Annotated in this window: 46 protein-coding genes and 2 tRNA genes (2 of these 48 only partly in view); 13 read left to right on the top strand and 35 right to left on the bottom strand. The window is 60.0% G+C overall.

Annotated features, from left to right (window positions below; translation table 11 throughout):
* The 21 genes from cadB to rpsB form a co-directional block, all read right to left on the bottom strand.
* On the bottom strand, positions 1-33 hold the 5' portion of the coding sequence (cadB, locus tag ACJ8QI_RS21290) for a cadaverine/lysine antiporter (protein WP_033649814.1). 1,311 nt of this gene lie to the left of the window's left edge; only the first 33 of its 1,344 coding nucleotides appear in the window; its start codon is at positions 31-33; its stop codon lies beyond the left edge, outside the window.
* Between the two features lie 369 nt (positions 34-402).
* On the bottom strand, positions 403-1,956 hold the full coding sequence (gene cadC, locus ACJ8QI_RS21285) for a lysine decarboxylation/transport transcriptional activator CadC (protein WP_442533043.1): 1,554 nt from the start codon (positions 1,954-1,956) through the stop codon (positions 403-405).
* Between the two features lie 89 nt (positions 1,957-2,045).
* Positions 2,046-2,435, bottom strand: a complete 390-nt coding sequence (locus ACJ8QI_RS21280) for a VOC family protein (RefSeq protein WP_060388405.1) — start codon at positions 2,433-2,435, stop codon at positions 2,046-2,048.
* Between the two features lie 104 nt (positions 2,436-2,539).
* On the bottom strand, positions 2,540-4,684 hold the full coding sequence (locus ACJ8QI_RS21275) for a lysine decarboxylase LdcC (RefSeq protein ID WP_442533042.1): 2,145 nt from the start codon (positions 4,682-4,684) through the stop codon (positions 2,540-2,542).
* A 111-nt stretch (positions 4,685-4,795) separates the two neighbouring features.
* Positions 4,796-5,755, bottom strand: a complete 960-nt coding sequence (accA, locus tag ACJ8QI_RS21270) for an acetyl-CoA carboxylase carboxyl transferase subunit alpha (RefSeq protein WP_019455765.1) — start codon at positions 5,753-5,755, stop codon at positions 4,796-4,798.
* Positions 5,756-5,767: 12 nt separating this feature from the next.
* A complete protein-coding gene (gene dnaE / locus ACJ8QI_RS21265) occupies positions 5,768-9,256 on the bottom strand; it encodes a DNA polymerase III subunit alpha (protein WP_019455764.1) in 3,489 nt (1,162 codons plus the stop codon).
* Between the two features lie 78 nt (positions 9,257-9,334).
* Positions 9,335-9,928 carry a ribonuclease HII gene (rnhB, locus tag ACJ8QI_RS21260; RefSeq protein WP_194572708.1) on the bottom strand — a complete coding sequence of 198 codons (594 nt, stop codon included), beginning with the start codon at positions 9,926-9,928 and terminating at the stop codon, positions 9,335-9,337.
* Entirely contained in the window at positions 9,925-11,073 is a 1,149-nt protein-coding gene (lpxB, locus tag ACJ8QI_RS21255; protein WP_442533040.1) for a lipid-A-disaccharide synthase, read from the bottom strand. Before lpxB ends, rnhB begins: the two co-directional genes overlap by 4 nt.
* 3 nt (positions 11,074-11,076) lie before the next feature.
* On the bottom strand, positions 11,077-11,865 hold the full coding sequence (gene lpxA, locus ACJ8QI_RS21250; protein WP_047729988.1) for an acyl-ACP--UDP-N-acetylglucosamine O-acyltransferase: 789 nt from the start codon (positions 11,863-11,865) through the stop codon (positions 11,077-11,079).
* Between the two features lie 3 nt (positions 11,866-11,868).
* Entirely contained in the window at positions 11,869-12,324 is a 456-nt protein-coding gene (gene fabZ / locus ACJ8QI_RS21245; protein ID WP_004931962.1) for a 3-hydroxyacyl-ACP dehydratase FabZ, read from the bottom strand.
* Between the two features lie 160 nt (positions 12,325-12,484).
* Positions 12,485-13,507, bottom strand: a complete 1,023-nt coding sequence (gene lpxD / locus ACJ8QI_RS21240; RefSeq protein WP_048234602.1) for a UDP-3-O-(3-hydroxymyristoyl)glucosamine N-acyltransferase — start codon at positions 13,505-13,507, stop codon at positions 12,485-12,487.
* A 3-nt stretch (positions 13,508-13,510) separates the two neighbouring features.
* Positions 13,511-14,008, bottom strand: a complete 498-nt coding sequence (gene skp / locus ACJ8QI_RS21235; RefSeq protein WP_004931958.1) for a molecular chaperone Skp — start codon at positions 14,006-14,008, stop codon at positions 13,511-13,513.
* Positions 14,009-14,164: 156 nt separating this feature from the next.
* On the bottom strand, positions 14,165-16,591 hold the full coding sequence (bamA, locus tag ACJ8QI_RS21230; protein WP_060441357.1) for an outer membrane protein assembly factor BamA: 2,427 nt from the start codon (positions 16,589-16,591) through the stop codon (positions 14,165-14,167).
* 35 nt (positions 16,592-16,626) lie between these two features.
* Positions 16,627-17,982, bottom strand: coding sequence for a sigma E protease regulator RseP (rseP, locus tag ACJ8QI_RS21225; RefSeq protein ID WP_442533049.1), 1,356 nt, complete (start codon positions 17,980-17,982; stop codon positions 16,627-16,629).
* Positions 17,983-18,009: 27 nt separating this feature from the next.
* A complete protein-coding gene (gene cdsA / locus ACJ8QI_RS21220) occupies positions 18,010-18,852 on the bottom strand; it encodes a phosphatidate cytidylyltransferase (protein ID WP_047729987.1) in 843 nt (280 codons plus the stop codon).
* A gap of 9 nt (positions 18,853-18,861) precedes the next feature.
* Complete coding sequence (ispU, locus tag ACJ8QI_RS21215) at positions 18,862-19,620, bottom strand: (2E,6E)-farnesyl-diphosphate-specific ditrans,polycis-undecaprenyl-diphosphate synthase (protein ID WP_049198255.1); 759 nt, start codon at positions 19,618-19,620, stop codon at positions 18,862-18,864.
* A 277-nt stretch (positions 19,621-19,897) separates the two neighbouring features.
* Complete coding sequence (gene ispC / locus ACJ8QI_RS21210; RefSeq protein ID WP_442533039.1) at positions 19,898-21,094, bottom strand: 1-deoxy-D-xylulose-5-phosphate reductoisomerase; 1,197 nt, start codon at positions 21,092-21,094, stop codon at positions 19,898-19,900.
* Positions 21,095-21,251: 157 nt separating this feature from the next.
* Positions 21,252-21,809, bottom strand: coding sequence for a ribosome recycling factor (gene frr / locus ACJ8QI_RS21205; protein WP_004931943.1), 558 nt, complete (start codon positions 21,807-21,809; stop codon positions 21,252-21,254).
* 119 nt (positions 21,810-21,928) lie between these two features.
* Positions 21,929-22,654 carry a UMP kinase gene (gene pyrH, locus ACJ8QI_RS21200; protein WP_004931940.1) on the bottom strand — a complete coding sequence of 242 codons (726 nt, stop codon included), beginning with the start codon at positions 22,652-22,654 and terminating at the stop codon, positions 21,929-21,931.
* Between the two features lie 148 nt (positions 22,655-22,802).
* Positions 22,803-23,654, bottom strand: coding sequence for a translation elongation factor Ts (gene tsf / locus ACJ8QI_RS21195; RefSeq protein ID WP_033635739.1), 852 nt, complete (start codon positions 23,652-23,654; stop codon positions 22,803-22,805).
* A 129-nt stretch (positions 23,655-23,783) separates the two neighbouring features.
* Positions 23,784-24,509, bottom strand: coding sequence for a 30S ribosomal protein S2 (rpsB, locus tag ACJ8QI_RS21190; RefSeq protein WP_016929891.1), 726 nt, complete (start codon positions 24,507-24,509; stop codon positions 23,784-23,786).
* Positions 24,510-24,854: 345 nt separating this feature from the next.
* On the opposite strand from rpsB, the gene map reads away from it, so the two are divergent.
* The 4 genes from map (at position 24,855) to ACJ8QI_RS21170 (ending at position 29,772) form a co-directional block, all read left to right on the top strand.
* Positions 24,855-25,649 carry a type I methionyl aminopeptidase gene (map, locus tag ACJ8QI_RS21185; protein WP_004931936.1) on the top strand — a complete coding sequence of 265 codons (795 nt, stop codon included), beginning with the start codon at positions 24,855-24,857 and terminating at the stop codon, positions 25,647-25,649.
* A gap of 73 nt (positions 25,650-25,722) precedes the next feature.
* Positions 25,723-28,386: a bifunctional uridylyltransferase/uridylyl-removing protein GlnD gene (glnD, locus tag ACJ8QI_RS21180; RefSeq protein WP_047730854.1), complete on the top strand. Its 2,664-nt coding sequence runs from the start codon at positions 25,723-25,725 to the stop codon at positions 28,384-28,386.
* Positions 28,387-28,428: 42 nt separating this feature from the next.
* Positions 28,429-29,253, top strand: coding sequence for a 2,3,4,5-tetrahydropyridine-2,6-dicarboxylate N-succinyltransferase (dapD, locus tag ACJ8QI_RS21175; RefSeq protein WP_004931932.1), 825 nt, complete (start codon positions 28,429-28,431; stop codon positions 29,251-29,253).
* 129 nt (positions 29,254-29,382) lie between these two features.
* Positions 29,383-29,772, top strand: coding sequence for a DUF3461 family protein (locus ACJ8QI_RS21170; protein WP_004931929.1), 390 nt, complete (start codon positions 29,383-29,385; stop codon positions 29,770-29,772).
* A gap of 57 nt (positions 29,773-29,829) precedes the next feature.
* Here ACJ8QI_RS21170 and ACJ8QI_RS21165 read toward each other — a convergent pair whose 3' ends face one another.
* From ACJ8QI_RS21165 to ACJ8QI_RS21145, 5 genes are all read right to left on the bottom strand, one after another.
* The gene (locus tag ACJ8QI_RS21165; RefSeq protein ID WP_033654121.1) at positions 29,830-30,282 is read right to left on the bottom strand and encodes a flavodoxin; all 453 of its coding nucleotides are present in this window, start codon (positions 30,280-30,282) and stop codon (positions 29,830-29,832) included.
* Positions 30,283-30,315: 33 nt separating this feature from the next.
* Positions 30,316-31,086, bottom strand: coding sequence for a tRNA pseudouridine(65) synthase TruC (gene truC / locus ACJ8QI_RS21160; protein ID WP_033654120.1), 771 nt, complete (start codon positions 31,084-31,086; stop codon positions 30,316-30,318).
* A gap of 60 nt (positions 31,087-31,146) precedes the next feature.
* Positions 31,147-33,495 carry a penicillin-binding protein 1C gene (pbpC, locus tag ACJ8QI_RS21155; protein ID WP_442533038.1) on the bottom strand — a complete coding sequence of 783 codons (2,349 nt, stop codon included), beginning with the start codon at positions 33,493-33,495 and terminating at the stop codon, positions 31,147-31,149.
* A 49-nt stretch (positions 33,496-33,544) separates the two neighbouring features.
* Positions 33,545-39,520, bottom strand: a complete 5,976-nt coding sequence (locus ACJ8QI_RS21150) for an alpha-2-macroglobulin (protein ID WP_442533037.1) — start codon at positions 39,518-39,520, stop codon at positions 33,545-33,547.
* A 146-nt stretch (positions 39,521-39,666) separates the two neighbouring features.
* Positions 39,667-39,993: a YqcC family protein gene (locus ACJ8QI_RS21145; RefSeq protein ID WP_442533036.1), complete on the bottom strand. Its 327-nt coding sequence runs from the start codon at positions 39,991-39,993 to the stop codon at positions 39,667-39,669.
* 178 nt (positions 39,994-40,171) lie between these two features.
* Here ACJ8QI_RS21145 and ACJ8QI_RS21140 point away from each other — a divergent pair, with 178 nt between their 5' ends.
* The gene (locus tag ACJ8QI_RS21140) at positions 40,172-41,410 is read left to right on the top strand and encodes an MFS transporter (protein ID WP_197780043.1); all 1,239 of its coding nucleotides are present in this window, start codon (positions 40,172-40,174) and stop codon (positions 41,408-41,410) included.
* A 609-nt stretch (positions 41,411-42,019) separates the two neighbouring features.
* Here the strand turns inward: ACJ8QI_RS21140 and syd are convergent.
* Positions 42,020-42,568: a SecY-interacting protein gene (gene syd, locus ACJ8QI_RS21135; RefSeq protein ID WP_197757337.1), complete on the bottom strand. Its 549-nt coding sequence runs from the start codon at positions 42,566-42,568 to the stop codon at positions 42,020-42,022.
* Between the two features lie 63 nt (positions 42,569-42,631).
* Here syd and queF point away from each other — a divergent pair, with 63 nt between their 5' ends.
* From queF to xni, 3 genes are all read left to right on the top strand, one after another.
* Positions 42,632-43,477 (top strand): NADPH-dependent 7-cyano-7-deazaguanine reductase QueF, encoded by an 846-nt coding sequence (gene queF / locus ACJ8QI_RS21130; RefSeq protein WP_070913916.1) that lies wholly within the window; start codon positions 42,632-42,634, stop codon positions 43,475-43,477.
* Positions 43,478-43,669: 192 nt separating this feature from the next.
* Complete coding sequence (gene ppnN, locus ACJ8QI_RS21125) at positions 43,670-45,034, top strand: nucleotide 5'-monophosphate nucleosidase PpnN (protein ID WP_442533035.1); 1,365 nt, start codon at positions 43,670-43,672, stop codon at positions 45,032-45,034.
* A 54-nt stretch (positions 45,035-45,088) separates the two neighbouring features.
* Positions 45,089-45,847 (top strand): flap endonuclease Xni, encoded by a 759-nt coding sequence (gene xni, locus ACJ8QI_RS21120; protein ID WP_442533034.1) that lies wholly within the window; start codon positions 45,089-45,091, stop codon positions 45,845-45,847.
* A 39-nt stretch (positions 45,848-45,886) separates the two neighbouring features.
* On the opposite strand, the gene rlmM is transcribed toward xni, so the two are convergent.
* From rlmM to ACJ8QI_RS21100, 4 genes are all read right to left on the bottom strand, one after another.
* Positions 45,887-46,990, bottom strand: a complete 1,104-nt coding sequence (gene rlmM / locus ACJ8QI_RS21115; RefSeq protein ID WP_047729979.1) for a 23S rRNA (cytidine(2498)-2'-O)-methyltransferase RlmM — start codon at positions 46,988-46,990, stop codon at positions 45,887-45,889.
* Positions 46,983-47,378: a DUF423 domain-containing protein gene (locus ACJ8QI_RS21110; RefSeq protein ID WP_004931896.1), complete on the bottom strand. Its 396-nt coding sequence runs from the start codon at positions 47,376-47,378 to the stop codon at positions 46,983-46,985. Before ACJ8QI_RS21110 ends, rlmM begins: the two co-directional genes overlap by 8 nt.
* Positions 47,379-47,429: 51 nt before the next feature.
* Positions 47,430-48,347 (bottom strand): transcriptional regulator GcvA, encoded by a 918-nt coding sequence (locus ACJ8QI_RS21105; RefSeq protein ID WP_025304049.1) that lies wholly within the window; start codon positions 48,345-48,347, stop codon positions 47,430-47,432.
* A 385-nt stretch (positions 48,348-48,732) separates the two neighbouring features.
* Entirely contained in the window at positions 48,733-48,957 is a 225-nt protein-coding gene (locus ACJ8QI_RS21100) for a YgdI/YgdR family lipoprotein (protein WP_025304050.1), read from the bottom strand.
* Between the two features lie 196 nt (positions 48,958-49,153).
* On the opposite strand from ACJ8QI_RS21100, the gene csdA reads away from it, so the two are divergent.
* Together csdA and csdE are read left to right on the top strand one after the other, a co-directional pair.
* Positions 49,154-50,359, top strand: coding sequence for a cysteine desulfurase CsdA (csdA, locus tag ACJ8QI_RS21095; RefSeq protein WP_141960057.1), 1,206 nt, complete (start codon positions 49,154-49,156; stop codon positions 50,357-50,359).
* Between the two features lie 19 nt (positions 50,360-50,378).
* Positions 50,379-50,813 (top strand): cysteine desulfurase sulfur acceptor subunit CsdE, encoded by a 435-nt coding sequence (gene csdE / locus ACJ8QI_RS21090; protein ID WP_038878734.1) that lies wholly within the window; start codon positions 50,379-50,381, stop codon positions 50,811-50,813.
* Here csdE and tcdA read toward each other — a convergent pair.
* Both tcdA and mltA read right to left on the bottom strand, forming a co-directional pair.
* On the bottom strand, positions 50,804-51,610 hold the full coding sequence (gene tcdA, locus ACJ8QI_RS21085; RefSeq protein ID WP_004931886.1) for a tRNA cyclic N6-threonylcarbamoyladenosine(37) synthase TcdA: 807 nt from the start codon (positions 51,608-51,610) through the stop codon (positions 50,804-50,806). The two genes, csdE and tcdA, sit on opposite strands and share 10 nt — an antisense overlap.
* A gap of 84 nt (positions 51,611-51,694) precedes the next feature.
* Positions 51,695-52,831, bottom strand: coding sequence for a murein transglycosylase A (gene mltA / locus ACJ8QI_RS21080; protein WP_004931884.1), 1,137 nt, complete (start codon positions 52,829-52,831; stop codon positions 51,695-51,697).
* Positions 52,832-53,047: 216 nt separating this feature from the next.
* Between mltA and ACJ8QI_RS21075 the strand changes: the two genes are divergently transcribed.
* Positions 53,048-53,124: transfer RNA gene (locus ACJ8QI_RS21075), tRNA-Met, on the top strand.
* A gap of 66 nt (positions 53,125-53,190) precedes the next feature.
* A tRNA-Met gene (locus ACJ8QI_RS21070) sits at positions 53,191-53,267 on the top strand.
* 90 nt (positions 53,268-53,357) lie between these two features.
* On the opposite strand, the gene amiC is transcribed toward ACJ8QI_RS21070, so the two are convergent.
* Positions 53,358-54,611: an N-acetylmuramoyl-L-alanine amidase AmiC gene (gene amiC / locus ACJ8QI_RS21065; RefSeq protein WP_442533033.1), complete on the bottom strand. Its 1,254-nt coding sequence runs from the start codon at positions 54,609-54,611 to the stop codon at positions 53,358-53,360.
* Positions 54,612-54,832: 221 nt separating this feature from the next.
* Between amiC and argA the strand changes: the two genes are divergently transcribed.
* Entirely contained in the window at positions 54,833-56,176 is a 1,344-nt protein-coding gene (gene argA, locus ACJ8QI_RS21060) for an amino-acid N-acetyltransferase (protein ID WP_048234611.1), read from the top strand.
* 37 nt (positions 56,177-56,213) lie between these two features.
* On the opposite strand, the gene recD is transcribed toward argA, so the two are convergent.
* Positions 56,214-57,671 carry the 3' portion of an exodeoxyribonuclease V subunit alpha gene (gene recD, locus ACJ8QI_RS21055; protein WP_442533032.1) on the bottom strand. Its footprint extends 393 nt past the window's final position, so the window shows 1,458 of its 1,851 coding nt (coding positions 394-1,851); its start codon lies beyond the right edge, outside the window; it ends in the stop codon at positions 56,214-56,216.

Here is a 57,671-nt window from a genome sequence, read left to right as displayed (position 1 = left end):
GGCAATAAGCCCTATTTTCTTGGGTGAAGCCATGGTCAGTTTCTCCTGATTTACGTTTCTTATAAGCCACACCCATAAATAAAAGATTTTAATGAGCCGGCTTGATAGTCAGGATGCTAACCATCGGGGGGAATAAAGTCCTAAAGATAAAGTGAGATTACGCTCATGATCATACAAATGATAACCTGAGGTTTTTCATTAACACATCAAGATAAAAAGATAAGCTAAAGAAAAGATAAACATCATTTAAAAACAACAATATGACAAGGTTAATGACGCATAACAAACGGCAAAAAAGAAATAATATCGCGCAGCAAAATAATACATTCACGCAACATGCCTTCACCAATAAATAACGCCGCCATGATTCCCGGAGAATAATGGCGGCGTGATATCGGTTAATTATTGGCGCTGATAGTTATTTAAATAAGGCACCACGTTGGTCAATGACGTTTGGAATACGCCATTGGTGATCCAATGCAATGTGTCTTCGCCGGGGCGAAGATTAAATGCGGTAATATAAGAATCCGCCGCCAAATGGTTCTGCCCCTGCATTTCATACACCTTGCCCAGCAGCACATAATTCAGCCACGACATTTGCAATTCAATCCCCAGATCGATCGCCCGGTGCGCCTCGTCAATGCGCCCCTGCGTCAATGCATCTACCGCCAGAACTTGCTGCATGATTGGCGTGTTTTTCAATTCGGGGATCGTCGCCAGATGGCTGATATCGGCGCGCAATTGCGCCAGGGCCTGGCTGTCGAACGGTTGATAAGAATTACGCAGCAGATCCACCAGCGCCTTTTCGGCCAGCAGGTAATGGAAGTTCGGCGCGCTTTTAATCAGCTCGCTCAGCTGGGCGCTGGCGCGGGTCAACGAATCGGCGTCGCCGTGGATCAGCAACTGGTGCGCCTGGTAGAAACGCTGCAGCAACGGCCCGTTGTCGGGCAGCAGCTGCGCCAGGCGCTGCTCCAGCTGTGGCGGCCAGGGCTGCTTCAGCGCAGCGGACAGGCTGGAGAGGAAGTCGGTCTGGATCTTCAGCTGGTTATCGGCGGTAATAAAGTAACGCTTGTCCAGCATGACTGAGCTGTCGGCGTTATCCACCAGCCGCACGGACAGGAAACACTGCTGGGCGCGGTAGTGGCGCTGATTGACGAACTCGATATACAGCGACTTGCCCGAGTTGCTGGGGCCGGAATAGTTGTAGTTGGTCTGGTCGTGTACCAGGAAGGTAGAGTAGGTGTTCAGCGAATCGGTGATCAGCTCGCTGACGCCCACCACATAAGAGAGCTGCGGCATCCAGTTACTGCAGCTCTCGCCGCCCTGGATGCGAATATCGATATCGCGCGGGTTGAGCAGCACCGGCATGGTGGATACCGGCACGCGCTGCGACAGCGTGGCGATGCCGACAAACGCCACGCAGACGCTGAGCGCCGCCAGAAACGCCAGCCACACCCAGAAGGTCGAGCGACGATAAAAACGCGGCTTCTTTCCGCCGGGCGCGGCAGGCGGTGCGCTTGTCCGGCGCGGCGGCACATACGGCGTCTCGTCTTCCTCGCTGCCGTCTTCCGGCTCATGCATGATCACCGCGATCTGCGGCGCCTGTGCGGGAGCGGGTTGCGTCTCCCCTTCTTCACACCAGATCACCGACGTCGCCAGCTTATACCCGCGCTTGGGCACGGTGATAATGTATTCCGGGCTGTCGCTGTCACCGTCTTTCAGGTATTTGCGCAGCTCTGAAATACATTGGGTCACCACATGGTTGGTGACGATATTGCGCTTCCAGACGTTGTCGATCAGCTCGTCGCGGCTCAGCACCACGTCGGGATGCCGGGCGAAATAGCACAGCATGTCGATCAGGCGCGGTTCCAGCGTTTTTTGGCGTCCGTCGCGGCTGATGGTGTTGTCGGCAGGGGTAACCAGCCACTCCCCGACGCGAAAAGCAGGCTCTTGCATGGCGGAAATAACTCTGTAGGCATGTAGGGCAAGGGCGCGATCATAGCATAACCGCCCCCGGCTGTGGCCGCCGGGAGGCGATTAAGCCGTTAACTCTCGTATAATTCTAACGGTAAACCATCGGGATCGCTGAAAAAGGTAAAACGAGATTGGGTATAAGGATCGACGCGTACCGGTTCGCAGGCGACGCCGGCCGCCTGCAGATGGGCGATGGCCTGGCCAATGTCGTCAACGCTGAACGCCAGATGGCGCAGGCCGCAGGCCTCCGGGCGGCTGACGCGGGCCGGCGGCGAAGGGAAAGAAAACAGCTCGATAGTGTATTGCCCGTTGAGCGCCAGGTCGGCTTTCCAGGAGCCGCGCTCCTCGCGGTAGACTTCGCTCAGCAGGGTAAATCCGAGAATGTCGCAGTAAAAATGCTTACTGGCGGCGTAGTCCGCGCCAATGATCGCGATATGGTGTACCTGACGTAACGCCAGCATGGCGGCCTCTCCTGTTCGGTCTGATGAGGCAAGGTATCCGGCGGCGGCGATGCCGTCAATGAGAACGCCCGGCATATCTTCCAAACCGCCGGGCGTGTTATGCATTACGGCTGCGGGGCCTTCAACACCTTCACCAGATAGCGTCCGTCCTCCGTCAGTTTGGCGCCGTGGATGTCGGTTTCAAAACCGGGATAGCGTTCGCCGATCGAGCACAGCATCAGCAGAAAGTCGAGCACTGCCCGGCTCTCTTCGGTGATCATTTCCCCCGGCATCACCAGCGGCACGCCCGGCGGATACGGCAGGATCATATTGGCCGCCACCTTGCCCACCAGCTGATCCAACTCACAGGTTTCCACGTTGCCGCGCACCTGCTCCTGGAACATCTGGTGCGGCGTCAGTTTCATTTCCGGCAGCACGTCGAACGCCCGCTGCATCAGGCGCGGCAGATCGTGCTGGCAGATCAGGCGATGAATGCCGGCGGCCAGATCCTGAATGCGCATGTTGCGGTAGAAATCCGGATCCTCGGCGTACAGATCCGGCAGCATGTTCTTCACCCGCAGGTTGAGATCGTAGGCGCGCTTGAAATCGGTCAGGCCGCGCAGCAGGCTCATCGCCTTGGTTTTATCGATGCCGATGCTGAACAGGAACAGCAGGTTATACGGCCCGGTCTTCTCCACCACGATACCGCGCTCGTCGAGGTACTTCGCCACCAGCGCCGCCGGGATCCCCTCCTCCTCCAGCGTACCCAGCTCGTTCATGCCCGGCGTCAGGATCGTCACCTTGATCGGATCGAGGTACATGTGATCGCGATCGGTCTGGCCAAAACCGTGCCAGTTGTCGTCCGGATCCAATGGCCAGCATTGCGCCTCATCGATCTCTTCCGGCTGCCAAATGTCGAAGAACCAGCTGTCGCTCTCCTCGCGCAGCCGCTGTACTTCACGGCGGAAATGCAACGCGCGCTCCACCGAACGGTTGATCAAACGCCGCCCCGGGTTGCCGCGCAGCATGGCGGCAGCGGTCTCCATCGACGCCACGATGCCGTAGTGCGGCGAAGTGGTGGTGTGCATCATGTAGGCTTCGTTGAAAGTGCTTTCGTCGTAGTCGCCCTTGATATGAATCATCGAAGCCTGCGAGAAGGCCGCCAGCAGCTTGTGCGTCGACTGGGTTTCGTAAATCACCTTACCGGGCACCCGCTCGCCGCTCATGCCGCTTTTGCCGTCGTAAATCGGGTGGAAGTTGGTGTAAGGCACCCAGGCGGAATCGAAGTGGATCGACGGCACCTCCAGCGTCTGCTTGATGTAGTCGGTGTTGTACAGCAGGCCGTCATAGGTGGAATTGGTGATCACCGCGTGTACCGGCCAGGTGGCGTTCTGGGTCTCCTGCACCCGGGCGGCGATGCTGGCGCGGGTGAACTCGCGCTGCGGAATACCGCCGAGGATGCCGTAGGCGTTGCGCAGCGGGCGCAGGTAGATCGGCACGATATCGCTCATCATCAGCAGGTGGCACAGCGATTTGTGGCAGTTACGGTCGATCAGCACCGTGCTGCCCGCCGGCGCCGAATACATGCCGACGATCTTGTTGGCGGTGGAGGTGCCGTTGGTGACCAGATAGCTCTGCTCGGCGTTGAAGGTGCGCGCGATATACTCTTCGGCCTCGAGGTGCGGGCCGGTGTGATCCAGCAGCGAGCCGAGCTCGGTGACCGAAATCGAAATGTCGGCCTTCAGGGTATTGGCGCCGAAGAAGTCATAGAACAGGCAGCCCACCGGGCTTTTCTGGAACGCGGTGCCGGCCATGTGGCCCGGCGTGCAGAACGTGTACTTGCCTTCGCGCACGTAGTTGAACAGCGCCTTGGTCAGCGGCGGTGTAATGGTGTCGATGTATTCCGCCGTGTACTGCTGGATGCGCTGCGCGATATCGTCCGCCGCATTCAGACCGTACTCGAAGAAATAGAGCACCATGCGCATTTCATGCAGGCTGACGTCGAAGGTGGAGTGGGTATTGATAAAGGCGTACAGCGGCAGGTATTCGTTCAGCTCGTTGATCTCGCTGCACAGCTCCAGGCTGTAGTCGTCCCAGTCGAAGATCACCCCACAGATGCGGGCGTTGGCTTCGATCAGCTTCAGCAGGTCACCGCTGTTTTTAGGATACACCAGCTGGAATCCCATGGCGGCCAGCGCAGCATGGAGCTCGCGAATCGGCTCATCTTTGTAGTAGACGCCCGTCGGGCCCATGATGGCGATGATATTCATCGGCAGCTCCTGTCAGTTAACGGCCAAGTCTCTATAACACCACGAAAATCCGGCGGTGTGTAGCCAAAAAAAAACCGCCCGAAGGCGGTTTCTTGCAGCGAACAACAGAACTCAGCAATAGCCGTAGTTCATCAGACGCTGGTAGCGACGGTTGAGCAACTCTTCGTCGTTCAGACCGTCTAGATCTTTCAGATCGGCCAGCAGCTGCGCTTTCAGCGCGGCGGCCATCGCCGGCACGTCACGGTGCGCGGAACCCAGCGGCTCCGGGATCACCGAGTCGATCAGCTTCAGCTCTTTCAGGCGCGGCGCGGTGATGCCCATCGCTTCTGCGGCCAGGGGCGCCTTGTCGGCGCTCTTCCACAGGATGGAAGCACAGCCTTCCGGCGAAATCACCGAGTAGGTGCTGTACTGCAGCATGTTCACCTTATCGCCCACGCCGATCGCCAGCGCGCCGCCGGAGCCGCCTTCGCCGATGACGGTGCAGATGACCGGGATATTCAGACGCGACATCTCACGCAGGTTGCGTGCGATGGCTTCGGACTGGCCGCGCTCTTCCGCGCCCACGCCCGGATACGCGCCTGGGGTATCGATAAAGGTGATGAGCGGCATCTTGAAGCGGGCGGCCATTTCCATCAGGCGCAACGCTTTGCGGTAGCCTTCCGGCGCCGGCATGCCGAAGTTGCGGCGGATCTTCTCTTTGGTTTCACGGCCTTTCTGGTGCCCGATGATCATCACCGGGCGGCCATCCAGGCGCGCAATACCACCGACGATCGCTTTGTCGTCGGCGTAAGCGCGATCGCCCGCCAACTCTTCGAAGTCGGTAAAGATGTGTTTGATATAATCCAGGGTATAAGGACGGCGCGGGTGGCGTGCCAATTGGGCAATCTGCCAAGCCCCAAGATCGGCAAAAATCTTGCGCGTCAGCTCAACGCTCTTTTCACGCAAGCGCTGAACCTCTTCGTCCAGATTAATATCCAATTTTTCGTCTTGACGGCTGACTGCAGTCAGCGAGTCAATTTTCGCTTCCAGCTCTGCAATCGGCTGTTCAAAATCAAGAAAATTCAGACTCATAGCATTCCTATTTTAGTCAAATTCCAAGTCCACCTGCTCATTGCCTACCAACGTCCGCAAGTCTATCAACAAGCGATCGGTGGGCGTCACGCGCCAGGTTGCGCCAAAACGCAGCTTGGCTCGCGCATCTTCCCGTTGATAGTAGAGATGCACTGGAATCGTCCCCGAGCGATGGGGTTCCAACGACTGACGGAGACGGTTCAAAAGCTGGTCATCAATTTGCCTGTCAGTCAGCGAGATAGCAAGCCCGCGAGCATATTTTTCCCGGGCTTCACTGATGTCCATTACCTCGCGGGCCATCATTTTAAGCCCGCCGCTAAAGTCATCAAAGCTGACCTGTCCACTGGCGATAAGGATACGGTCTTTTTCCAACAAATGCTGGTATTTTTCTAACGCTTCGGTGAATAGCATCACTTCCAGACGGCCCGAACGGTCATCCAGCGTACAGATGCCGATGCGGTTGCCGCGCTTGGTCACCATCACCCGCGCGGCGACCACCAGCCCGACGGCGGTAGTCATTTTGCCCCGGTCCGTCGGGTGCATGTCTTTCAAACGCTGGCCACCGGCGTAACGTTCGATCTCCTTCAGGTACTGGGTGATCGGGTGACCGGTGAGGTACAGCCCCAGCGTCTCCCGTTCACCGTCCAGCACCACCTGCTCCGGCCAGGGCGCGATATTGGCGTAGGATTGCTCCACCTGCTCCGGCGCTTCCGCCAGCACGCCAAACATATCCACCTGGCCGATAGCTTCGGCTTTCGCATGCTGATCCGCCGCTTTCAACGCATCGCCAAGCGAATTCATCAGCGCGGCGCGATGCGGCCCAAGGCGATCGAACGCCCCGGACATGATCAGTTTCTCCAGAATGCGGCGGTTCAGTTTCTTGATGTCGGAGCGCGCGCACAGGTCGAACAGATCTTTGAAGTAACCTTGCTCGCCGCTGTTGCGCGCCTCGATAATCGCCTCGATCGGCCCTTCCCCCACGCCCTTGATGGCGCCGATGCCGTAAACGATCTCGCCGTCGTCGTTAACGTGGAAGTGATACAGGCCGCTGTTGATGTCCGGCGGCAGGATCTTCAGCCCCATACGCCAACATTCGTCCACCAGCCCCACCACTTTGTCGGTGTTGTCCATATCGGCGGTCATTACCGCCGCCATAAACTCGGCCGGGTAGTGCGCCTTCAGCCACAGCGTCTGGTAAGAGACCAGCGCATAGGCGGCGGAGTGCGATTTGTTAAAGCCGTAACCGGCGAATTTTTCCACCAGATCGAAGATTTTCACCGACAGTTCGCCGTCGATGCCGCGCGATTTCGCGCCGTCTTCAAAGCCGCCACGCTGCTTGGCCATTTCGACCGGGTTCTTTTTACCCATCGCACGACGCAGCATGTCCGCGCCGCCCAGGGTGTAACCGGCCAGCACCTGGGCAATCTGCATCACCTGTTCCTGATACAGGATGATACCGTAGGTCGGTTCCAGTACCGGCTTGAGCGACTCGTGCTGCCACTGGATATCCGGGTAGGAGATCTCTTCGCGGCCGTGCTTGCGGTCGATGAAGTTATCCACCATGCCCGACTGCAGCGGCCCCGGACGGAACAGCGCCACCAGTGCGATCATGTCTTCGAAGCAGTCGGGCTTCAGACGTTTGATCAGGTCTTTCATGCCGCGCGATTCAAGCTGGAACACCGCCGTGGTTTCCGAGCGCTGCAGCATGTCGAAGCTTTTCTTGTCGTCGAGCGGAATGGCGGCGATATCGATCGGTTCCAGCCCGGTCTTGGCGCGCCGGGCGTTGATCATCTCCAGCGCCCAGTCGATGATGGTCAGGGTACGCAGACCGAGGAAGTCGAACTTCACCAGCCCGGCGTATTCCACATCGTTCTTGTCGAACTGGGTCACCGGATGGTGCCCTTCGGCGTCGCAGTACAGCGGCGCGAAGTCGGTGATTTTGGTCGGCGCGATCACCACGCCCCCGGCGTGTTTACCGGCGTTACGCGTCACCCCTTCCAGCTTGCGCGCCATGTCGATCAGCGCCTTGACCTCTTCGTCGGCCTCGTAAATTTCCGGCAGCTGCGGTTCGGCGGCGAAGGCTTTTTCCAGCGTCATGCCCGGATCCGGCGGCACCAGCTTGGAGATGCGATCGACGAAGCCGTACGGATGCCCCAGCACGCGGCCCACGTCGCGGATAACCGCTTTCGCCGCCATGGTACCGAAGGTGATGATCTGCGATACCGCTTCGCGGCCGTACATCTCCGCCACGTGCTCAATTACCTGGTCGCGCTTCTCCATGCAGAAATCGACGTCGAAGTCGGGCATCGAGACACGTTCCGGGTTCAGGAAGCGTTCGAACAGCAGGTCGAATTCCAACGGATCGAGGTCGGTGATTTTCAACGCATAGGCCACCAGCGAACCGGCGCCGGAGCCGCGCCCCGGCCCCACCGGCACATTGTTGTCCTTCGACCACTGAATAAACTCCATCACGATCAGGAAGTAGCCGGGGAACCCCATCTGGTTGATCACCTTCAGCTCGACGTCCAGACGCTCGTCGTATTCCGGGCGGCGCTGCGCGCGCACTTCAGGATCGGGGAACAGGAACTCGAGACGCTCTTCCAGCCCCTCTTTCGATTTGAGTACCAGGAAGTCCTCGGTGCTCATATCGCCGGTCGGGAACTGCGGCAGGAAGTATTCGCCAAGGCGAATGGTGACGTTGCAGCGCTTGGCGATTTCGACGCTGTTCAGCAGCGCTTCCGGGATGTCGGCGAACAGTTCGCACATCTCGTCTTCGCTGCGCATGTATTGCTGCGGGCTGTAGTTGCGCGGCCGCTTGGGATCGTCCAGCGTGAAGCCGTCGTGGATGGCGACGCGAATCTCATGGGCGTCGAAGTCATCTTCCACCAGGAAGCGCACGTCGTTGGTGGCCACCACCGGCAAACCGCGCTCGGTGGCCAGCGCCACCGCCGCATGCAGGTAGTTCTCTTCGTCCGGGCGGCCGGTGCGAATCAGTTCCAGGTAGTAACAGTCAGGGAAGTGCTGCTGGTAGAAGTCCAGGCACTGATCCACCTGCGCCTGGTTGCCGCGCAGCAGAAACTTGCCGACGTCGCCCTGGCGCGCGCCGGAGAGCAGGATCAGCCCTTCGCGGTGTTCGATCAGCCAGTCGCGATCGATGGTCGGGCCGGCGGCGCCATAGCCACGCTGATAGGCGCGGGAAATCAGCAGCGTCAGGTTCTGGTAGCCTTCATTGTTGCTGGCCAGCACCGTCAACTGAGCCAGTTCATCGCCCAGCTCTTCGCTTTGCACATGGAAATCCGCGCCGATGATCGGTTTGATCCCGGCGCCGTGCGCGCTGCCGTAAAATTTCACCAGCCCGCACAGGTTGGTGAAATCGGTGATTGCCAGAGCAGGCATGGCTAACGCGGCGGCTCTTTTCACCAGCGGCGCCGTCTTGGCCAATCCATCAATCATGGAGTAGTCGCTGTGGACGCGCAGGTGAATAAAACGAGGTTCGGCCATCTCCAGATACCTGATTGAAGGGGTTCAGCAGGCTGAACCCGGGTTAATGCTATCGTCGAGCCCAGTCAGGCCCGCAGACTACAGCGCCAGCGCCCTTTTCACCGGCGCGAAGCTGCGGCGGTGATGCTCGGTGGCGCCCAGCGCGGCCAGCCGCTCCAGGTGGAAGGCCGTCGGGTAGCCTTTATGCTGCGCGAAACCGTAATCCGGGAACTCGCTGTCCAGCTCGGCCATTTCGCGATCGCGCGTGACCTTCGCCAGAATGGACGCCGCGCTGATCTCCGCCACGCGGCTGTCGCCCTTCACCACCGCCTGCGAACGCATCGGCAGCTTCGGGCAACGGTTACCGTCGATTAAAACCATGTCCGGCGCGATATGCAACCCGGCCACCGCGCGCTGCATCGCCAGCATCGTCGCATGCAAAATATTCAGCTGGTCGATTTCCGCCGGCTCGGCGCGGCCCAGGCTCCAGGAGAGCGCTTTGGCGACGATTTCGTCATACAGCGCCAAACGGCGTTTTTCACTGAGTTTCTTGGAGTCCGCCAGCCCGACGATCGGCTGCGCCGGATCGAGGATCACGGCGGCGGTAACCACCGCGCCAACCAACGGGCCGCGGCCCACTTCGTCCACACCGGCAATCAGCGTGGCAGCGGGATAGATAAAGGGTTCAATCATGCTTTCGCCAGCTCCAACACAGCCTGAGCGGCCTGTTCGTCCGCACCGCAACGGATGCTTTGGTGCAAGGTAAGGAAAGTCTGTTTCAGCGCTTCGGTTTGCGGGCTCTCTTCCAGCAGCGGCATCACGGCGGCGGCCAGTTTGTCCGGCACGCAGTCATGCTGCAGCAGCTCGGTGACGATCTCGCGCCCCGCCAACAGATTCGGCAGCGAAACGTAAGGCGTTTTCACCAGCTTCTGCGCCAGCCAGAAAGTGAACGGTTTCATGCGATACCCCACTACCATCGGACACTTGGTCAGCATGCACTCCAGCGCCGCGGTGCCGGACGCCAGCAGCGCCGCGTCGCTGGCGATCATCGCTTCACGTCCCTGGCCATTCAGCAGGTGTACAGTCAGATCCGGCGCCACTTCGGCCTTAATGCGCTCAAACTGCTCGCGCCGTTTGGCATTGACCAGCGGCACCACCACTTCCAGCTCGGGATAACGCGTGCGCAGCAGCTGCGCGGTTTTGAGGAAGTCGGCGCTCAGCATCTCGACTTCGGCGCCGCGGCTGCCCGGCAACAAGGCCAGACAGCGCGCCTGCGGAGCGATGCCAAGCTGGGCGCGCGCCGCCAGCCGATCCGGCTGCAACGGCATGGCGTCCGCCATGGTGTGGCCGATAAAGCGGCAAGGCACGTTGAAACGATCGTAAAACGCTTTTTCGAAAGGGAGAAAGGCCAGCACCAGATCGGTGGCTTTGCCAATTTTGAAAACGCGCTTTTGCCGCCAGGCCCACACGGAAGGGCTGACGTAGTGAATGGTGCGGATGCCGCGCTGCTTGAGGCGGCCTTCCAGCGTGATGTTGAAGTCCGGCGCGTCGATGCCGACAAACACGTCCGGCCGCAGCTCGCCGAAGCGGCGGGTGAGATCCTTGCGGATCTTCAACAGGCGTGGCAAGCGCTCAAGCACTTCCACCACGCCCATGACCGCCAGCTCTTCCATTTCGTACCAGGCTTCGCAGCCTTCGGCCTGCATCAGCGGGCCGGCGACGCCAACGAAACGCGCGTCGGGGATCTGCGCCTTGAGCGCGCGGATCAAACCGGCGCCGAGAATGTCACCGGAGGTTTCTCCGGCGACCAATCCGATTGTCAATGGACGATTCGACATAACTCAGCGAATGATGCCGCGGGTGGAACGGGTGAAGAAATCGAGGTACAGCTGCACCACCGGTTGCTCTTTAGCCAGGGCTTCGATTTCCGCTTTCGCTTCATCCAGCGTTTTCTCGCTGCGATACAGGATCTTGTAGGCGTTACGAATCGCCTGCATTTCATCCTTGTCAAAACCGCGACGCTTCAGGCCAATCGCATTGACGCCGAACGGTGTCGCGTGGTTGCCCTGAGCGATGACGAAAGGAGGCACGTCCTGAGCGACGCCGGAACAACCGCCTACCATCACATGCGCACCGATAACGCAGAATTGGTGGATCGCCGTCATGCCGCCGATGATGGCGTGATCGTCGATTTCCACGTGTCCGCCGAGCGTAGCGTTGTTGGCCAGCACACAGAAATTACCGACCACGCAGTCATGCCCGATATGCGTATTGACCATCAGCAGGTTATCGTTGCCCACTTTGGTCAGGCCAGTGCCCTGCGCGGTGCCGCGGTGAATGGTGACGCTTTCGCGGATGCGGTTGCGATCGCCCACTTCAACACGCGTCGGTTCGCCCGCGTATTTCAGATCCTGATTCACTTCACCGATGGAGGCGAACTGATAAATCTGGTTATCGCAGCCGATCTTGGTAATGCCGTTCACCACCACGTGGGATTTCAGCACCGTGCCGGCGCCGATTTCCACCTGGGAGCCGACGTAGCAGAAAGGGCCGATATGCACGTTGGCGCCGATCACGGCGCCTTCTTCGACTATCGCGCTAGGATGGATAAAGGCGGTTTGGTCAATCACGGATTAAGCCTCCCGGCTGCGGGCACACATCATGGTTGCTTCGCAGACAATTTTACCGTCAACGGTCGCCACGCCTTTGAAGCGAGTCAGGCCGCGGCGAGTTTTCTCGAAGGTGACTTCCATGACCATCTGATCCCCTGGCACCACAGGACGCTTGAAGCGCGCTTCGTCGATACCGGCGAAGTAATACAGCTCGCCCGGCTCCAGTTTGCCGACGCTTTTAAACGCCAGGATACCGGTGGCCTGCGCCATGGCTTCCAGGATCAATACGCCTGGGAAAATCGGTTTGCCAGGGAAGTGGCCCTGGAAAAACGGTTCGTTCACCGATACGTTCTTCACCGCACGCAGATATTTGTGCTCTTCAAACTCGAGGACGCGGTCGACCAGCAAGAACGGGTAACGGTGAGGAAGCAGATCCAAAATTTCTGCAATATCCAGAGTATGAGTGTCAGTAGTCAAAATACTCTTCCTGTCTCTAAAAACTGATGGCATCAACAACACGGCCTGCGCTGACCCCAAAAGGAGATCATCATGCAGGCCGCAAATTAACATCTCTTTGCGCTTTTGGTCTCACGACCAACGCGTTTCGTTTTGTCCCCGCCAGGGCGGGCGGCAATGATTAGTCTTTTCCGACTTTACGTTCGACAGCTTTCAAGCGCTTGCTGATCTCATCGATATTCATCACCAACGCAGCGGTTTTACGCCAAACCTTGTTAGGCTGCAACGGAATGCCCGAAGAGTATACCCCAGGTTCGGTGATTGGTCGCATAACCATTCCCATTCCGGTAACAACAACCTTGTCGGCAATCTCCATGTGACCGTTGATCACGCTGGCACCGCCGATCTGGCAGTAGCGGCCGATTTTCAGGCTGCCGGCCATGATCACGCCGCCGGCGACGGCGGTATTGTCGCCAATCACGACGTTATGTGCAATCTGGCATTGGTTGTCGATGATAACACCATTCCCGATTTGGGTGTTATCCAAAGCGCCGCGGTCAATGGTGGTGCAAGCGCCGATTTCGACGCGATCGCCGATAATCACCGTGCCCAACTGAGGGATTTTGATCCACTCGCCGCGCTCGTTCGCATAGCCGAAACCGTCCGCGCCGATCACGGTGCCGGACTGGATCAGGCAGCGCTGGCCGATTTCAACCGCATGATAAATCGTGACGTTCGCCCACAGACGCGTTCCCGCGCCGATGCGTGCGTGTTTGCCAATGAAGCAGCCCGGGCCGATAACCACGTTATCGCCCAGCACCGCACCCGACTCGATCACCGCGTTCGCCCCAATGGCGACGTTGTGCCCCAGCTGCGCCTCAGGCGAGATCACCGCGCTTGGCGCGATATCCTGCGCCGGTGCCGGCGTGGTGTCCATCAGCTGCGCCATGCGCGCGTAGGTCAGGTAAGGGTTCTTAACCACCAGCGCCGCAGCACGGCAGTGTGGTAAATCCGCTTCGGTAAGCACCACGGCGCTTGCCTGGCAGGAAGACAGCTGCTCTTGATAGCGGCTGTTTGACAAAAACGTGATTTGGCCAGGCTGTGCCGAATGCATAGAAGCAATGCCGGTGATGACGAGATCGCCATCACCGTGCAATTGTGCATCCAACTGCTGCGCTAAATCAGCCAGTCGAATTGAAAGCATGTGTTATTTAACCTGTTTCAGCACGTCAGCAGTGATATCTTTGGAAGAGTCTGCATAGGCAACGGCGTTGGCGTCGATCACCACGTCATAACCGCCTTTGCTGGCAACAGATTTCACAGCGTCCTGGATACGGCTCAGGATCTTGTTACGCTCTTCCATCTGGCGACGACGGTTGTCCTGCTCGAAAGCCTGCGCTTTCTGAGAGAACTGCTCGCGCTGTGCCATCACGTCTTTTTCCAACTTGCTGCGGTCGCTGGCTTTCATGGTAGCGCCGTCACGCTGCAGACGTTGCATTTTGGTCTGCAGGCTACGTTCCATGTTCTGGAGTTCGCTTGCACGGCCTTTAAACTCGTTTTCCAGCTGTTTAGCGACCGCTTCGCGGGCCGGCAGCTGTTGGAAAATGCTGGAGACGTTAACGACAGCGATCTTATCTGCTGCCTGAACGCCAGCTGAAGCAGCCATTGCTAAACCGAGGCCTGCGGCACACAACCACTTTTTCACTATAAACTCCTTACCATCACCCATTTGTGTCATATGACACTGAAGTACACAATTTGCCAGACTTATCCCACCAAACAATGAGAATCATCTCCCTCTGCCGGCGGGCGCCTGGCCATTGCGATTCTTAATAACTGTTATGCCCAGAGGCGAGACCCGTTACCAGGTCTTACCGATGTTAAACTGGAACTGTTCGGACTTGTCGCCTTCGTATTTCTTGATCGGGTTGGCGTAAGAGAACACCAACGGCCCCAGCGGCGACATCCACTGCAGCGCGATACCGGCGGAAGAACGAATATTGCCCGCTTTACTGTAGTCAGGCACGCCGTACATCAGCGTTTCGTCGGTATTCTTCCACTTGGTATCCCACACGGTACCGGCATCGATGAACAGCGACGTCCGCACGGAGTTGGCGTATTTCTCGCTGATGAACGGCGTCGGGGTGATCAGCTCCAGGCTGGCCACCGCCATGGCGTTACCGCCCACCGCGTCATCCGAGCTACAGATGCTCTGACGCGTGGTGGTGCTGCCGGCGTTGAACTGGCACTGGTACGAGTTGGAGTTGTAATACACCGCCTTCGGACCGATGGTGTTGGACTGGAAGCCACGCACGGTGCTTGAACCACCGGCATAGAAGTTCTCATAGAACGGCATTTCCTTGCCGCCCAGCCCATCCGCGTAACCCAGACGGCCACGGCCCAACAGCACCCAGGTGCGATCGTCGTTGATCGGCACGTACTGAACGCTGTCCAACGTCACCTTGTAGTATTCGTTGTCCGAGCCCGGAATGGTGACCTTGCCGTTCAACGTGGTGCGGTTACCCGACGTCGGGAAGTAGCCGCGGTCCAGGTTGTTGTAGGTCCAGCCCAGGTTCAGGGTAAAGTCGTCCGTCGAGTAGCTGGCGCGGTCAGTCTTGTTCGCATCCACGCCCATCGAGTCGAGATAACGCCACATGGCGATCTGCGGCTGCATGTTCGACAGGCCGTTGTGGACGTAGCCCAGGCCGGTACGCAACGAGTTGTTTTCGTTGATCGGGAAGCCCAGCGTGCCGTCAACACCGTAACTCTTGTTGGTGTAGTCGGACAGGTCCGCGTTATCCGCTTTAAAGTCGTTGTAGAACACGCGGCCGCCCAGGCTCACACCGTCAACGGTGAAGTACGGGTTAGTGACCGAGAATTCGGTATAGGTTTGGTAGTCGTTTTTGGTGCCGCTGATGCCGACCGAGTAGCCGGTACCCAACCAGTTGTCCTGCTGCACGCCGGCCTGGAAGCTGACGCCGCTCTCGGTGCCGTAACCGACGCCGAAGTTAAAGGTACCAGTGTTGCGCTCTTTCACCTTGTAGGTTACATCGACCTGATCGGCGGTGCCCGGCACGCGCTGGGTTTCCACGTCGACCGTTTCGAAGTAGCCCAAGCGGTTCAAGCGTTCTTTACCCTGCTCGACCTGCTCGTTACCCAGCCAGGCGCCTTCCATCTGGCGCATTTCGCGACGCAGTACGGAATCCTTGCTGGTGTCGTTGCCTTCGAACTTGATGCGACGCACGTAGAAGCGGTTGCCCGCGTCGACGTTGACGTGCAGCTTGACGGTTTTATCCGCGTCGTTGATCTCCGGCTGAGTGCCGACGCGCGGGTAGGCGTAACCATAACGGCCCAACATCGTTTTGATGTTGTCTTCCATTTTGGTCACCTTGCTGCCGTTATACAGCTCGCCCGGTTCGATCTTGGTGATCTGAGCAACTTCCGCCGAGTGGCCGGCCAGGTTGCCGTTCACGACAACATCGGAAAGCTTGTATTGATCGCCTTCGGTGATGTTGATGGTGATGTAGATGCCTTTTTTATCCGGCGTCAGGCTCACCTGAGTAGAATCGATGTTGAAGCGGGCATAGCCGCGATCCAGATAGAAGCTGCGCAGGGTTTCGAGATCGCCCGCCAGTTTTTGCTTCTGGTATTTGCGATCGCCGACCAGGTTCCACCACGGCACCTCATCACGCAGCTGGAAGCGCGAGATCAGTTCGTCGTTGGTGAAGGCATGGTTGCCGACGATGTTGATTTGTTGAATCTTGGCGGAGACCCCTTCCGTGAACACCAGCTTCAGGTCGACACGGTTGCGCGGCAGCGGCGTAACCACGGCTTTCACCGAGGCGCTGTATTTACCGACGCTGTAGTAGAAGTCTTCCAGCCCTTTTTCAATGCTGGAGATCGTGGTGCGGTCGAGCGCCTCGCCCACCCGGACGCCGGAGGCTTCCAGGTTCTGCTTAAGCATGTCATCCTTCACCGACTTGTTGCCGGAGAAAGTGATGCTGGCGATGGTAGGACGTTCCTTCACCTGCACGATCAACGTATTACCATCGCGCAGTACGCGCACGTCCTCGAAGTTGCCGGTGGCAAACAAGGCTCGGATGGTATTACTGATGTCATCGTCAGTGACGGTATCGCCGACGCGAACCGGCATGTTGAGTAACGCCGCACCGACGGCGACTCGCTGCAGGCCTTCGAAATGAATGTCTTTCACTACGAACCCGTCTGCACCGTATACGGTGGCGCTGCCAAACAGCAGCGACGCTATGAGCAACTTTTTCATCGCCATCGTTGTTATGCGTTCTTCCTAACCTATCCCCGCCCCTAGAGGCGGGAAAAATCATTGAAAAGTGCAAGACCCATCAACAACACCAGCACGATCGAACCTATGCGGTAGCTGTAGTCCTGTACTCGCTCGGAAACCGGCCCACCCTTCAGCTTTTCTATCGCCAGGAAGAGGAGATGCCCACCATCTAACACCGGTAATGGGAACAGGTTGATGATCCCCAGGTTGACGCTAATCAACGCCAGGAACATCAGATAATACACGAACCCGACTCCGGCTGACGCCCCTGCTCCCTGTGCAATCGAGATCGGGCCACTCAGGTTGTTCAGCTTTACATCACCGGTTATTAATTTGCCCAGCATGTTAACCGTCAGCCGCATCAGCTGCCAGGTCTTGTCGCCGGCCTGATACAGCGCCGGGAACGGTCCATACTGGCGAATCGTCTTATACTCGTCCGGCAGCGGCAGCACCTTTGGAATGATGCCTGCAAAACCCACCGATTTGTCTTTTCCCACCGGCTTTGTATCCGGTATCAGCGTCAAAGACAAGGGGGCGCCGTTTCTTTCAATCTCCAAAGCCAGCAGTTGCCCCGGGCCATCGTGGATACGCTTCACCAGCGTCTGCCAACGACCCAACGGCTGACCATCGACTTTAACGATCCTGTCCCCCGCTTGTAAACCCGCCTTTTGCGCCGCCGAGTCAGGCTGCACTTCCGCCAACACGGATTCAATCTGCGGGCCGCGCGGCATAATGCCCAGCGCGACAACGGGATCCTGCTTGTCCGGCTCAAAGTTCCACTGGCGCAAATCCAGGGTTTTGGTCACTACCTGCGAAGAGCCGAATGGCGCAACGCCGACTTCGGTTTGTGCATCGCCAATCTTCGCCACCAGCGCCAGACGAACTGACTCCCAATCAGGCGTTTCGATGCCGTCAACCGACTTTAGTTCCATGCCAGACGAAATTTCGGCCTTGGCGGCGATGGATTGCGGCGCGATTTCGCCGATCACCGGGCGGAAACTCGGCACGCCGATGATGAACACCAGCCAGTAGGCAAGGATAGCAAACAGGAAGTTGGCGATGGGGCCGGCGCTGATGATGGCCGCGCGCTGCCAGACGGTTTTGTTGTTGAAGGCCTGATGGCGCATTTCCGGCGCCACCGACTCCACGCGTTCGTCCAGCATCTTCACGTAGCCGCCGAGCGGAATCAAGGCGATGACGTACTCGGTGCCCTGGCGATCGGTGCGGCGCCACAGCGCGCGACCGAAGCCGATGGAGAAACGTTCAACGCGCACGCCGCAACGGCGGGCAACCCAAAAGTGTCCGAACTCGTGCACGGTTATCAAGATACCGAGCGCAATCAGAAACGCCACCAGGTTCCAAAGCACGCTGACCATCATCCCTCACTTTCCGTCATCGACGGATTAAAACACCAACAGCATCAGGCAGGCAAACACCGGCACCGCCGCGGTCAGGCTGTCGATACGATCCAGTATGCCGCCATGACCGGGGATCAAATGACCGCTGTCCTTGATGCCTGCTTCGCGTTTGAACATGCTTTCGGTCAAATCGCCCAGCACCGAAGCCAGCGCGGCGAGCACCGAACAGGCCAACAGGGTGGTCGGCACCACGTTCAGTGGCGCATAGCGGCCGAACAGCCAGGAGATTACCGCCGACGTCAACAACCCGCCGATCAGCCCTTCCCAGGTTTTGCCCGGCGAGACCTTCGGCGCCAGCTTATGCTTGCCGAACAGCTTGCCGAACATGTAGGCGCCGGAATCCGCGCCCCACACCAGCAGCATCACGTACAGCAGCCACCAGGCGCCGGTAAACGGGTTTTGCTCGTAGCCGTACTGGCGCAGCGCCAGCATGCCCCAGAAGAACGGCACGATGGTCAGCAGGCCGAACAGCAGGCGCAGCGGGCGCGAGTTGCGCCAGATAGCGGCCGAGCCGGGGTAGAACAGCACCAGCAGCAGCGCCGCCAGCCACCAGACCAGCGACAGCCACAGCGAGCCGCTCACCTGCGGCACGGATTGATGGTACGCGGGAACGCTGAGCATCATCAGCGCCAGCAGAAAACCGCACAGTATCGCCAGCCAGATGCGCTGCGAACGGGAGGTAAAACCGGCCAGTTGGCCCCACTCCCAGGCTGCTAACATGCACACGACGAGCGTTACCAGAGCAAAGGCCAGCGGCGGCAACAGGAACAGCGCCGCGATAACGATCGGGATTAAAATCAGAGCAGTTATGAGGCGATACTTCAGCAAAAGTTCTCCCTAGGACGCATCGGCGCCGATAGGTGTTGTTCCCCCGAAGCGGCGCTCACGTTGTGCAAATGCATTCAGCGCACCTTCAAAGACAAGTTCATCGAAATCAGGCCAGAGCACATCCGTAAAGTAAAGTTCAGCATAGGCGATTTGCCACAGCAGGAAGTTACTGATGCGATGCTCGCCACCGGTGCGGATAACCAGATCCACCGGCGCCAGGTCGCTCATGCAAACCCGCTCGCTCAATAATTCCTCGCTGATCTGATCCGGGTGCAACTCTCCCACCCGTACCCGTTCGGCCAGCTCCCTTACTCCCTGAATGATATCCCAACGGCCGCCGTAGTTGGCAGCGATATTGAGCGTCAGGCCATCGTTATTTTCCGTCAGCGCTTCAGAGCGGCGGATCCGCTCCTGCAAACGCGAGCTGAACCGGCTGATATCGCCGATCACCCGCAACCTGACGTTATGTTTATGCAGGCTTTTTACTTCACTATCCAGAGCACGGACAAAAAGCTCCATCAGGGCGGAGACTTCCTGCACCGGACGGTTCCAGTTTTCGCTGCTGAAGGCATAAAGCGTGAGCGCATCTAAATGGTGGCTGGCGGCAAAACTGACCGCGCGGCGAACCGATTTCACCCCTGCTTTATGACCGAAGACACGTAACTTGCCCTGACGTTTGGCCCAGCGTCCGTTACCGTCCATGATGATGGCGACATGGCGCGGCCCCGGGGAAGATGGATTAGCCTCTTGTTGGTTTGCGGACGACATAACTCGTACTTATTTCCTCAATAGAAATATAACTGCCTTTCCGGAACATCAGGCCCTTACGCGCAAAAAAAGCCGTGTGCCCGACACGGCTTTCAGCCTGCCCTCGCGATGCCCGGCGCAGCCGGGTCGCCATTGACGCACAGGGCGCCAATCGGGCCATAATTCAACGGTATAACCGCTGACAGGTGGCGCAGACTATACCACCTCAGCGGAGCATGAACAAACGGCCCCGCTGCGGCATACGCGAATTACGAGCAAAATCGGATAATCGCCGTGCTCAACCGCGCAACGCGCGAACGCGCTCCTCGGCGGCGGCGCGCGCCTGGCGGTCAATGTCTAAGACCGCTTCGATGCACGTCGGTTCCTGCAGCGCGAGGCGCTCGACGACCTGCCGGTTGACCGCGGCAATGTCGGTAAAGCGAATCTGCTGCTGCAAAAATGCCGCCACGGCGATTTCATTCGCCGCGTTCAGTGCGGTGGTCGCCGCCTGGCCGGCGTCGAACGCTTCGATCGCCAAATACAGGCAAGGATAGCGCTCGCGCTCCGGTTCGGCGAAGGTCAGCGAACCGATGCGGCAGAAGTCCAGCGCTTCCACGCCGGAGTTTACGCGCTGCGGATACGCCATCGCATGGGCGATCGGCGTGCGCATATCCGGCGTACCCAGCTGCGCCAGCACGCTGCCGTCGGCATAGCGCACCATCGAGTGAATCACCGACTGCGGGTGCAGGATCACTTCCATTTGCTCGGCCGAGGCGTTAAACAGCCAGCGGGCCTCAATGTATTCCAGACCTTTGTTCATCATGGTGGCGGAGTCCACCGAGATCTTGCGGCCCATCGACCAGTTCGGGTGGGCACAGGCTTGATCCGGGGTCATCGCGGCGAACTGCTCCAGCGGCGTGGTGCGGAACGGGCCGCCTGAGCCGGTAAGCACGATGCGCGAAACGCCATGACTGTCCAGGGAAGAGTATCCCAACTGACGCTGAATGCTCTCAGGCAAACTCTGAAAAATCGCATTGTGCTCGCTGTCGAGCGGCAGCAGCTGCGCCTGGCTTTGCCGAACCGCGTCCATAAACAGACGGCCGCAGGTGACCAGCGACTCTTTGTTGGCCAGCAACACCTGCTTGCCTGCGCGGATCGCCGCCAGCGTCGGCAATAGCCCTGCGGCGCCGACGATGGCCGCCGTCACTTGATCGACGTCATCCAACGCCGCCAGTTCGCAGGCCGCTTGTTCCCCGGCCAAGACCTCGGTAGCGACGCCGTTTTCCGCCAGAATGGCGCTCAGCTCGCGAGCGGCGCTTTCCTCAGCCATCGCGGCGAAGGCGGGCCGGAATTCCATGCATTGCTGCGCCATGACCGCGACGTTGCGGCCGGCCACCAGTGCTTTGATCGCAAAACGGTCGGGATTAGCCCTGACCACGGCCAGGGTGCTGGTCCCTACCGAGCCGGTCGAGCCAAGAATGGTCAGTTGCTTCATGAGTTCACTCTGAATAACTGTCTGATGAGATCGGAGGTGCTCCAGTGTGGAACCTTGGACACCGCTTGTCCATGATCTTTCAGTACGATGAAACGGGATCTGCGCCACAAAAAACAAAGCGCCGCCCAGGCGACGCTTTTTTTCTGCGCGATGCTGATTAGAAATCCATCAGCTCTTTTTCTTTCTCTGCCAGCGCGGCATCGACCAGCTTGATGTAAGCGTCGGTCATTTTCTGAATCTCGTCTTGTGAACGACGTTCTTCGTCTTCGCTGATCTCTTTGTCTTTCAGCAGCGCCTTGACCTTGTCGTTAGCGTCGCGACGCACGTTACGCACCGCTACGCGGCCCTGCTCGGCTTCGCCGCGTACGATCTTGATCAGATCCTTACGACGTTCTTCGGTCAGCGGAGGCAGCGGAACGCGAATGTCAGAGCCGGCGGAAGACGGGTTGAGGCCCAGATCGGAGCTCATGATCGCTTTCTCAACGGCCTGGCTCAGGCTGCGGTCGAACACGTTGATTTTCAGCGTGCGGGAGTCTTCCACGGTCACGTTGGCCAGCTGGCGCAGCGGCGTAGCGGCGCCGTAGTATTCCACCATGATGCCGTCCAGAATGCTTGGAGAAGCGCGGCCGGTGCGGATCTTGCTGATTTGGTTTTTGAATGCTTCTACGCTTTTTTCCATGCGTGAATCAGCATCTTTTCTGATTTCATTAGTCACGTTGCAAACCCTTGGAAGCTGGTTACTTGGCAGGCGATACTCAAGTATAGCCCGTAATCGTACTCGGAGAGCGCGCGGCGCCTGGCGTCACGCGCACCGAAAAAGGGGTGTGAACAGCCTTATTTGCTGATCAGCGTACCTTCGTTCTCACCCATCACCACGCGGCGCAGCGCGCCAGGCTTGTTCATGTTGAACACGCGGATCGGCAAGCCGTGATCGCGGGCCAGCGTAAACGCCGCCAGATCCATCACTTTCAGCTCGCGCTCCAGCACGTCCTGATAGGTTAATTGTTCATACAGCGTCGCATCCGGGTTTTTCACCGGATCGGCGGAGTATACGCCATCCACTTTGGTGGCTTTCAGCACCACGTCCGCTTCGATCTCGATGCCGCGCAGGCAAGCGGCGGAATCGGTGGTGAAGAACGGGTTGCCGGTACCGGCGGAGAAGATCACCACGCGGTTGTTGCGCAGCAGGCTGATAGCCTCTGCCCAGCTGTAATTGTCACATACGCCGTTCAGCGGGATCGCCGACATCAGGCGGGCGTTCACATAGGCACGGTGCAGTGCATCACGCATAGCCAGGCCGTTCATCACGGTAGCCAGCATTCCCATGTGGTCGCCCACTACGCGGTTCATGCCGGCTTGCGCCAGGCCCGCGCCGCGGAACAGGTTCCCGCCGCCAATAACTACACCGACCTGAATTCCCAGTTCGACCAGCTCTTTCACTTCCTGAGCCATGCGATCCAAAACGCTGGCGTCGATACCAAAACCTTCTGCACCTTGCAGGGCTTCGCCACTCAGTTTAAGCAGAATACGCTGATATACGGGTTTTGCATTGGTTGCCATGGTGTTCTGTCCTAAGAAGCAGTATTAGTATTGGGGATTTCAGCCGATGAAACGCGCCTGAGGTGAGAATCACGCTGCAGGGCCTGCCACCGGTGTAATTCTGGCTGGATAGTATGGAACCGCCAGACGGCGGTTCCATCGACAGTCATTAAGACTGTTTGCTCATCGCGGCAACTTCAGCAGCGAAGTCGGTTTCGACTTTCTCGATGCCTTCGCCCACTTCGAAGCGAATGAAGTTGGTCACGTCAGCGTTGTGCTCTTTCAGCACCTGAGCAACGGATTTGCTCGGATCCATAACGAAAGGCTGACCGGTCAGAGAAACTTCGCCGGTGAATTTCTTCATGCGGCCTTCAACCATTTTCTCTGCGATTTCTTTCGGCTTGCCCGACTGCATGGCGATGTCCAACTGAACCTGGTACTCTTTTTCTACCACTTCAGCAGACACGTCTTCTGGCTTCACGAACTCTGGCTTGCTTGCCGCAATGTGCATTGCGATTTGCTTAACCAGCTCTTCGTCAGCGCCTTTAGCCGCAACCAGTACGCCGATACGCGCGCCGTGCAGGTAGCTGCCCAGCACTTCGCCTTCCAGGGAAGCAACGCGACGAATGTTGATGTTTTCGCCGATTTTTGCCACCAGCGCTACGCGCTCTTCTTCGAACTGTGCTTTCAGCACGTCAACGTCAGTGATTTTGCCGGCCATAGCGGCATCCAGCACTTTGTCGGCGAACGCCTGGAAACCGGCGTCTTTTGCTACGAAGTCAGTCTGGCAGTTAACTTCCAGAATGATGCCGTAGTTGCCTTCGATCTTGGTTTTGATCACGCCGTCAGCAGCCACGTTGCCTGCTTTTTTAGCGGCTTTGATCGCACCGGACTTACGCATGTTTTCGATTGCCAGTTCGATGTCGCCGTTGGATTCAACCAGCGCCTTCTTGCAATCCATCATGCCAGCGCCGGTACGCTCGCGCAGTTCTTTTACCAGGGCAGCGGTAATATCAGCCATTTATTTTTCCTCGGTTATCTCGCGTGGAGACAGTTCTCATTCAGATAAGCAAAGGGGGCCTTTACAGGCCCCCCTAACCAACATATGTCAATACCTGGTTAATAAGGGCTCAGTGACGAGCTTGCCTTATTATTCAGCTTCTACGAAGCCTTCTTCCGCCTGAACGGCCAGATCTTGAGAACGACCTTCACGCACAGCGGCAGCAACGGCAGTCAGGTACAGGTTTACTGCACGGATTGCGTCGTCGTTACCAGGGATGATGAAGTCAACGCCGTCTGGGTTGGAGTTGGTATCAACGATAGAGAATACCGGGATACCCAGGTTGTTGGCTTCTTTGATCGCGATGTGCTCGTGATCGGCATCGATAACGAACAGTGCGTCTGGCAGACCGCCCATATCTTTGATACCGCCCAGGGAGTTTTCCAGCTTGGCCAGTTCACGAGTGCGCATCAGCGCTTCTTTCTTGGTCAGCTTGTCCAGGGTGCCGTCTTGAGACTGGATTTCCAGATCTTTCAAACGCTTGATGGACTGACGAACGGTTTTCCAGTTAGTCAGCATGCCGCCCAACCAGCGGTGGTTCACGAAGAACTGGTCACAGCTGTTAGCAGCGTCTTTTACCGCTTCGCTTGCTGCGCGCTTGGTACCAACGAACAGGATCTTGCCTTTACGGGAAGAGATCTTGCTCAGTTCAGCCAGAGCGGCGTTGAACATTGGTACGGTCTGCTCCAGGTTGATGATGTGAACCTTGTTACGAGCGCCGAAGATGAAAGGCTTCATTTTCGGGTTCCAGTAACGGGTCTGGTGACCGAAGTGAACACCAGCCTTGAGCATGTCGCGCATGGAAACAGTTGCCATGATTAAACCTCTATAGATTAATTGGGGTTATGCCTCCACGTATCCCATAGCGCCGACCCTGGCGGCGACAAGTCACCTCAGGGCACCCCGGCGGATGTGCCGATACGTGTGTGTTATTTACACAAAATGAGTGCAGTTAAAGTATTTTCGGCCAATTCCTGCCAGGTCACAAGAACCAAGTCGCGGATCGCCGGCGCGCTTTATACCATAAACCCGCTGCAGACACCAACTTTTGTTGCTTTGCGCCGGGCATCGGGAAATGAAATTTGGCAGCCTCCGGCCGGGCTGATACCATAAGTCACTGCTTCTTATTGTCGACGATAACGACACCTGCGGACGAATTTCATGGCAATCTCAATTAAAACACCTGATGACATCCAAAAAATGCGCGTGGCCGGCCGCCTGGCCGCCGAAGTGCTGGAAATCATCGAGCCGCACGTCAAACCTGGCGTGACCACCGGCGAACTGGACCGTATCTGTCACGAGTACATCACCAACGAGCAGCAGGCCATTTCCGCCTGCCTCGGCTACCACGGCTTCCCGAAATCCGTGTGCATCTCGGTGAACGAAGTGGTGTGCCACGGCATCCCGAGCGATGACAAAACGCTGAAGGACGGCGACATCGTCAACATCGACGTGACCGTAATTAAAGACGGTTTCCACGGCGACACCTCGAAGATGTTCATCGTCGGCAAACCGACCATTCTGGGCGAGCGCCTGTGCCGCGTCACTCAGGAAAGCCTGTATCTGGCGCTGAAGATGGTCAAGCCGGGCATCCGCCTGCGCACCCTGGGCAAGGCTATCCAGCAATTCGTCGAGGCCGAGAAGTTCTCCGTGGTGCGCGAGTACTGCGGCCACGGCATCGGCGAAGTGTTCCACGAAGAGCCGCAGGTGCTGCACTATGATGCCGATGACGGCGGCGTGGTCCTGCAGGCGGGCATGGCCTTCACCATCGAACCGATGGTCAACGCCGGTGACTACCGCATCCGCACCATGAAAGACGGCTGGACGGTAAAAACCAAAGATCGCAGCTTGTCGGCGCAGTATGAGCATACTATTGTGGTCACTGATAACGGCTGCGAGATAATGACGTTGCGCAAGGATGACACCATCCCCAACATCATTACGCACGAGATGTAAGCACCGCGGCGAACGCCGCGTGCAGAATATCACCAGGCCGGCTTTTGCCGGCCTTTTTTATGGGCTGCGCACTATGTCTGACAATCTCCTTCAACAAGCGGCCCCGGCCGTGCCGATGCCGCCCGCTTCCCCCAGCACCTACGGCAACGACGAGCTCACCTGTCCGGTGCTGAAACAGCGGCTGGAGCAATTCCAGCTGTGGCTGGCGGCAGCGTTCGACGCCGGTGCCAGCGCCGAAAGCCTGGTGGCGGCGCGCAGCGACTTCATCGATCGCCTGCTGCGCCGGCTGTGGACCTTCTACGGCTTCGAAGATATCCCGGAAACTGCGCTGGTGGCGGTCGGCGGCTACGGCCGCGGCGAGCTGCACCCGCTGTCGGACATCGACGTGCTGGTGCTCAGCCAGCGCCGGCTGACGGAACAACAGTCGCAGCGAGTCGGCGAATTCATCACCCTGCTGTGGGATCTCAAGCTGGAAGTGGGCCACAGCGTGCGCACCCTGGAAGAATGTCTGCTGGAGGGATTGGCGGATCTGACCGTGGCCACCAACCTGATCGAATCGCGCATGATCTGCGGCGACGTCGCGCTGTTCCTGCAGATGCAAAAACATATCTTCAGCGACGGCTTCTGGCCCTCGCCGCAGTTTTTCCACGCCAAGGTCAACGAACAGCAGGAGCGCCACCAGCGCTACCACGGCACCAGCTATAACCTGGAGCCGGATATCAAAAGCAGCCCTGGCGGCCTGCGCGACATCCACACCCTGCTGTGGGTGGCGCGGCGCCACTTCGGCGCCACCTCGCTGGACGAAATGGTCGGCTTCGGTTTCCTCACCCAGGCCGAGCGCAACGAGCTGAACGAGTGCCAGAGCTTCCTGTGGCGCATCCGTTTCGCATTGCATCTGGTGCTGCCGCGTTACGACAACCGCCTGCTGTTCGATCGCCAGCTCAGCGTGGCGCAGCTGCTGCGCTATGAAGGCGAAGGCAACGAGCCGGTCGAACGCATGATGAAAGACTTCTACCGCATGACGCGGCGCGTCAGCGAGCTGAACCACATGCTGCTGCAGCTGTTCGACGAAGCCATCCTGGCGCTGGACGCCACCGAGAAGCCGCGCCCGCTGAACGACGATTTCCAGCTGCGCGGCGATCTGATCGATCTGCGCGACGAAACGCTGTTTATCCGCGAGCCGCAGGCCATCATGCGCATGTTCTACCTGATGGTGCGCAACCGCGAGATCAAGGGCATTTATTCCACCACGGTGCGCCAGCTGCGCCACGCCCGCCGCCATCTGAAACAGCCGCTGTGCACCATTCCGGAAGCGCGCGATCTGTTTATGGCCATTCTGCGCCACCCCGGCGCGGTCTCGCGCGCGCTGGTGCCGATGCACCGTCACAGCGTGCTATGGGCCTATATGCCGCAGTGGGGCAAGATCGTCGGCCAGATGCAGTTCGACCTGTTCCACGCCTATACCGTCGATGAACACACCATCCGCGTGCTGCAAAAGCTGGAGAGCTTCGCCGATGCGCAAACCCGGCCACGCCATCCGCTGTGCGTAGAGCTGTACCCGCGCCTGCCGCACCCGGAATTATTACTGTTAGCGGCGCTGTTCCACGATATCGCCAAAGGGCGCGGCGGCGATCACTCGATCCTCGGCGCGGAAGACGTGGTGGAGTTCGCCGAACTGCACGGCCTTAACTCGCGCGAAACCCAACTGGTGGCCTGGCTGGTTCGCTGGCACCTGCTGATGTCGGTCACCGCGCAGCGCCGCGATATCCAGGATCCGACGGTGATCCAGCAGTTCAGCAGCGAAGTGCAGAGCGAAACCCGCCTGCGTTACCTGGTGTGCCTGACGGTGGCGGATATCTGCGCCACCAACGAAACCCTGTGGAACAGCTGGAAACAGAGCCTGTTGCGCGAGCTGTACTTCGCCACCGAGAAGCAGCTGCGCCGCGGCATGCAGAACAGCCCGGATCTGCGCGAACGCGTACGCCATCACCGCCTGCAGGCGCTGGCGCTGCTGCGCATGGACAACATCGACGAAGAGGCGCTACACCGCATCTGGAGCCGCTGCCGCGCCGACTATTTCCTGCGCCACTCGCCGAACCAGCTGGCCTGGCACGCCCGTCACCTGCTGGCCCACGACTCCACCCAGCCGCTGGTGCTGGTCAGCCGCCAGGCGACGCGCGGCGGCACCGAGATCTTTATCTGGAGCCCGGATCGCCCCTACCTGTTCGCCGCCGTCGCCGGCGAGATGGATCGCCGCAATCTGAGCGTGCACGATGCGCAGATCTTCACCAACCGCGACGGCATGGCGATGGACACCTTTATCGTGCTGGAGCCGGACGGCAGCCCGCTGGCGCAGGATCGCCACGCGGCGATCCGCCAGGCCTTGCTGCAGGCCATCACCCAGCGGGAGTACCAGCCGCCGCGCGTGCGCCGGCCTTCTTCCAAGCTGCGTCATTTCAGCGTGCCGACCGAGGTGACCTTCCTGCCGACCCACACCGATCGCCGCAGCTACCTGGAGCTGATCGCACTTGACCAGCCCGGCCTGCTGGCGCGGGTGGGCGAAGTGTTCGCCGACCTGGGGCTGTCGCTGCACGGCGCGCGCATTACCACCATCGGCGAGCGGGTCGAGGACTTGTTTATCCTGGCCGACGGCGAGCGACGCGCGCTCGATCAGGAAACGCGCAGAAAGTTGGAGCAACGGTTGACAGAGGCCCTCACCCCAAACGATAAAATGTGATACAAGTAACTTTTTACCGACAACATCAGGAAAGAGAACAGCATGCAGCAATTACAGAACGTTATTGAAAGCGCCTTCGAGCGCCGTGCGGACATCACCCCGGCGAACGTAGACACCGTAACGCGCGAAGCGGTAAACCAGGTGATCGGCCTGCTGGACAGCGGCGCCTTGCGCGTCGCCGAGAAGATCGACGGTCAATGGGTCACCCATCAGTGGCTGAAGAAAGCCGTGCTGCTCTCTTTCCGCATCAACGACAACAAGGTGATGGACGGCGCGGAAACCCGCTACTACGACAAGGTGCCGATGAAGTTCGCCGACTACGACGAAGCGCGCTTCCAGAAGGAAGGTTTCCGCGTCGTGCCGCCGGCCACCGTGCGCCAGGGCGCGTTCATCGCGCGTAACACCGTGCTGATGCCGTCTTACGTTAACATCGGCGCCTACGTCGACGAAGGCACCATGGTCGACACCTGGGCCACCGTCGGTTCTTGCGCGCAGATCGGCAAAAACGTTCACCTGTCCGGCGGCGTCGGCATCGGCGGCGTGCTGGAGCCGCTGCAGGCCAACCCGACCATCATCGAAGACAACTGCTTCATCGGCGCGCGCTCCGAAGTGGTGGAAGGCGTGATCGTGGAAGAGGGCTCGGTGATTTCGATGGGCGTATACCTCGGCCAGAGCACCCGTATCTATGACCGCGAGACCGGCGAAATCCATTACGGCCGCGTGCCGGCGGGTTCGGTGGTGGTTTCCGGCAACCTGCCGTCGAAAGACGGTTCTTACAGCCTGTACTGCGCGGTGATCGTCAAGAAAGTCGACGCCAAAACGCGCGGTAAAGTCGGCATTAATGAGTTATTGCGCACTATCGACTAAATTGAAATAGCGGGTGATTCACCCGCTATTTTTTTGTCTGCGTTTCGCTGGCAGTCACAGTCGCAGATCTCGCTTTCCGCCATAATTGCAGTCGTGGAATATAACGATCACATCTAAAGAGGGCGCAGTATGTACGATAACTTGAAGAGTTTGGGCATCAATCAACCGGAAGACGTCGATCGCTATAGCCTGCGTCAAGAGGCCAACAACGACATCCTCAAGATCTATTTCCGCAAGGACAAAGGCGAGTTCTTCGCCAAGAGCGTGAAGTTCAAGTACCCGCGCCAGCGTAAAACCGTGGTGGCGGACAACGCCGGCCAGGGCTACAAGGAAATTCACGAGATCAACCCGAACCTGCGCTACGTGATCGACGAACTGGATCAGCTGTGCCAGCGCGATCAGGTGGAAGTGGATCTGAAGCGTAAAATCCTCGACGACCTGCGCCATCTCGAAGGCGTGGTGTCGCACAAGATTGCCGAGATCGAAGCCGATCTGGAAAAACTCACCCGCGGCAAATAATGCGGATCGGTTGACCCGCATCATCGCCAAGGCGCCCTTTCGCGGCGCCTTTTTACTTTACGATTGCAGCAGCGTGCCCCACTGCTCGACCCACGGGCAGGCGGCCACTTCCGGCTCCGGCTGTTCCATCGCATCGATCTCCAGCACTTCGCTGACGCGGGTGGCACCCTGCTCTTGCAGCAGCGCGTCGAACGCGCGCCCGGCGCCGCAGAAGTTGTCATAGCTGCTGTCGCCGAGGGCGATCAGCCCATAGCGCAGCTCCGGCTGGTAGCCGACCTGATCGCGAATGGCGTGGAACAGCGGCGCGATGCTGTCCGGCAGATCGCCCTGCCCGGTGGTGGAGGTGATCACCAGCGCGTAGTGCTGACGATAAAACTGCCAGGCCTCCAGCGTGCCCTCTTCGAACAGTTTGACCTCATGGCCCTGCTCGCTGAGGATGTTTTGCGCCTCTTCCGCCACCAGCAGCGAATTGCCGTAGACCGTTCCCACGAAGATACCAACCTGAGCCATGGCTCCTACTCCCTTCATTACCTTTAAAAATTGTCAGCTATCCTGACCGTTAGCCGCGCTAAACTCAACCCCGGCAAGTTCAGGGAATACCCCCGCCCAGCCGAACTGCGCCATCACCCCTTGCCAGTCTTCGTCCCAGCGCGCCGTCACCCGCAGCGGCTCGCCGGTCACCGGGTGCGTCAGCTGCAGATGACTGGCGTGCAGCATCAGGCGCGGGCAGCCGAAATGCTGCGCCATACCGCGGTTCTGCCGCAGATCGCCGTGCTTGCTGTCGCCGATGATCGGATGGCGAAGATGCGCCATGTGGCGCCGCAGCTGGTGCTTGCGGCCGGTTTCAGGCTGCAGCTCCACCAGGCTGTAGCGCGCGCTGTCGTAGCGGCCGACGGCCACCGGCATCTCTACCTGCGCCAGCGGCCGGTAGTGCGTCACCGCCGGCTGCGGTCCCTTATCGGCATCGGCATGTTTATCGGCGATTTTGTCCAGCTCCGCCGTCAGCGGGTAGTCGAGGGTCGCCCCCTCCTGCACGTAGCCGCGCACCACCGCATGGTAGGTTTTCTGCACCTGATGCTGCTCGAACTGCTGCGACAGCAGGCGCGCCACCTCGCTGGAGAGCGCCATCAGCAGCACGCCGGAAGTCGGGCGATCGAGACGGTGCACGGTAAAGACGTGCTGCCCAAGCTGATCGCGCACCGTCTGCATCATAAAGCGAGTTTCATGACGGTCCAGCCAACTGCGGTGCACCAACCAGCCCGACGGCTTGTTCACCGCCACCAGGTGTTCATCCTGATACAAAATCTCAATCACATCGCTTTCCCAGGTAAATAGCCGTTTCGGGCGCGAGTATAACAGGCGTGCGGCTCAGCGCTAGTTCACCCATTCGATGGTCACCAGGCGCGTATCGGCGCGGCCGCGATCGTCCACCGCCCGAATGCGGTAGCGCCCGTTGTTGATCGGCCGCCAGTCGATCGGCTTTTTGCTGGCGCTGCTGCCGAGATAGATATCGTCGACGAACCAGTACACCGTCTTGCTGTCGGCGTCCGTCACCGCGTTGAAGGCGATTTTATCTCGCCCCTGCTGCGACTGGCGCAGGGTATAGGTGGTGTTTTTCAGCGGCGAAGTGATGCGAGGCGCGTTGCCGCCGATGGCGACGCCGTTGTCCTTGCAGCGGTTGACCGGCGGCGCCCGCTTCGGCAGCCCGGCCTGGGCGAACACGTTGGCCAAATCGGAAGGCCAGAACTCAAAGATTTCGGTGCGGGTCTGCGCCGCGTCATACGGCGGGCAGACGACCTCGCCGCTGTGAATATCCAGCACCACCGGCCGATAGACGCTGTCGACCTTGATCGGCGATTTGCCGGGAATAAACCAGGTCTTGCCCTTCTGCTGGCACCACGGCGTGGGCAGATCGCCGCTGGCGAGACAGATCTCCACCCGCCGCAGCCGTTGGGGGAACGGGTGCTTCGGTTCACGCAGGCCAGGATAGCTGGCGTTGACGCTGTCGATGATGTTGAAGAACAGCGGCGCTGCCGCCTCGGCGCCGACCAACGCATTGTTGCCGCGCCCGTCGAAGTTGCCTTCCCACACCACCAGCACGTAAGGGCCGAAAATCCCGACGCTCCAGGCGTCGCGAAAACCCCAGGAGGTGCCGGTCTTCCAGTACACCGGCAGTGAAGAAGAACGTTGCGCCAGCGTATCGCCCGGCCGCCGATGCTGGCGCAGCATATCCAGCGTAATGAAACTGGCCTCCTCGCTCAGCAGCCGAACCGGCGTCGATTCGGCCTCGTTCAGCTGCATACGCAGCGGCCGCAGCTCGCCGCGATTCGCCAACAGCGCATACAGCTTCGCCAACTCCTGCGCCGTCACCTCGCCGCCGCCCAGCACCAGCGACAACCCGTAGTGGCTCTCACTGGCCATATTGGCCACGCCGGTCAGACGCAAAAACTGATAAAAGGTCGGCTGGCGCAGCTGCGAGGCGACATACACTGCCGGGATGTTGCGGCTGAAATTCAGCGCATCGGTGGCGGTCACCGGGCCGAGAAAGCGCCGGTCAAAATTTTCCGGCGCATAGGCGCCGAACGACGAAGGCACGTCTTTCAGGATGGTCATCGGATGCAGCACGCCCTGCTCCATGCCCAGCGCGTAGATAAACGGCTTCAGCGTCGAACCCGGTGAGCGCTTGGCGTTGGTACCGTTTACCTGCCCCTGGATCGGCCGATTGTAATAGTCCGCCGATCCCACCAGCGCACGCACCCCCATATCGCGGCTGTCCACCAGCAGCACCGCGGCGTTTTGGATGCCGCGGCTGCGGTTGCGGGCGATAAACGCGTTGACCTGCCGCTCGACCAGCCGCTGCAACCCGGCGTCCAGCGTGGTATCGACGCGCGTATCGCGCTGCACCAGTTGCTGCGTCTGCAGCCGTAACTGCTCGATAAAGTGCGGCGCGATATAGGGCACTTGCTCAGGCTGTCGCAGCGCCAGCGGCAGGCGGAACAGCGTTTGCTGGCTGGCGTCGGTGGGGTAAACCCGCTGCCAGCGCTGGAACAGACGGTTGCGCGCCTGCGTCAATGCAGCGCCGAGCACGCCGGTTTTCGGCTCCAGACGGTAGCTGGGCGACTGCGGCAGCACCGCCAGCGTCAGCGCCTCCGGCAGGGTCAAATCCTTCGGCGACTTGGCGAAATAGATCAGGCTGGCAGCGCCGATGCTTTCGATGTTGCGGCCGTAAGGGGCGTAATTCAGGTAGGCTTCCAGGATATCGTGCTTGGAGTAGCTGAGCTCCAGCTGCACCGCGCGCAGCACCTGCAGCAGCTTGCCGCCCGGCGTGCGGGTGTTGAGATGCCAGCGCATGCGCGCCAGCTGCATGCTGATGGTCGACCCGCCCTGCATTTTGCCGCCGGCGACATAGCTGCGCCAGAAGCCACGCATCAGGCTAACGGGGTTAAAGCCGGGGTTGTAGTAGAACCAGCGGTCTTCGTGCAGCAGCAGCCCACGCACCGCCAGCGGCGACACCTGCTCCAGCGGGGTCCACAGCCGGTAGCGATCGTCGTTGGCCAGCGTAATGCGCAGCAGCGCGCCGTGCCTGTCGTAATAGACGGAAGACTGCGGCAGCCCCTGCCACAAAGGCGGATGCGGCCACAGCCGAATCGCGCCCAACAGCAGCGTCAGTAAAAACACCGCCATCAAGCCGTTTTGCAGCACGCGCCCGGTCAGGATCTTCATACGTTCTCACCACCCCGGCGCCAGACGCTGGCCTGGCGCCGGATACGGCCTAATCGTTGCCCGCCGGCACGACCACCAGCTTGCCGCCGCCTGCCGACATGGCCTGCACTTCACGGTCGTACATGGCTTCGCCGTAGGCCGGTGGAACAATAAAGCTGCCGGTATTGGTGGCCTTGATCTGATAGACGAACTCCTGCACCTCGGTGCCGGCGCTGCCGTAGATAATCACCCGATCTTCACGGATATCGCTGTAATCCGGCGCCCAGGTGGAGCCGGTAGCGGCCAGCGGCGACTGCCAACCGCCGCGGCCTTCGCTCTCCTCGCCGGCGTCGGCCGGTTCCGGCGGCGTCTGCTGCACCACTTCGAACCCGCCCGGCAGCAGATCGACGATCGCCAGGTTGCTCTGCCCCTCTTTCGAGTTGGCGCGCACCTTCAGATGGACGTTGATCTTCTGCCCCAGCGTAACCTGCGTCACCGGTTTGCCCTGTTCGTCGGTGTAATCGCGAACGATCTCAATCCCGCGCGACAGCGCTTTTTGCGGCGCATTCAGATCGTAACCGGCCTGCGTCACCACATACCAGGCCGGCGCATTGCCGCCGTTGGTGAAGCGCACAGCGGTAGCATCGGCATTGAACTGCCCCTGCACGAACAACCCCTGCAGCTCACTGATGCGCTGCGGCTCGCCGCCGGCTTTGCCTACCTGCACGATGCCCAAGGCATCCGCATTGGCGGATTGCGCCGCCACCTGGGCCGAATAGCTTTCCAGCGCCAGAATGCTCATCGCGGAAGAGTAGGTGGTGTAACGCTCTTCTTTCAGCGCCTTGACCATATTCTCCAGCACCTGCGGCGGGATCGACGCCACTTTCTCCGGGAAGTGACGGGTAATCAGATACAGCCGAGTCGCATCCTGCACCAGCGGATCGAAATAATTCTGCGTCCACCAGGCACTGTCATACGCCTTGCTCAGCTGCTGCCAGCTCGGTTGCAGCAACGCGGCGGCTTCGTCGTCCATCTTCAACAGGCGGTAGGAAGAAGCCAGATACAGCGCGCTCAGATCGGTTTTCCACCCTTCGCCATAGCGTTTTTGCAGCGTATCCTGCACCGCCGCCAGCGAGTTGGTGGTCACTTCGCCCTGCAGCGTCAGCAGGTAAACCGCCCAGCTGCGCAGGCGCAGCAGATACAGATCGTCGAATCCGCTGGCCGCCAGCTCGCGCAATGCGCCGTTGGCTTCGTCCAGCATGCCTTCCGGCAGGGCGTAGCCCGCCGCTTTGGCTTCGAGCAGATACTGCACCACATAAGGCGTGACGAAAGGATCGGCATCCGGCGACGAACGCCAGGCGCCGAACGCTCCGCTGTCGTTCTGGCGCGCGCGCAGCACGCCAAGCAGGTTGCGCAGCTGCTTGCTGACTTCCGCCTGGCTCAGGCTGCTTTTCATCTCTGGGTGGCGGCTCTGCAGCATCAGCGGAATGGAGCGGCTGACGATTTGCTCGGAACAGTAATACGGGTAATCCGCCAGGTATTGCGCTAGCCCGCTGGTCAGCACCAGCGGCGAATTCGACACCGCCGCCCGGCGCTGCGCGAAAGCGTCGAACATCTGGCGCAGGCCATCGACGTTCTGGCTGCTGCCGCTCATGCGCCCCATCACCGACTGGGTACGGTACGGCGCCGCCGGCCGCACCGAGGTGCTGACGGTGCGGCGGCTGGCCTGGTCACCGTAACGGGCGTCGAACACCAGCGGTGCATCGCCCAGCACGGCTTTGGCGCGCAGACGGAAAGCGATCACACCCTCGCGTTTTTCCGCCAGCGTCAGGCTTTGCGTCGCGTTGCCCACCACCTCCAACTGCGGCGGCGGCGTCAACAGAACGTTGATGGCCACCGACTGGCCGTTCAGCCCTTCGAGGTTGTTGCTGACACCCACGCTGACGTCGAACTCGTCGCCCGGCGCCACCATCGCCGGCACGTTCGGCGTCATGATGAAGTTGTCGCGCACCGTGGCGGCGGTTTGCGCCTTGCCGATTTTCTCCGGCGTCACCGAAATCGCCATCACGCGGATCTTGCCGTTAAAGTAGTCCGGCACCGGGTAGACGAACTGCTTCTCGCCGCTGACCTCAGTAATGCCGGACCAATAGGCCACCGGCTTGTCGCGTTTGCGCTTGAACGGGTTGAGGTTGAGATCCAGCCCTTCGCCCGCGTCGCCGCCCGGCGCCGCGGTCAGCGCCATCAGCTTGCTGAACTCCGGCAGGATCAGGTCGAGGATCTGGGAGCTGCTCACGTTCAGTTCGCGCTTGCTGAAGAAGAACTCCAGTGGATCCTTCAGGCGGTAACGCGCCACCTGCAGAATGCCCTCATCAACGGCGAACAGCGCCACCTGCTGCGGCGCGTCGGTCTTGACCGTCATCGTCAGGTTTTCACCCGGCTTGATGACCGCCGGCGCCGTCACCTCGAGGCTGTTTTGCCGCGCCTGGGTGCTGATCTTGAACGGCATCACGCCATAGCTCAGCGGGCTCATGAAGATTTCACTGGAGTTGATGTCGCGCACGAACTGCACGTTGATGTAGCCGTTGCCCTCCATGCCGGCCGGCACGCGGATCTTCTGCACCGAGCTGGTGGTATCGGTGTGGAACCACTGCCAGGCGTAAACCTTGTCCTTCTCGATGGTGATCAAGCCGCTACCGGTATAAGGCGCGTTGATCGCCACCTCGATCTCCTCGCCCGGCTGATATTCCGCCTGGTTCAGTTTCAGCTTCAGTTCGGCGTTGCGATCCAGCGAACGGCTCAGGTTGGCGTTGCCGGCCACGCTGTAGGCGACGCGGTTGAGCGTTTTGCCCTGCGCATCTTCAATCACCAGCACGAAGTCGCCCGGCTTATCGGTCGCCAGCCGCAGATCCGCGCCCTGCTCGCTCAGCGCCAGCGGCTGTTCCGACAGCTGCACTTCCTTCATCTTCGACTGGTATTTGTAAACGCCCGAATCCTGTTTGGTCAGCACCGAGATGTATTTCTGCTCGATCAACACCTGCTTCAGGTTCGGCATGGCGATCTGCTGCAGATTCGGATCGATGGCGATCACGTTCAGATGCCGCTCCGCGTCGCGGTTGATGTAGCCCAGATCGCCGTCCGCCTTCACCCCAATCAGGTAATCGTAAGGCGAAACCAGCGTGCGGGCGGTAGCCGCCACCGAGCGCCCGCCGCCGGCGACGAACGCCTCCGACAGCAGCTGCAGCTGATAGGTGGCGTCGGCGTAGGATTTCAGATCGAGCGGGATTTCGGCCGCGCCGTGCTCATCGGTGGTGCGATCTTCCAACTCGGTTTCGAACCCGTCGCTGTTTTGCCGGTTTTCATAGAACGCATAATCCGGGAAGCGATCGAAGCTCGGATACATCGGCCGCAGCGTCAGCCTGGTGGTCACGCGGCGATCCTGCGCCGGGGTACCGAACAGGTTCTGCACATCGATGCTGGCCTTCAGCTCGGACGGTTTGACCCAGCCTTGCTGGCGATTCGGCGTCAGCGCCAGCTTCACTTTCAGCTGATCCGGCTCGAACTCCTTCACATTGACCGCGGTATGGCCGAGCAGCGTGGAGGTATCGTTGTTTTTGCCGATCAGATACAGATAGACGTTCCACTCGCCGGTGGGCGAGTTTTCATCGGTGGTATAGCTCAGCTCGTTGAAACCGCTGGCGCCCAGCGTCAGCGGCACGGTGGTCATCAGCTTGTCGCGCGGATCGCGGACTTCGGCGCGCACCGGCACGCCGGCCAGGCCAACGCGCCAGTCGGCGGCGCGGGTGATCAGGCCAATATTGAAAGTATCCCCCGGTCGATAAACGCCGCGATCGGAGAACAGGTAGCTGCCGAGCGTACGCGGATCGGTCGGCGTTTGCTCCCCGGCGACGTCGAAGCGCGAGAAGTCCAGCCCGCGATCGTTATAGCTGCCGGTCGGCAGGAAGGAAACATCCCCTTCCTTTTCCACCAGGAACATCACCGGCTGGCGCTCGTTGGTGTACACGTCGAGCGCCGGGAAACGCACGTGGCCGTCTGCCCCGGTGGTTTGGCTGAGCAGCGTCACGCCGTTTTTGGCCACTACCGACACGTTGGCGCCGCTGACCGGCGCGCCGCTTTGAATCGACTGCACGAAGACGTCGCGCGTCTTATCCTGCGAGCTCTTGGCGACGATGCCCAGATCGGTCACCACCACAAAGCGCGAATCGCCGACGTCGGGCTGATCATCCCCGGTGCTCTCGTCCGGTTCCTGTTCTGGTTCGGCACCCGCCTCTTCCGCCGCCGGTTTCCGGTTCGGCTGCCATTCAGACAGCGTCAGCAGGAACACCCCGCGATGCGAACTGGCGTTGGTGGAGAGATAACGGGAAAGATCGATGCCCTGATAGTTCACTTCCCCCGGTCGCTCGTTATTGAGCGCCGTCTGGTATTTGAAATGCTCGGTGAAATACTCATCGTTGAGCCGGTTGAATTCCGTGGACGAATATTCCCGGCTTTTGAAGGAGACGATGTGCTGCAGCTGGCTCGGGATCACCCGCTTGATGTCCAGCCGCAGGCCCGCCACGTTGCGCGCCGCCACGCTGATCTGTTTGTCGCCGTTGACCGACAGCAGCGAGCCTGCGGACATGAACTGCAGCGATTTCGGGAACTCCGGCACTTCGACCACCCGATAAACCTTCTTCGGCATTTTGTAACCGCCGACGGAGACCAGTTGGTTGTCTATCTCGATCAGCACGAAGCGGTGCGCCGGAGCTTCAAAGCGGAAGCTGAACTGCGGCTGGTAGGCCTCTTCCGCCTCGTTAAGCGTCAATGGCAATGCCGTCGCCTGCGCCAGCACGTTTTTACCGACGCTGTCGACCGTCCATTGATAGAAATCTTCGGCATCGTTGGCGGTCTCGGCATCGTTCGGATCGTGCTGCGGCAGCAGCCAGGCTTTAGTGGCCCGCGCCAGCTCTTTATCCTTCACCGCATCGCTGAAGCCGACCACCAGCGCACGCTGCCCTTGGCCGCCGTCGGTATCCACAACCTGGGCACTGGCGTCGCTCAGCGCCAGGCTGTACAACGTCGGGACTTTAACCCAGTTGCTTTTCGCCTCTTCGACCGCATTGCCGGCCGCCGTCGATTTAACTCCCTTGCCGACGGTCAGATGCACAGCGCCGCCCTGATCCAGCGCCTGCAGCGGCTCGGAATGCACCCAGGCGTTCAGTTTTTTCTCGTCATAGACCAGAGAGAAGTTCAACTTTTTCTCGGAGGAAGTGCTGCCTTCTTTCAACCCCAGCGAAATCTGTTTTTCAAAGCTGGCGACGTCGACCGGCGCGTTGAACTGCAGATTGAAAATCGCGCTGCGTTTCTGCGCATCTTGCGGATCGCGGTAATACTCAGCCTGCCCCAGGCGGTAATCGAACGCGGGCACGGTGAAGGCATAGCGGGTTTTGGCCAGTTTGATCTGCGGCGCCAGCAGGGTGGCGGGCTCAAGGGTCACGTCATACTTCGCGCCCATCGGCAGCGGCTTTTTCGGCGTGAACAGCAGCGTCGACTCATTGATCCATGCCCACTGCCCTTCCGTCGTCGGCTTCAGAGTGATGCCGGCGCTCACGGTTTTACCCACTGCGGCGATCGGCGCGACCGACCCGCTGAAGGTCAGGCTCACCGTTTGCGGCACCTGCCGGGCGGCGGCGTAATCTATCGGCTCGGGGTTGGCAAGCGATGCGCTGACCTCCTGAACCACCATCGGTGCTGGTTCGATAGGCTGAGGCCGGTTTTGCCACCAGTGCCAGCCGTAAAATGCGCCGCCTGCGGCGCCAGCCAACAGCAACAGGCCTAAACCGATCGCTTTCGGGTGTTTATCCACGCCGCTTTCGAGCCGCAAGAAACCGCGCGGCAGTGCAGCCCACCAGGCCGGCGCACGCCAGCTGAGGTTGCCGACCAGCGGTCTCAGCAACCGCCCCAACAGCGACAACGCCCCACCCAGCAGGCGACAGACGCCCTTAACCAGGGTAAAAGGCAAACGCAGGATAAACCTTAATAAATCCATTATTGCAGCACCTCATCATCCTAATGCAGCCCCCGGTCAACCGCCGCGGTTCAACCGAGCCGAAAGACACCGTCGGCTCTCCTGCCCGGCATCCGCGCGAGTACTCTACACTGCCGGGCGGCAAAAATCTGCGCGCCGCCGGCGAATTACGGCTCTTTATTCAACATCAAATCCAGCTGTTGCAGCAGCACCAGCAGCGGCAGGCTGCTCGGTTCACGATCTTTCAACGCCTCTTCGAAATAAGGCGTGATGGCGAAGCGCGTCGGCAGCGGCGCTTCGGCGTCCAGCAACGCATACATGCGCGGCAAGAACACCCACTGCAGCCAGGCTTCGGCCGACATGCTATCGATGCAGAACGGCTCGTTGCTGGAGAAAGCCTCATGATCAGGCGGCGCGGCCTGCCACAGCGCCAGATCGCGCATGGATTGTTCAATCGCCTGCAAACTGCGGCGCACCTGGTTATGTATACTCATCTGCATTCCCGATCTCTTTTCATCATGGTATTCAGCACGCTGGCTGAAAGGCGGCAAAGCATAGCATTTTTATAGCCCAAATTCGGCGCGCCTGAGACAGTCCGCCGTTTTTATCTGGTGGCGTTCGCCGCCGCGCGGCACAATAGGCCCACCGAGTTCACCACACAGATAAAGATTCATGTCCGTAATAATAGAGAAAAAAAACCACGCGACGCCCGGTAAGGCCATGCTGGCTTCGGTCACCGGTTATGCCATGGACGGGTTTGACCTGCTGATCCTCGGCTTTATGCTGCCGGCCATCAGCATAGAATTGGGATTAACCTCATCGGCCGCCGGCTCGCTGGTCACCTGGACGCTGATCGGCGCGGTGCTGGGCGGCGTGATTTTCGGCCATCTCAGCGATCGCTTCGGCCGTATCCGGGTGCTCACGATCACCATCCTGATGTTTTCCCTGTTCACCGGCCTGTGTGCCGTGGCGCAAGGGTATTGGGATCTGCTGGCCTATCGCACCCTGGCGGGCATCGGACTGGGCGGCGAATTCGGCATCGGCATGGCGCTGATCGCCGAAGCCTGGCCGGCGGAGAAGCGCAACCGCGCTTCGGCTTACGTCGGCATGGGCTGGCAATTGGGCGTGCTGGCGGCCGCCTTCCTGACGCCGCTGCTGCTGGAACACATCGGCTGGCGCGGCATGTTTTTGGTCGGCCTGCTGCCGGCGCTGGCGTCATTCCTGATCCGCCGTACCCTGGGCGAACCGGAAGCATTCGTGCGGCAGAAAGATGCCGGGCAACCGCTCTCCTTCCTGCAGCGTTTGCGCCTGCTGTTTAAGGATCGCGCCACCAGCAGGGCCAGCATCGGCATCTTCATTCTCTGTTCGGTGCAGAACTTCGGTTACTACGGCCTGATGATCTGGATGCCGACTTACCTGGCAAAAAACTTTGGCTTCTCGCTCACCAAGTCCGGCCTGTGGACGGCGGTGACGGTGGTCGGCATGACGTTCGGCATCTGGCTGTTTGGCATGCTGGCCGACCGCTTCGCCCGCTGGAAGATCTTCGTGCTTTATCAGATCGGTGCCGTGGTGATGGTGATCGGTTACGCCCAGTTGAGCGACCCGACGCTGATGCTGTTCGCCGGCGCCGTGATGGGCATGTTCGTCAACGGCATGATAGGCGGCTACGGCGCGTTGATTTCCGATACCTATCCGGTGCAGGCGCGCGCCACCGCGCAGAACATCCTGTTCAATCTGGGGCGCGGCGTCGGCGGCCTGGGGCCATTGGTGATCGGTGCGCTGGTGACGCAGGTGTCGTTTACCGCGGCCATCAGCCTGCTGGCGGCAATTTACCTGCTGGATATCTACGCCACGCTGTTCCTGCTGCCGAAAAAACAGGGCGCAGGCGATACGCTGGGCGCGATTGGTTAACGCTGAAGAGGGATTAAGGCGGGGCGCACGCGCAGCGGGATAAAACAAAAAGTTGGGGGCACTGCGTTAACAGTGCCCCCGGTTCGTTTTATAGCTATCCCGCTACACAGCGTGCTCCCTGCTCAATCCTTGAAAACTTTTCCTGCGGCCATCCTGACCAAGTGGTCCTTGCATCATCCTGCAGCATCGTCCTGACGCGGTTCCTCAGCCTTCCTGACCCGCCGACAGTCCTGTACCGGCTCTCAATCTCCGTCCTGGAGGTGTCCCTGGTTTCTATCCTGAAACATCCTGGGCATCTCCTGACGCCATCCTTCGCTCTTGCCTGAGCGCATCCCTTTCTTCTTCCTGAAGCTGCATCATCCTGATGCTTTCCTGCTCCGCCGGTTCCGTTCCGGTAACGATAAGATCGCTTAAATTCCCCGGAATCACAAGGGTTTGGGAGGTGTCTCACACTAAATTAAGACTAAGAGTTATCCTAAAGAAATTCTAACCAATTGATCTGGATAACAATAATCTCATAGCCTGGAGAAAGGCGGGAAAAATTAAGAGCGATCTCTCACAGGCCGTGTGAGAGATCTCTCACACGGGCGACGGCGAATCCGTCGCGATTCAGTTCAACACCGGGCGCAGCGCATCGAGGAAATTCCCCAGCGTCGCCGCCAGCAGGGTGCGCTTATCGCTGCCGAATTGTTCCAGCACCACGTTGCCGCTGACGTTGCACAACGACACCATCGTCATCTCGGATTCGGTGGTCGCCAGGAACAGCGTTGGCGACAGCTTGAGACGTTTTTGCGTCACCAGATGGCCGATCAGGTTCTCCTGCAGGCGGATAAAATCCTCTTCGCTCCAGACCTGCAGCAGGCTCAGGCGATGCTCGCCGAACTGCGCGCTCATGTCGCCGGCGTATTGCTGCGTGTAGAAGCGGTGCGCATCCGGCTGCAAACGCAGCTCCAGCGCGGTTTCTACCTTTTCCAGCGTCGCCGCCGGTTCGAACGGCCGCGGCAGCCACAGCACTTCGTCCTCGCGGTTCTCCACGATGCAGGGCGACGGCACGCCGTACAGCGCCTGGCTGGCCGGCGCGTGGCCGCGCTCTTGCTGCCACAACTCGACATAACGTTGAGTGAATTCACGCAGAGCGTGCGATACATCATGGTCCATATTCTTTCTCGCATACGTTAAACTGACGGCCATTGTACCTATCTCTGACCGAGGTGACAGCAGATGTCCTCATATCAAGACCACCAGGCCCTGTCGGGGCTGACGCTGGGCAAACCCACCGCCTACCGCGATCGCTACGACGCCACGCTGCTGCAGGCGGTGCCGCGCAGCATGAACCGCGAGCCGCTGGGCCTGTATCCCGATAACCTGCCCTTCCACGGTGCGGACATCTGGACGCTGTACGAGCTCTCCTGGCTGAACGCCAACGGCTTGCCGCAGGTGGCGGTCGGTGAAATCAGCCTCAACGCCGACAGCCTGAACCTGATCGAATCGAAAAGCTTCAAGCTGTACCTCAACAGCTTCAACCAAACCCCGTTCGCCGATTGGGAAACGGTGCGCAGCACCCTGCAGCGCGATCTGTCCGCCTGCGCCCAGGGCGAGGTCAGCGTCACCCTGTTCAGCGTCGAGCAGCTGGAAGGCACGCCGATCGCCCGCCTGGCCGGCGACTGCATCGACCAGCAGGATATCCGCATCGACAATTATGAGTTCAACGCCGACTACCTGCTGAACGCCGCCGGAAAAGAGGTGGTGGAAGAGCGCTTGGTCAGCCACCTGCTGAAGTCCAATTGCCTGATCACCCATCAACCGGACTGGGGCTCGGTGCAGATAAGCTACCGCGGCGGCAAGATCGATCGCGAAGCGCTGCTGCGCTATCTGGTTTCCTTCCGCCACCACAACGAGTTCCACGAGCAGTGCGTCGAGCGCATCTTCAACGATCTGATGCGCTATTGCCGGCCGCAAAGCCTGACGGTCTACGCTCGCTATACCCGCCGCGGCGGGCTGGATATCAACCCGTGGCGCAGCAACGTCGAATTCGCCCCCGAGCACGGCCGCCTGGCACGCCAATAAGTGCGAAACATTGCTCAACAACTGAGCTAACGAGCGGTTTGTGTTGGTAAAAGCACAGGGACGGCGGTAAGGTTAAAACGAGGCTGCGGCCGGGCAGAGCGCCCGCTTCGCCGCAGCACGCCAACCATAACGAGATGCTGTTTTGCTGCGTATGGATTACTACCGCCCCGCACCGGGTGCAAAGGAGTTACCTTGATTACACACATCAGCCCGCTTGGCTCTATGGATTTATTGTCGCAGCTGGAAGTAGACATGCTGAAGCGCACCGCCAGCAGCGACCTGTACCGCCTGTTCCGCAACTGTTCGCTGGCCGTGTTGAACTCCGGCAGCCAAACCGACAACAGCAAGCAGCTGCTGTCGCGCTATGAAACCTTCGACATCAACGTGCTGCGCCGCGAGCGCGGGGTGAAGCTGGAGCTGGTCAATCCGCCGGAAGAGGCGTTCGTCGACGGCCGCATCATCCGCTCGCTGCAGGCCAACCTGTTCGCCGTGCTGCGCGACATCCTGTTCGTGCATGGCCAAATCGCCAGCGCCGGCCGCTTCCAGCACCTGAACCTGGAAAACTCGGCCCACATCACCAACCTGGTGTTCTCGATCCTGCGCAATGCACGCACGCTGCATCTGGATGAAGATCCCAATATGGTGGTGTGCTGGGGCGGCCACTCGATCAACGAAAACGAATACCTGTACGCGCGCAAGGTCGGCAGCCAGCTGGGCCTGCGCGAGCTGAACATCTGCACCGGCTGCGGGCCGGGCGCCATGGAAGCGCCGATGAAAGGCGCCGCGGTCGGTCACGCGCAGCAGCGTTACCGCAACAGCCGCTTCATCGGCATGACCGAGCCGTCGATCATCGCCGCCGAGCCGCCTAACCCGCTGGTCAACGAGCTGGTGATCATGCCGGACATCGAAAAACGCCTGGAAGCCTTCGTGCGTATCGCACACGGCATCATCATCTTCCCGGGCGGCGTCGGCACCGCCGAAGAGCTGCTGTACCTGCTGGGTATCCTGATGAACCCGGAGAACAGCGAACAGGTGCTGCCGCTGATCCTGACCGGGCCGAAAGAGAGCGCCGACTACTTCCGCGTGCTGGACGAGTTCATCATGAACACACTGGGCGACGAAGCGCGCCGCCACTACACCATCATCATCGACGATCCGGCGGAAGTGGCGCGGCAGATGAAGCAAGCCATGCCGCTGGTGAAGGAAAACCGCCGCAACACCGGCGACGCCTACAGCTTCAACTGGTCGATCCGCATCACGCCGGATCTGCAGCTGCCGTTCGAGCCGACCCATGAGAACATGGCGAACCTCAATCTGTATCCGAACCAGCCGCCGGAGCAATTGGCCGCCGCGCTGCGCCGCGCGTTCTCTGGCATCGTGGCCGGCAACGTGAAGGAAAATGGCATCCATGCCATCGAGCAGTTCGGCCCGTACAAGCTGCACGGTGAACCGCAGATGATGAAGCAGATGGACAGCCTGCTGCAGGGCTTTGTCGCCCAGCACCGCATGAAGCTGCCGGGCAGCGCCTATGTGCCCTGCTACGAAATCGTAGCCTGACCCTCAATCCCGGGCGGCGTAACAGCCGCCCTGTTTTTTCTGACTTTACCGCCCATGATGATACACCTACTGATTGTCGACGCCCTGAACCTCATCCGCCGCATTCACGCCGTGCAGGGCTCCCCTTGCGTCAACGCCTGCCGCCACGCGCTGCAGCAGCTGATCCAACACAGCCGCCCAACCCATGCAGTGGCGGTCTTCGACGAGGACGATCGCCGCGACAGCTGGCGCCACCAAATTCTGCCGGACTACAAGGCCGGGCGCTCGCCGATGCCGGAAAATCTGCAGCAGGAGATGCCGCAGCTGCGCGAGGCCTTCGCCGAATTGGGCGTCGCCAGCTGGCATTCTCCCGGCAACGAGGCGGACGATCTGGCTGCCACGCTGGCGGCGAAGGTCGCCGGCGGCGGCCACCAGGTGACCATCGTCTCCACCGACAAAGGCTACTGCCAGCTGCTGGCGCCGAACGTGCAGATCCGCGATTACTTCCAGAAACGCTGGCTGGATATGCCTTTCGTGCAACAGGAATTCGGCGTACAGCCGCAGCAACTGCCGGACTATTGGGGGCTTGCGGGGATCGGCAGCAGCAAAATCCCCGGCGTGGCGGGCATCGGGCCGAAAACCGCCGTGCTGCTGTTGCAGCAGTCGGGCAGCCTGGATGGGCTCTATCAGCACCTGGAGCAGGTGCCGGAGAAATGGCGCGGCAAGCTGGAGCAGCACCGCGATCTGGCCTACGTCAGCAAACAGGTCGCCACGCTGCGCACCGATCTGTCGTTGGACGGTAACCTGCAGCAGCTGCGCCTGCCGATACAATAAGGGCGCTGCAAGCAGCGCCCTTCATCAGGCTTAACGCGATTAATCGCGCTCGTCGCGCCGGCCAGGCACCGCCGACCACATGCGGCGCACGTGTACGGTGATCTCTTCGCGGTCGTGATACAGCTGCTTGGCGTGCACTTCGACGCTGATGCCGGCGGCGCCCAGCGCTTCGCGGATGCTCGTCAGGTTTTGCGACACTTCTTCATAGCGCTTTTTCATCGGCAGCTTGAGGTTAAAGATCGCTTCGCGGCACCAGCCTTTCACCAGCCACTGAATCATCAGGCTTGTCACCTTCGCCGGTTTCTCCACCATGTCGCACACCAACCAGTAGATCTTGCTGCTGTTCGGCTCGAACTTGAAGCCGTCGGCGCGGTGGTGCGTCACCTGGCCGGTTTCCATCAGGCTCGGCGCCATCGGGCCGTTATCCACCGAATGCACCATCATGCTGCGTTTCACCAGCTGATAGGTCCAGCCGCCTGGGCAAGCGCCCAGATCGACCGCGTGCATGCCGCTGGCCAGGCGTTCGTCCCATTCGTCGGCGGGGATGAACACGTGGAACGCTTCTTCCAGCTTCAGCGTCGAACGGCTCGGCGCATCGGCCGGGAAGCGCAGACGCGGAATGCCCATGTAGAACGGCGAGTTGTTGTTGCTGTAGGAGTAACCGACGTAGCAGCAGCCCGGCGCGATGAAGAACACGTGCACCACCGGGCGAGTCGGGTTCTCGCGCGCCATCAGCACCTTCTGCTCGCGCATCGCGCCGCGCAGCGGCACCGTCAGCTTGCGGCAGAACTTCATCAGCTCTTTGCTTTCGTTGGTGTCCGGCACTTCCACCCGCAGCTCACCGCCGCGGTCAACCACGCCGATCAGCATGCCGACGATCGGCGATACCCGATCTTCCGGCGGCAGATCGCGCAGCAACTCACCCACCACGATCATCTGGCGGGCGAAAATCAGTTCGCGGAACGGAATTTCCCGCGCCAGGCGGTCGGCATCGTCCGGCTGATAGCATTCGAACAACACGTAACCGCTGTGCTCTTTTACCCGCGCAAAGCCGTAAATCTCCAGCTGGGCGGCTTTGTCGGTGATCTCCGCCGCACACTCTTTTTCAAAGCCGGGACGGCAGTACAACGCAATCTTATTCATGGCGCTCGGCCTTTTTCCTCAGACGCAAAGCGCCAATCAACATCAATATCCAGCCGATCAGGAAGCACACGCCGCCAACCGGCGTGATATATACCCAGACCTTCAGGTGCGACAGCGCCAGGCAATAGAGGCTGCCGCTGAACAACACGGTGCCGAACGCCAACAGCGCTCCGCTCCAGTAAAACCACAGGCTCACGCGGCGCTGCATCGCGACCGCCAGCGCCAGGATGGCCAGGGTGTGGAATCCCTGATATTCCAGCCCGGTGCGGATCCAGGCCATTTCGTTGGCGCCGAGCGTACCGCTTAGCACATGCGCGCCGAATGCGCCCAACGCGACAAACACAAAGCCGCTGATAGCGGCGAAAACCAGCATGGAACGGCTGCTCATCGTGATCTATCCCATTAAAAATCACCGGCCGCGGCAAGGCGGCGGCCGGCCTTATTGTTCGTAGCGGAAGCGGAACTTCTCTTGTTCGCTGGCGGCACGCGCCAGGATCCACTGCCGGAAGGCGGCTATTTTACCCAGTTCTGCCTGGCTGTCATGACATACCAGATAAAAAGCGTTTTTACTGACCAGCACATCGTTGAACGGGCACACCAGGCGACCGGCTTCAATCTCGGTTTGCGCCATCACGTTATTCACCAGCGCCACGCCCTGGCCGTGTACCGCCGCCTGCACCACCATGGCGCTGTGGCTGAAGATCGGCCCCTGCTGCACGTTGATGTGCTGCAACCCCAGCTGGCGCGTATAGGCCAGCCAGTCGCGGCGCGAAACGTCGTGCAGCAGCGTATGATAAGCCAGATCCTCGGCGGTTTTCAGCGGATGATCGCCGGTCAGCAGGCTCGGCGAACACACCGGCAGCAGATATTCCGCATACAGGCGCTCGGCGCGCAGCCCCGGCCAGTTGCCGCGGCCGTAGAAAATCGCCACGTCAACGTCGTCCGCCAGCTTGTCTTCTTCGCGGTCCACCGCCTGGATGCGCACGTCGATCCCCGGATAAGCTGAGTTAAAGCCGGAAAGGCGCGGCACCAGCCACTGAATGGCGAAGCTCGGCGGCAGGCTGACGGTCAATGCCCCCTTGGCGCTGCGTGCCTGCAGCTTGCGCGTCGCCTCGTTGATCGAAGAGAAGATCTCCTTGATATCAAGGTAGTAACTTTGCCCCTCTTCGGTCAGCAGAAGCGAGCGGTTGCGCCGGCGAAACAGCTTCAGCCCGAGGAAGTCCTCCAGCGACTTGATCTGGTGGCTCACCGCGGCCTGGGTCACGAACAGCTCTTCCGCCGCCTTGGTGAAACTCAGGTGGCGAGCGGCCGCATCGAACACGCGCAGCGCATTGAGGGGAGGTAAGCGTTTAGACATTAAATTAGCTACTTTTGTGTAACATTAATCCGAATGATTCGGTGCCGAAAATCGGGCGGCTTTGCGTGGCAAGCCATCGGTAAACGCTAACGGCGTATTGCCATTAGTTTTTTTAATCCGAGCCATTATAATTTGTCCGTTGAGGATGCGCCAGCAAATACCTATAGTGGCGGCACTTCCCGGGCCGGAACGAAAAGGGAGTGGGTGTCGAGGACGCCGATGAACTTTTGGCTTGTGGTTGTGATGTTGTGTTTGCAAATTGTCCGGCGATTCCGGACATGGTAGCTAGGCTACTGTTTTTTCACTTCCTGTACATTTACCCTGTCTGTCCATAGTGATTTTATGCAGCACCGCAAAACTTGCGGTGCTTTTTTTTGCCTGACGGTTACTGGTTGCTTTCAACCATCTCTTTCACATCGGCGCGGTTGATCTGCTGCTCGACGCCGTTGGCGTCTTTATAGCTGATCATGCCGGTGTCGTTGTCCACTTTAGGCTTGCCGTCAGCGACAATGGTGCGTCCGTCATTGGTATGCATCACGTAGTTGCTGGAACAGGCGGCCAGGGTGAACGTAAGCATCAGAGCAGAGAGAACTGCGGCTGTTTTCTTCATTGAGGACTCCTTTGTAGTTTTAAATGCTGATAAATACCTTTTATCTGTATAGATGCGATTAATTAGCGCACATTTAATAGCATAACAAACTTTCCCAATTTTGCCAGGCGATAAGTCCTAATAGGCAGGATCGCTTGTCTCCGGCGGCAAAATAGGACAGGATCACCCATCGACTCAAGCCAGTGACAATCAGGGTATGACGCCTTTTAACCCCAGCCTTTTTCGCCAACAGTTTCCCGCGCTCGCGCAGGACGGCATCTATCTGGACAGCGCCGCCACCGCGTTGAAACCGCAGGCGGTGATCGACGCCACGCAGCAATTTTATCGCGATGACGCCGCCACCGTGCACCGCAGCCAGCATCGGGCAGCGCAGGATCTGACCGCCCGTTTCGAACGAGCGCGCGTCCAGGTGGCCCAGTTGATCAATGCGCCGTCGGCCGACGACATCGTCTGGACGCGCGGCACCACCGAGGCGATCAACCTGGTGGCGCAGAGCTACCTGCGTCCGCGCCTGCAGCCGGGCGATGAAATCCTGGTAAGTGAAGCGGAACACCACGCCAACCTGATCCCCTGGCTGATGGTGGCAGAGCAAACCGGCGCGCGGGTGGTGAAACTGCCGATCGGCGCCGATCGGTTGCCGGATTTGACGCAGCTGCCCACCCTGCTCAACGACAACACCCGCCTGTTGGCGCTGGGGCAAATGTCCAACGTCACCGGCGGCTGCCCGGATCTGGCGCCGGCGATCGCACAGGCGCATGCCGCCGGCGCACGCGTGATGATCGACGGCGCTCAGGGCGTGGTTCACGGCCCGGCCGACGTACAGCGGCTCGACATCGATTTCTACGCCTTCTCCGGCCACAAGCTGTATGGCCCGACCGGCATCGGCGCGCTGTACGGCAAAGCCGAGCTGCTGGCGCAGATGGCGCCGTGGCAAGGCGGCGGCAAGATGCTGACCCAGGCGTCGTTCGACGGTTTTACCCCGCAAAAACCGCCGCACTGCTTCGAAGCTGGCACGCCGAACATCGCCGGCGTGCTGGGGTTGGCCGCGGCGCTCACCTGGCTCAACGAGCAGGACATGGCGGCGGCGGAGCGCTACAGCCGCGAGCTGGCGGACCAGGCGGAACAGCGGTTGGCGCAGCTACCGGGCTTTCGCAGCTTCCGCAGCTCCGGCTCCAGCCTGCTGGCGTTCGATATCGCCGGCGTACACCACAGCGACATCGTCACGCTGTTGGCGGAGCAAGGCATTGCGCTGCGCGCCGGCCAACACTGCGCGCAGCCGCTGATGGCGGCGTTAGGCGTCAGCGGCACGCTGCGCGCATCGTTCGCCCCCTACAATACGCAACAGGACGTCGATACGCTGGTCAGCGCGTTGACTCACGCCCTCGATCTGCTGGCCGACTGACTTGATTCCCGGAGACGCTATGCTCGCCCCCCATCCTTTTGGCCGAGAGGTCACCGCCGAAGCGTTGATCGCCACCTTCAGCACGCTGAAACAGTGGGAAGACCGCTACCGCCAGCTGATTATGCTCGCGAAACGGCTGCCGCCGCTGCCGGAGGCCTTGCGCAGTGAAGAAATAGCGTTGAGCGGGTGTGAAAACCGCGTCTGGTTGGGGCACCAGTTGCTGGAAGACGGCACGCTGCACTTCTATGGCGACAGCGAAGGCCGCATCGTGCGCGGCCTGTTGGCGGTGCTGCTGACCGAAGTGGAAGGGAAAACGCCGCAGCAGATCGCCGCATTGGATCCGCTGGCGCTGTTCGACCGCCTGGCATTGCGCGCGCAGCTGAGCGCCACCCGCGCCAGCGGCCTGGCGGCGTTGGCCGCCGCCGTAAAGGCCATCGCCGCCCGTTACGCCTGACGCGCCGCCTTCGCCACCATCTTTTTCAGCGCGTGCGACACGGCGACGAAGCCGAAGGTCGCGGTGACCATGGTCGCCGCGCCGAATCCCGCGCTGCAATCCATTCTTTTCGGCCCTTCCGCCGTACTGCGCGAAGCGCACACCGAACCGTCCGGCTGCGGGTAAACCAGCGGCTCGCTGGAGAAGACGCAGTCGATGCCCAGCTTGCCCTTGCCGTTTTTCACCACGTTGAAATCGTGTTTCAGCCGCTCGCGCAGCTTGGCGGCCAGCGGATCCTGGATGGTTTTCGCCAGATCGGCCACTTCGATCTTGGTCGGGTCAATCTGCCCGCCGGCGCCGCCGGTAGTCACCACCGGGATCTTGAAGCGGCGGCAGTATGACAGCAACGCCGCCTTCGGCCGCACGCTGTCGATCGCGTCGATGACGTAGCTGAAGTTATGGTCCAGCAGCTCGGCGACATTGTCCGGGGTGATGAAATCGTCGATGCAGGTCACCCGGCATTCCGGGTTAATCGCCAGGATACGCTCCGCCATCACCTCGGTTTTCGATTGCCCGACGTGTTGGCGCAACGCGTGGATCTGGCGGTTGGTATTGGTGACGCAAACATCATCCATGTCGATCAGGGTGATGGCGCCGATGCCGGTGCGCGCCAGTGCCTCAGCCGCCCAGGAACCCACGCCGCCGATGCCGATCACGCAGACGTGCGCTTGCGCGAACACCGCCAGCGCCTGCTGGCCGTACAACCGCGCCGTGCCGCCGAAACGCTGCAGATAGGCTTCCGAATAAGCTGTGCTCATAACGCTTTAATTACCTTCGTAATGCAAATGATAAGGGCCGGAAAATCCGGCCCTTGCGGGTCACTCTTTTCACGCCGTATGCGTTTAGCGGGTGGCCAGCAACGAACCGCCGCCGTTTGACTGATTGGCGCTGAACAGCTGGCCACCGCCGTTGTTCTTCAGCACCCAGACGCGGCCATAGTGGTTGTAGTATCCCGCCGAGTGGCCGGCTTCCGGCCCGATACCCTGATACATGTCAAAATGCTGGCCCTTGATGGCGCCGCCCACGTCGAGCGCGACCATCAGGCGCATCTCGTATTTTCCCGTGAATTTGCCCTTGTTGTCCAGCAGCGGCACTTCGGCCAGCAGCGTGGTGCCCGCCGGGATCAGCGAACGGTCGGAGGCCACCGAGGCTTTGGCGATCAGCGGCACCGCGCTGGCGCCCTTCACCGGCGCAAAAGCTTCCGGGCGGAAGAACACGAACGACGGATTTTGCTCCAGCAGCTCACGCACCTCTGCGGCGCTGTGGGTATCCGCCCACTGACGGATCGCCTGCATCGACATGTCCGCCTTGGCCACTTCGCCGCGATCGATCAGCACCTTGCCGATGCTGCGATAAGCGTGACCGTTCTTGCCGCCGTAGCCGAAGAACACCAGCGGCTGGCCGTTGCCGTAGTCGACGTAGCCACTGCCCTGGACTTCCATCATGAAGTTGTCCATCAGCGAGTTGGTGTAAGCGATGATATAGCGATCGTCGAGCGCGCCGGAATAGATGCCCGCGCGATCCGGCAAGCGGCCTCTGCCCTTCGGCGGCATGCGGTACAGCGGATAGCGGAACTCGCCCTGTTGGGTATAGCGCGCCTGCACCACCGGCGTGTAGTAGCCGGTAAACTGCACGTTGCCGTAATTGTCGACGCCTTCCATCTGGTAAGCGCTGAGGCCGTACTGGCTCAGCATGCGCGTGTCGGCGCCGGACGCCATCCAGCTTTGCACCGCCTGATAGGTGCTGTTGTTGCGGTTAAACAGCGAAGGCGACGCGTACTTGATCTCCATCAGCTGATCCGAGTAGTCCTTGGCGTTGACCGGCGAACCTTTGGCGTTGGGCTGATTGACCAGCTCCAGCGATTGATCCAGACGGCCGTCTTTATATTGCTGACCCCGATCGGTCGGCTTGGACGAACAGCCCGCCAACACCGCCACCATCAACCCGCCCAGCAGGTATTTGCCCCAACGTCCTTTCATCGCGCACACTCTCAAACTGATATGATCTACCGGCTGAACGATAACAAACGCTCATTGATAAAGGAATCGCTGCAAATAAAAAAAGCCGCACGGAGGATGGTGATGAAAAAGAAGGCAAATTGCGGGCAAATCCAGCAGAAAAACGGGTTTAGGCCAATAAAATGCAAAAAGGGTTTGCAACAAAACGCATGGAGAGTATAGTGCGCATCCATCGGACGCGGGGTGGAGCAGCCTGGTAGCTCGTCGGGCTCATAACCCGAAGGTCGTCGGTTCAAATCCGGCCCCCGCAACCAACCGAATGTCGTACCAGCGGCATACCATGAAACGGTGGTTTCGTAGTAATACAGCATCAAGACGGACGCGGGGTGGAGCAGCCTGGTAGCTCGTCGGGCTCATAACCCGAAGGTCGTCGGTTCAAATCCGGCCTCCGCAACCAACTCTTGATGACAACAGACAAGCACCCTGACGGGTGTTTTTTTGTATCTGCAATCCGCAAAAATAGCCGGACTCGCGCCCGGCCCTGCTTCTATCGGCTCGCCAGCGCGCCGCCGTTGGCGAAATAAGCCTTGATGCCCGCCAGAATCGACTCCGCCACCTGCTGCTGGAAATGGCTGGTGCGCAGCTTGCGCTCCTCTTCAATGTTGCTGATAAACGCCGTTTCCACCAGGATCGACGGGATATCCGGCGCCTTCAACACCGCAAAACCGGCCTGATCGACGCGATTCTTGTGCAACCGGTTGATTTTCCCCATCCGATTCAACACTTCCTTGCCGAACTTCAGGCTGTCGTTGATGGTCGCGGTCTGGATCAGATCAAACATGGTGTGGTCGAGGTAGCGGTCGCCACTCTTGCTGACGCCGCCAATTTGGTCCGACGCGTTCTGCGTCTGCGCCAGGAACTTGGCCGCCGAGCTGGTGGCGCCCTTGGTGGACAACGCGAACACCGATGAACCGCGCGCCGCGCGGCTGGTAAAGGCGTCGGCGTGAATCGAAACGAACAGATCCGCGCGCTGCTTGCGCGCCTTGGCGACGCGCACCTTGAGCGGGATAAACACGTCTTCGTTGCGCGTCATGAACACCTTCATGTTCGGCTCGCGCTTGATCATGGCGCTCAGCTTGCGGGCAATCTGCAATACGATGTCTTTCTCGCGCGTCTTGTACTTGCCGATAGCGCCGGGATCTTCGCCGCCGTGGCCAGGATCCAGCATGATGACGATCGGCCGATCGCGCCCCGCCTTGCCGGCCTGCGGCGCTTCCGGCGGCAGCGTGCGCTCCAGATCGCCCTTGTTGTAATCTTCCAGTAACGCCAGTAGCGGATCATACTCCTCGCCGCCGCTGCCGGCCTTGGTCGGGTAGAGATCCATGACCAGACGGTTGCGATACTCCGGCACCGGCGACAGCGTGAAAATATGCGGGCTGACGCTCTGCTTGAGCTCCAGCACCAGCCGCACGGTATTCTGATCGAACTGGCCAACGCGCGCCTGCTTGAGATAAGGGTCGTCGGCACGTACCTGCCCGGCGATGCCTTTCAGCACGCTGTTAAGGTGAACGCCTTCAATGTCCACCACCACGCGATCGGGATTGGTCAGGGCAAACTGCTTGTATTTCAGCTCGACGTTGGATTCCAGCGTGACGCGGGTATAGGTGGAGGATGGCCAGACGCGCACGGCGATCACGTGCGATGACGCGGCGAAGCCCGTGCGACTCACACTCAGCAACCAGCTGGCGGCAACGCCCTGTAATAAACGACGGCGGCCCAGATTGTGATTAGAGTTTGGCATGCGGCTCCGGCAGTAATAGCTGTTTACAACAGATGAAAAAAACACCAATAAAACGGGGATGCCGAAAACTTTAACCAATCATTCCAGCCCTGTCATCAGAAAATCTTTTTATGGTTTTTCAATTTATTAACGATTTAGCACCCTTAGCGCACTCTTCGTGACGATTTCTCGCTTGCCATCGGCGCCATAAAAGAATAAAAATACAAAAATACCGTATAAATATGCAAAAGAGGTTTGTCGTGAAGGAACGTAGTACAGAGCTGGTGCAAGGATTCCGTCACTCAGTCCCCTATATCAATGCCCACCGCGGCAAGACGTTTGTCATCATGCTCGGCGGGGAAGCCATCGAACACGAGAATTTCTCCAACATCGTCAACGATATCGGGCTGCTGCATAGTCTGGGCATTCGCCTGGTGGTGGTTTACGGCGCACGGCCGCAGATCGACGCCAATCTGGCGCAGCACAACTATGAGCCGATCTACCACAAACACACCCGCGTGACCGACGCCCATACGCTCGAGCTGGTTAAGCAGGCCGCCGGTTTGTTGCAGCTCGATATCACTGCCCGGCTGTCGATGAGCCTCAACAACACGCCGCTACAGGGCGCGCATATCAACGTGGTCAGCGGCAACTTCATCATCGCGCAGCCGCTGGGCGTCGATGACGGCATCGACTACTGTCACAGCGGCCGCATTCGCCGCATCGATGAAGACGCGATCCACCGCCAGCTCGACAGCAACGCCATCGTGCTGATCGGCCCGGTCGCGGTTTCGGTCACCGGCGAGAGCTTCAACCTGACTTCGGAAGAAGTGGCTACCCAGTTGGCGATCAAGCTGAAAGCGGAAAAAATGATCGGTTTCTGCTCCTCGCAAGGTGTGACCGACGCGGAGGGTAACATCCTTTCCGAGCTGTTCCCCAACGACGCGCAAAAGCGCCTTGAAGAGCTCGAGGAAGGCGGCGACTACCATTCCGGCACCGTGCGCTTCCTGCGCGGGGCGGTGAAAGGCTGCCGCAGCGGCGTGCGCCGCAGCCACCTGATCAGCTACCAGGAGGACGGTGCGCTGGTGCAAGAGCTGTTCTCACGCGACGGCATCGGCACCCAAATCGTGATGGAGAGCGCCGAACAGGTGCGCCGGGCGACGATCAACGACATCGGCGGCATTCTGGAGCTGATCCGGCCGCTCGAGCAGCAGGGTATTCTGGTGCGCCGTTCGCGCGAACAGTTGGAGATGGAGATCGACAAGTTCACCATTATCGAACGCGACAACCTGACCATCGCCTGCGCGGCGCTGTACCCGTTCTTAGAGGAAAAAATCGGTGAGATGGCCTGTGTCGCGGTACATCCCGATTACCGCAGCTCTTCGCGCGGCGAGATGCTGCTGCAGCGGGTGGAAAACCAGGCGCGGCAGATGGGGCTGAAGAAGCTGTTCGTGCTGACCACCCGCAGCATCCACTGGTTCCAGGAACGCGGATTCACCCCGGCGGAAGTCGACGTGCTGCCGATGCAAAAGCAGGCGCTGTATAACTACCAGCGCCGTTCCAAAATCCTGCTGGCCGATCTGTAATCCCCACGGCGCGGCCGTTGCCGCGCCCCTTCAACGCTTATTCCGTCGCCTGCAGCCGTTCAGCCAATCCGCTGCGACGCTGAGTCGGCATACGAATGGCCCGCAGCAACACCGCCTCCGTGGCATACAGCGAGAGCTGCTTACGCGCGCGAGTGATCGCGGTATAGACCAGCTCACGCGTCAGCACCGGCAGGAAGTGATTCGGCAACACCAGGACCGTATGGTCAAACTCCGATCCCTGAGATTTGTGCACCGTCATGGCATAGGCGGTTTCATGCGCCGGCAAACGGCTCGGCTGCACCGACTTGATGCTGCCGTCCGGCAGTTGGAAATGCACGCGCAAATCGCCGTGCTCATCCGGCAGCGTAATGCCGATATCCCCATTGAACAGCCCCAGCGCGCTGTCGTTGCGGCCGATCATCACCGGCCGCCCCCGGTACCAGCGGCCGAGCACGCCCGGTTTGCGGTCGATCAGACCGGCACGCTGCAGCCCGAGCTCAATACGATCATTCAAGCCGGCGACGCCGAATGGCCCTTCACGCAGCGCGCACAGCACCTGAAAACGGCCAAAGGCCGCCAGCACCGCCGCCGTGTCCGCGCCTTCGGCGGTCAGCCGCAAATAGTCGCGATAGCCCGCCACGCAGGCATCCAACAGCGCCTGATACTCTTCACTCGTCGCCAGCGCATAGCCCGTGACATCGCCGAAACTGCCGTTTAATGCCGCCAGCGCGCGATCCCCCGCCCCGGCATTGACCGCCAACGCCAGCTGACCGATGCCGGAACGGGCATCGAAACGGTAGCTCTTGCGCAGCAGACACAGGCTGTCGCGCACCGCCGCTTCCGCATCGGCCTGCTGCCCTGCGAGCGAACAGCCGGTCAGGCGGCTCAGCTCTGCGGCACGCGCGTCGCTGTATCCCTGCTCGGCAAAGCGGCAAATATCTCCCAGCACCGCGCCGGCCTCCACCGAGGCCAGCTGATCGCGGTCGCCGAGGAAAATCACCCGCGCCCGATCGGGCAACGCGGCAATCAGGCGTGCCATCATCGGCAGATCGACCATCGAGGCCTCATCCACCACCAGCACATCCAAATGCAGCCGGTTGCCACGGTGATAGCGCATGCGCTGACTGTTCGGTTGCGCCCCCAACAGACGGTGCAACGTCGCCGCCTCCGTCGGGAACAGCGCCTGCTGCGCCGGGGTCAGCGCCAACTGGCGGCTGGCGCTGCCAAGCGACTCCGTCAGGCGCGCCGCCGCCTTGCCGGTCGGTGCCGCCAGCTGAATGCGCAAGCGCGCGCCTTCATCCAGCTGCACCAGCGCCGCCAACAGCTTGGCGACGGTGGTGGTTTTACCGGTGCCAGGCCCGCCGGAAATGACCGCGATACGCCGCGTGGCGGCCACTGCGGCGGCGATCTTCTGCCAATCGGGCTCGTCACTCGCCGCGCCGAACAAGCGGTCGAGAATAATGCGCAGCTCAGCCTCCGGTACCGCCAGCGACTC

It is taken from the genome of Serratia sp. CY84636, assembly GCF_052166245.1.
GTDB classification, from domain to species: domain Bacteria; phylum Pseudomonadota; class Gammaproteobacteria; order Enterobacterales; family Enterobacteriaceae; genus Serratia; species Serratia nevei.
The sequence above is the reverse complement of the archived record's forward strand: the minus strand, read 5'-3'. Positions and strand labels throughout refer to the sequence as shown.

What these genes read in the sequence shown, in the direction of transcription:
- tsf (WP_033635739.1), bottom strand. Translation starts at nt 23,654, where the DNA reads ATGGCTGATATTACCGCTGCCCTGGTAAAAGAACTGCGCGAGCGTACC.
- ACJ8QI_RS21145 (WP_442533036.1), bottom strand. Translation starts at nt 39,993, where the DNA reads ATGAGTATACATAACCAGGTGCGCCGCAGTTTGCAGGCGATTGAACAA.
- ispU (WP_049198255.1), bottom strand. Translation starts at nt 19,620, where the DNA reads ATGTCGTCCGCAAACCAACAAGAGGCTAATCCATCTTCCCCGGGGCCG.
- dnaE (WP_019455764.1), bottom strand. Translation starts at nt 9,256, where the DNA reads ATGGCCGAACCTCGTTTTATTCACCTGCGCGTCCACAGCGACTACTCC.
- ACJ8QI_RS21105 (WP_025304049.1), bottom strand. Translation starts at nt 48,347, where the DNA reads ATGTCTAAACGCTTACCTCCCCTCAATGCGCTGCGCGTGTTCGATGCG.
- rpsB (WP_016929891.1), bottom strand. Translation starts at nt 24,509, where the DNA reads ATGGCAACTGTTTCCATGCGCGACATGCTCAAGGCTGGTGTTCACTTC.
- xni (WP_442533034.1), top strand. Translation starts at nt 45,089, where the DNA reads ATGATGATACACCTACTGATTGTCGACGCCCTGAACCTCATCCGCCGC.
- rnhB (WP_194572708.1), bottom strand. Translation starts at nt 9,928, where the DNA reads ATGATTGAACCCTTTATCTATCCCGCTGCCACGCTGATTGCCGGTGTG.
- bamA (WP_060441357.1), bottom strand. Translation starts at nt 16,591, where the DNA reads ATGGCGATGAAAAAGTTGCTCATAGCGTCGCTGCTGTTTGGCAGCGCC.
- ACJ8QI_RS21275 (WP_442533042.1), bottom strand. Translation starts at nt 4,684, where the DNA reads ATGAATATCATCGCCATCATGGGCCCGACGGGCGTCTACTACAAAGAT.
- syd (WP_197757337.1), bottom strand. Translation starts at nt 42,568, where the DNA reads ATGGACCATGATGTATCGCACGCTCTGCGTGAATTCACTCAACGTTAT.
- ACJ8QI_RS21140 (WP_197780043.1), top strand. Translation starts at nt 40,172, where the DNA reads ATGTCCGTAATAATAGAGAAAAAAAACCACGCGACGCCCGGTAAGGCC.
- dapD (WP_004931932.1), top strand. Translation starts at nt 28,429, where the DNA reads ATGCAGCAATTACAGAACGTTATTGAAAGCGCCTTCGAGCGCCGTGCG.
- argA (WP_048234611.1), top strand. Translation starts at nt 54,833, where the DNA reads ATGCAAAAGAGGTTTGTCGTGAAGGAACGTAGTACAGAGCTGGTGCAA.
- lpxB (WP_442533040.1), bottom strand. Translation starts at nt 11,073, where the DNA reads ATGTCGAATCGTCCATTGACAATCGGATTGGTCGCCGGAGAAACCTCC.
- glnD (WP_047730854.1), top strand. Translation starts at nt 25,723, where the DNA reads ATGTCTGACAATCTCCTTCAACAAGCGGCCCCGGCCGTGCCGATGCCG.
- pyrH (WP_004931940.1), bottom strand. Translation starts at nt 22,654, where the DNA reads ATGGCAACCAATGCAAAACCCGTATATCAGCGTATTCTGCTTAAACTG.
- ACJ8QI_RS21150 (WP_442533037.1), bottom strand. Translation starts at nt 39,520, where the DNA reads ATGGATTTATTAAGGTTTATCCTGCGTTTGCCTTTTACCCTGGTTAAG.
- ispC (WP_442533039.1), bottom strand. Translation starts at nt 21,094, where the DNA reads ATGAAGCAACTGACCATTCTTGGCTCGACCGGCTCGGTAGGGACCAGC.
- rseP (WP_442533049.1), bottom strand. Translation starts at nt 17,982, where the DNA reads ATGGTCAGCGTGCTTTGGAACCTGGTGGCGTTTCTGATTGCGCTCGGT.
- accA (WP_019455765.1), bottom strand. Translation starts at nt 5,755, where the DNA reads ATGAGTCTGAATTTTCTTGATTTTGAACAGCCGATTGCAGAGCTGGAA.
- ACJ8QI_RS21110 (WP_004931896.1), bottom strand. Translation starts at nt 47,378, where the DNA reads ATGAGCAGCCGTTCCATGCTGGTTTTCGCCGCTATCAGCGGCTTTGTG.
- cadC (WP_442533043.1), bottom strand. Translation starts at nt 1,956, where the DNA reads ATGCAAGAGCCTGCTTTTCGCGTCGGGGAGTGGCTGGTTACCCCTGCC.
- ACJ8QI_RS21100 (WP_025304050.1), bottom strand. Translation starts at nt 48,957, where the DNA reads ATGAAGAAAACAGCCGCAGTTCTCTCTGCTCTGATGCTTACGTTCACC.
- rlmM (WP_047729979.1), bottom strand. Translation starts at nt 46,990, where the DNA reads ATGAATAAGATTGCGTTGTACTGCCGTCCCGGCTTTGAAAAAGAGTGT.
- map (WP_004931936.1), top strand. Translation starts at nt 24,855, where the DNA reads ATGGCAATCTCAATTAAAACACCTGATGACATCCAAAAAATGCGCGTG.
- mltA (WP_004931884.1), bottom strand. Translation starts at nt 52,831, where the DNA reads ATGAAAGGACGTTGGGGCAAATACCTGCTGGGCGGGTTGATGGTGGCG.
- csdA (WP_141960057.1), top strand. Translation starts at nt 49,154, where the DNA reads ATGACGCCTTTTAACCCCAGCCTTTTTCGCCAACAGTTTCCCGCGCTC.
- tcdA (WP_004931886.1), bottom strand. Translation starts at nt 51,610, where the DNA reads ATGAGCACAGCTTATTCGGAAGCCTATCTGCAGCGTTTCGGCGGCACG.
- lpxD (WP_048234602.1), bottom strand. Translation starts at nt 13,507, where the DNA reads ATGCTTTCAATTCGACTGGCTGATTTAGCGCAGCAGTTGGATGCACAA.
- amiC (WP_442533033.1), bottom strand. Translation starts at nt 54,611, where the DNA reads ATGCCAAACTCTAATCACAATCTGGGCCGCCGTCGTTTATTACAGGGC.
- pbpC (WP_442533038.1), bottom strand. Translation starts at nt 33,495, where the DNA reads ATGAAGATCCTGACCGGGCGCGTGCTGCAAAACGGCTTGATGGCGGTG.
- csdE (WP_038878734.1), top strand. Translation starts at nt 50,379, where the DNA reads ATGCTCGCCCCCCATCCTTTTGGCCGAGAGGTCACCGCCGAAGCGTTG.
- ACJ8QI_RS21170 (WP_004931929.1), top strand. Translation starts at nt 29,383, where the DNA reads ATGTACGATAACTTGAAGAGTTTGGGCATCAATCAACCGGAAGACGTC.
- ACJ8QI_RS21280 (WP_060388405.1), bottom strand. Translation starts at nt 2,435, where the DNA reads ATGCTGGCGTTACGTCAGGTACACCATATCGCGATCATTGGCGCGGAC.
- queF (WP_070913916.1), top strand. Translation starts at nt 42,632, where the DNA reads ATGTCCTCATATCAAGACCACCAGGCCCTGTCGGGGCTGACGCTGGGC.
- ACJ8QI_RS21165 (WP_033654121.1), bottom strand. Translation starts at nt 30,282, where the DNA reads ATGGCTCAGGTTGGTATCTTCGTGGGAACGGTCTACGGCAATTCGCTG.